44 protein-coding genes and 5 pseudogenes are annotated in these 50035 nt (G+C 64.8%); 24 read left to right on the forward strand and 25 right to left on the reverse strand.

All coding sequences use genetic code 11. The features are described 5' to 3' along the window. Positions 1–1017 (forward strand): GAF domain-containing sensor histidine kinase (locus ACIA5H_RS35035; protein WP_397080325.1); only part of this gene is annotated, 1017 nt, incomplete at its 5' end. 297 nt (positions 1018–1314) lie between these two features. Here ACIA5H_RS35035 and ACIA5H_RS35040 read toward each other — a convergent pair. Both ACIA5H_RS35040 and ACIA5H_RS35045 read right to left on the reverse strand, forming a co-directional pair. Beyond that, complete coding sequence (locus ACIA5H_RS35040) at positions 1315–2325, reverse strand: alpha/beta fold hydrolase (protein WP_397080327.1); 1011 nt, start codon at positions 2323–2325, stop codon at positions 1315–1317. Between the two features lie 349 nt (positions 2326–2674). Further along, entirely contained in the window at positions 2675–4513 is a 1839-nt protein-coding gene (locus ACIA5H_RS35045) for an AMP-dependent synthetase/ligase (RefSeq protein WP_397080330.1), read from the reverse strand. 136 nt (positions 4514–4649) lie between these two features. Here ACIA5H_RS35045 and ACIA5H_RS35050 point away from each other — a divergent pair, with 136 nt between their 5' ends. Next, positions 4650–4985: a hypothetical protein gene (locus ACIA5H_RS35050; RefSeq protein ID WP_397080332.1), complete on the forward strand. Its 336-nt coding sequence runs from the start codon at positions 4650–4652 to the stop codon at positions 4983–4985. A 688-nt stretch (positions 4986–5673) separates the two neighbouring features. Here ACIA5H_RS35050 and ACIA5H_RS35055 read toward each other — a convergent pair. The 5 genes and pseudogenes from ACIA5H_RS35055 to ACIA5H_RS35075 all read right to left on the reverse strand — a co-directional run. Continuing rightward, positions 5674–7026: a phosphoribosyltransferase family protein gene (locus ACIA5H_RS35055; RefSeq protein WP_397080335.1), complete on the reverse strand. Its 1353-nt coding sequence runs from the start codon at positions 7024–7026 to the stop codon at positions 5674–5676. A gap of 220 nt (positions 7027–7246) precedes the next feature. Continuing rightward, complete coding sequence (locus tag ACIA5H_RS35060; RefSeq protein ID WP_397080408.1) at positions 7247–8149, reverse strand: universal stress protein; 903 nt, start codon at positions 8147–8149, stop codon at positions 7247–7249. Between the two features lie 32 nt (positions 8150–8181). Further along, complete coding sequence (locus ACIA5H_RS35065; protein WP_397080337.1) at positions 8182–8460, reverse strand: DUF1918 domain-containing protein; 279 nt, start codon at positions 8458–8460, stop codon at positions 8182–8184. A gap of 325 nt (positions 8461–8785) precedes the next feature. Continuing rightward, positions 8786–9089, reverse strand: a pseudogene (locus ACIA5H_RS35070) (SLC13 family permease); the annotation flags it as partial. 58 nt (positions 9090–9147) lie between these two features. Beyond that, positions 9148–9498 (reverse strand): annotated as a pseudogene (locus tag ACIA5H_RS35075) (hypothetical protein); the annotation flags it as partial. Between the two features lie 65 nt (positions 9499–9563). On the opposite strand from ACIA5H_RS35075, the gene ACIA5H_RS35080 reads away from it, so the two are divergent. The 4 genes from ACIA5H_RS35080 (at position 9564) to ACIA5H_RS35095 (ending at position 14097) form a co-directional block, all read left to right on the forward strand. After that, positions 9564–9893: a hypothetical protein gene (locus ACIA5H_RS35080; RefSeq protein WP_397080339.1), complete on the forward strand. Its 330-nt coding sequence runs from the start codon at positions 9564–9566 to the stop codon at positions 9891–9893. Between the two features lie 138 nt (positions 9894–10031). Beyond that, positions 10032–10895 (forward strand): universal stress protein, encoded by an 864-nt coding sequence (locus tag ACIA5H_RS35085; protein WP_397080342.1) that lies wholly within the window; start codon positions 10032–10034, stop codon positions 10893–10895. Positions 10896–11056: 161 nt separating this feature from the next. Further along, a complete protein-coding gene (locus tag ACIA5H_RS35090) occupies positions 11057–12457 on the forward strand; it encodes a wax ester/triacylglycerol synthase family O-acyltransferase (protein ID WP_397080344.1) in 1401 nt (466 codons plus the stop codon). Between the two features lie 59 nt (positions 12458–12516). Next, positions 12517–14097, forward strand: coding sequence for an MFS transporter (locus tag ACIA5H_RS35095; RefSeq protein ID WP_397080410.1), 1581 nt, complete (start codon positions 12517–12519; stop codon positions 14095–14097). Here ACIA5H_RS35095 and ACIA5H_RS35100 read toward each other — a convergent pair. From ACIA5H_RS35100 to ACIA5H_RS35125, 6 genes are all read right to left on the reverse strand, one after another. Next, positions 14079–14360 carry a hypothetical protein gene (locus ACIA5H_RS35100; protein ID WP_397080346.1) on the reverse strand — a complete coding sequence of 94 codons (282 nt, stop codon included), beginning with the start codon at positions 14358–14360 and terminating at the stop codon, positions 14079–14081. The genes ACIA5H_RS35095 and ACIA5H_RS35100 overlap by 19 nt on opposite strands. A gap of 196 nt (positions 14361–14556) precedes the next feature. Then, the gene (locus ACIA5H_RS35105) at positions 14557–14778 is read right to left on the reverse strand and encodes a hypothetical protein (RefSeq protein WP_397080348.1); all 222 of its coding nucleotides are present in this window, start codon (positions 14776–14778) and stop codon (positions 14557–14559) included. A 236-nt stretch (positions 14779–15014) separates the two neighbouring features. After that, the gene (locus tag ACIA5H_RS35110) at positions 15015–16424 is read right to left on the reverse strand and encodes a GNAT family N-acetyltransferase (protein ID WP_397080350.1); all 1410 of its coding nucleotides are present in this window, start codon (positions 16422–16424) and stop codon (positions 15015–15017) included. A gap of 112 nt (positions 16425–16536) precedes the next feature. After that, entirely contained in the window at positions 16537–16989 is a 453-nt protein-coding gene (locus tag ACIA5H_RS35115) for an Hsp20/alpha crystallin family protein (RefSeq protein ID WP_397080352.1), read from the reverse strand. Further along, entirely contained in the window at positions 16880–17476 is a 597-nt protein-coding gene (locus ACIA5H_RS35120) for a hypothetical protein (protein ID WP_397080412.1), read from the reverse strand. The genes ACIA5H_RS35115 and ACIA5H_RS35120 overlap by 110 nt, the downstream gene beginning before the upstream one ends. Before the next feature lie 240 nt (positions 17477–17716). Beyond that, positions 17717–17914, reverse strand: a complete 198-nt coding sequence (locus ACIA5H_RS35125) for a hypothetical protein (protein WP_397080354.1) — start codon at positions 17912–17914, stop codon at positions 17717–17719. A 255-nt stretch (positions 17915–18169) separates the two neighbouring features. Between ACIA5H_RS35125 and ACIA5H_RS35130 the strand changes: the two genes are divergently transcribed. The 3 genes from ACIA5H_RS35130 (at position 18170) to ACIA5H_RS35140 (ending at position 20017) form a co-directional block, all read left to right on the forward strand. After that, positions 18170–18472, forward strand: a complete 303-nt coding sequence (locus ACIA5H_RS35130; RefSeq protein WP_397080356.1) for a hypothetical protein — start codon at positions 18170–18172, stop codon at positions 18470–18472. Next, the gene (locus ACIA5H_RS35135) at positions 18465–18800 is read left to right on the forward strand and encodes a hypothetical protein (RefSeq protein WP_397080358.1); all 336 of its coding nucleotides are present in this window, start codon (positions 18465–18467) and stop codon (positions 18798–18800) included. Before ACIA5H_RS35130 ends, ACIA5H_RS35135 begins: the two co-directional genes overlap by 8 nt. Positions 18801–19375: 575 nt before the next feature. Further along, the gene (locus tag ACIA5H_RS35140; RefSeq protein WP_397080360.1) at positions 19376–20017 is read left to right on the forward strand and encodes a DUF6088 family protein; all 642 of its coding nucleotides are present in this window, start codon (positions 19376–19378) and stop codon (positions 20015–20017) included. Positions 20018–20355: 338 nt separating this feature from the next. Here the strand turns inward: ACIA5H_RS35140 and def are convergent, their stop codons facing one another. Both def and ACIA5H_RS35150 read right to left on the reverse strand, forming a co-directional pair. Continuing rightward, the gene (def, locus tag ACIA5H_RS35145) at positions 20356–20922 is read right to left on the reverse strand and encodes a peptide deformylase (protein WP_397080362.1); all 567 of its coding nucleotides are present in this window, start codon (positions 20920–20922) and stop codon (positions 20356–20358) included. Continuing rightward, entirely contained in the window at positions 20919–21890 is a 972-nt protein-coding gene (locus ACIA5H_RS35150) for a multiprotein-bridging factor 1 family protein (RefSeq protein ID WP_397080364.1), read from the reverse strand. Before ACIA5H_RS35150 ends, def begins: the two co-directional genes overlap by 4 nt. A gap of 191 nt (positions 21891–22081) precedes the next feature. Between ACIA5H_RS35150 and rfbB the strand changes: the two genes are divergently transcribed. From rfbB to ACIA5H_RS35165, 3 genes are read left to right on the forward strand one after another with little or no spacing between them, the layout of a single operon-like run. Next, positions 22082–23092, forward strand: coding sequence for a dTDP-glucose 4,6-dehydratase (gene rfbB, locus ACIA5H_RS35155; protein WP_397080366.1), 1011 nt, complete (start codon positions 22082–22084; stop codon positions 23090–23092). Position 23093: 1 nt separating this feature from the next. Next, positions 23094–24116 (forward strand): ATP-grasp domain-containing protein, encoded by a 1023-nt coding sequence (locus ACIA5H_RS35160; RefSeq protein WP_397080368.1) that lies wholly within the window; start codon positions 23094–23096, stop codon positions 24114–24116. Positions 24117–24118: 2 nt separating this feature from the next. Beyond that, entirely contained in the window at positions 24119–25246 is a 1128-nt protein-coding gene (locus ACIA5H_RS35165) for a DegT/DnrJ/EryC1/StrS family aminotransferase (protein ID WP_397080370.1), read from the forward strand. On the opposite strand, the gene ACIA5H_RS35170 is transcribed toward ACIA5H_RS35165, so the two are convergent. Further along, positions 25234–26373: a UDP-N-acetylglucosamine--N-acetylmuramyl-(pentapeptide) pyrophosphoryl-undecaprenol N-acetylglucosamine transferase gene (locus ACIA5H_RS35170; RefSeq protein WP_397080372.1), complete on the reverse strand. Its 1140-nt coding sequence runs from the start codon at positions 26371–26373 to the stop codon at positions 25234–25236. The genes ACIA5H_RS35165 and ACIA5H_RS35170 overlap by 13 nt on opposite strands. Before the next feature lie 345 nt (positions 26374–26718). Continuing rightward, positions 26719–26976, reverse strand: coding sequence for a helix-turn-helix transcriptional regulator (locus tag ACIA5H_RS35175; RefSeq protein WP_356966314.1), 258 nt, complete (start codon positions 26974–26976; stop codon positions 26719–26721). A gap of 262 nt (positions 26977–27238) precedes the next feature. Between ACIA5H_RS35175 and ACIA5H_RS35180 the strand changes: the two genes are divergently transcribed. The 4 genes from ACIA5H_RS35180 (at position 27239) to ACIA5H_RS35195 (ending at position 30546) form a co-directional block, all read left to right on the forward strand. Continuing rightward, positions 27239–27685, forward strand: coding sequence for a hypothetical protein (locus ACIA5H_RS35180; protein WP_397080374.1), 447 nt, complete (start codon positions 27239–27241; stop codon positions 27683–27685). After that, positions 27682–28845 (forward strand): tyrosine-type recombinase/integrase, encoded by a 1164-nt coding sequence (locus ACIA5H_RS35185; RefSeq protein ID WP_397080376.1) that lies wholly within the window; start codon positions 27682–27684, stop codon positions 28843–28845. The genes ACIA5H_RS35180 and ACIA5H_RS35185 overlap by 4 nt, the downstream gene beginning before the upstream one ends. 457 nt (positions 28846–29302) lie before the next feature. Then, positions 29303–29746, forward strand: coding sequence for a hypothetical protein (locus tag ACIA5H_RS35190; RefSeq protein WP_397080378.1), 444 nt, complete (start codon positions 29303–29305; stop codon positions 29744–29746). A gap of 302 nt (positions 29747–30048) precedes the next feature. Then, on the forward strand, positions 30049–30546 hold the full coding sequence (locus tag ACIA5H_RS35195; protein ID WP_397080380.1) for a hypothetical protein: 498 nt from the start codon (positions 30049–30051) through the stop codon (positions 30544–30546). Positions 30547–31017: 471 nt separating this feature from the next. Here ACIA5H_RS35195 and rmuC read toward each other — a convergent pair whose 3' ends face one another. Then, entirely contained in the window at positions 31018–32694 is a 1677-nt protein-coding gene (rmuC, locus tag ACIA5H_RS35200) for a DNA recombination protein RmuC (protein ID WP_397080382.1), read from the reverse strand. 173 nt (positions 32695–32867) lie between these two features. On the opposite strand from rmuC, the pseudogene ACIA5H_RS35205 reads away from it, so the two are divergent. Together ACIA5H_RS35205 and ACIA5H_RS35210 are read left to right on the forward strand one after the other, a co-directional pair. Next, positions 32868–32966 (forward strand): annotated as a pseudogene (locus tag ACIA5H_RS35205) (DUF6342 family protein); the annotation flags it as partial. Positions 32967–33216: 250 nt separating this feature from the next. Then, on the forward strand, positions 33217–33600 hold the full coding sequence (locus ACIA5H_RS35210) for a hypothetical protein (RefSeq protein WP_397080384.1): 384 nt from the start codon (positions 33217–33219) through the stop codon (positions 33598–33600). A 372-nt stretch (positions 33601–33972) separates the two neighbouring features. Here ACIA5H_RS35210 and ACIA5H_RS35215 read toward each other — a convergent pair whose 3' ends face one another. Both ACIA5H_RS35215 and ACIA5H_RS35220 read right to left on the reverse strand, forming a co-directional pair. Beyond that, positions 33973–34653, reverse strand: a complete 681-nt coding sequence (locus tag ACIA5H_RS35215; protein ID WP_397080386.1) for a hypothetical protein — start codon at positions 34651–34653, stop codon at positions 33973–33975. Positions 34654–34783: 130 nt separating this feature from the next. Continuing rightward, positions 34784–35032 carry a hypothetical protein gene (locus ACIA5H_RS35220; protein ID WP_397080388.1) on the reverse strand — a complete coding sequence of 83 codons (249 nt, stop codon included), beginning with the start codon at positions 35030–35032 and terminating at the stop codon, positions 34784–34786. A gap of 632 nt (positions 35033–35664) precedes the next feature. Here ACIA5H_RS35220 and ACIA5H_RS35225 point away from each other — a divergent pair. Both ACIA5H_RS35225 and ACIA5H_RS35230 read left to right on the forward strand, forming a co-directional pair. Next, positions 35665–36489, forward strand: a complete 825-nt coding sequence (locus ACIA5H_RS35225; RefSeq protein WP_397080390.1) for a hypothetical protein — start codon at positions 35665–35667, stop codon at positions 36487–36489. Between the two features lie 874 nt (positions 36490–37363). Further along, entirely contained in the window at positions 37364–37999 is a 636-nt protein-coding gene (locus ACIA5H_RS35230) for a hypothetical protein (RefSeq protein ID WP_397080392.1), read from the forward strand. Between the two features lie 290 nt (positions 38000–38289). Here the strand turns inward: ACIA5H_RS35230 and istB are convergent, their stop codons facing one another. From istB to ACIA5H_RS35250, 4 genes and pseudogenes are all read right to left on the reverse strand, one after another. Then, positions 38290–39069 (reverse strand): IS21-like element helper ATPase IstB, encoded by a 780-nt coding sequence (gene istB / locus ACIA5H_RS35235; RefSeq protein WP_397080394.1) that lies wholly within the window; start codon positions 39067–39069, stop codon positions 38290–38292. Between the two features lie 143 nt (positions 39070–39212). Then, positions 39213–40727, reverse strand: a pseudogene (gene istA, locus ACIA5H_RS35240) (IS21 family transposase); the annotation flags it as partial. Positions 40728–41882: 1155 nt separating this feature from the next. Continuing rightward, the gene (locus ACIA5H_RS35245; RefSeq protein WP_397080396.1) at positions 41883–43055 is read right to left on the reverse strand and encodes an ImmA/IrrE family metallo-endopeptidase; all 1173 of its coding nucleotides are present in this window, start codon (positions 43053–43055) and stop codon (positions 41883–41885) included. 268 nt (positions 43056–43323) lie between these two features. Continuing rightward, positions 43324–43434: pseudogene (locus ACIA5H_RS35250) on the reverse strand (transposase); the annotation flags it as partial. 348 nt (positions 43435–43782) lie between these two features. Between ACIA5H_RS35250 and ACIA5H_RS35255 the strand changes: the two are divergent. Then, on the forward strand, positions 43783–44553 hold the full coding sequence (locus ACIA5H_RS35255; protein WP_397080398.1) for a hypothetical protein: 771 nt from the start codon (positions 43783–43785) through the stop codon (positions 44551–44553). 86 nt (positions 44554–44639) lie between these two features. Here ACIA5H_RS35255 and ACIA5H_RS35260 read toward each other — a convergent pair whose 3' ends face one another. Then, the gene (locus tag ACIA5H_RS35260; protein WP_397080400.1) at positions 44640–44918 is read right to left on the reverse strand and encodes a hypothetical protein; all 279 of its coding nucleotides are present in this window, start codon (positions 44916–44918) and stop codon (positions 44640–44642) included. 526 nt (positions 44919–45444) lie between these two features. On the opposite strand from ACIA5H_RS35260, the gene ACIA5H_RS35265 reads away from it, so the two are divergent. The 3 genes from ACIA5H_RS35265 (at position 45445) to ACIA5H_RS35275 (ending at position 49788) form a co-directional block, all read left to right on the forward strand. After that, the gene (locus tag ACIA5H_RS35265; RefSeq protein WP_397080402.1) at positions 45445–47313 is read left to right on the forward strand and encodes an NACHT domain-containing protein; all 1869 of its coding nucleotides are present in this window, start codon (positions 45445–45447) and stop codon (positions 47311–47313) included. Between the two features lie 136 nt (positions 47314–47449). Then, positions 47450–48976 carry an IS21 family transposase gene (istA, locus tag ACIA5H_RS35270; protein WP_397080404.1) on the forward strand — a complete coding sequence of 509 codons (1527 nt, stop codon included), beginning with the start codon at positions 47450–47452 and terminating at the stop codon, positions 48974–48976. Beyond that, positions 48973–49788, forward strand: a complete 816-nt coding sequence (locus tag ACIA5H_RS35275) for an ATP-binding protein (protein WP_397080406.1) — start codon at positions 48973–48975, stop codon at positions 49786–49788. Before istA (ACIA5H_RS35270) ends, ACIA5H_RS35275 begins: the two co-directional genes overlap by 4 nt. Positions 49789–50035 lie beyond the last annotated feature (247 nt).

Here is a 50035-nt window from a genome sequence, read left to right on the forward strand (position 1 = left end):
ACACACCGGCTCACCGGCTCCGAACGGACCTATCTCGCGGTCGTCCCGGACTCCGAGGGGCCACCCGAAGAGATCACCGAACTACTGATCACACATACCGCCGGCGCCGCGCACGACCAGCGGCTGATCAAGCTGCCGTTGGGAGACACCACCATCGGTCAGGCCTTCCGACAGCGTTCTCCCCAGCGGGTGGACGACGCTCGCCGCGCGGATCTCGGCAAGATCTTCCCCGACGCCGGGCCCGCACTCGTGCTGCCCATGCAGACCTCCGATTCCACGGTGGGCGTGCTGGTCGCGCTGCGCGCAGCCGAGTCGGCGCCCTACAACAACGAGATCCTCGAACTGACCTCCGCCTTCACCGACCAGGCCGCGCTGGCGATGCAACTGGCCGACGCACAACGGCGCATGCGGGAACTGGACATCCTCTCCGACCGCGACCGCATCGCACGCGACCTGCACGACCACGTGATCCAGCGGCTGTTCGCCGTCGGGCTGAGCCTGCAGGGCACCGTCCCCCGCACCCGCGTGCCCGAAGTGCGCGAGCGGATCAACGAGGCGATCAACGACCTGCAAGATGTCGTCCAAGAAATCCGCACCTCGATCTTCGACCTGCACGGCGGCGACAGCGCGCGGGTGCGTCAACGCATCGAGGAAGCCATCCGCCAGCAGACCGCGCCCAGCGGCATCCGCACCTCCGTGCGCATCAGCGGGCCACTCTCGGTCATCGATCCCGAACTGGCCGATCACGCCGAAGCCGTTGTCCGCGAAGCGGTCAGCAACGCCGTACGGCACTCCGGAGCCGACACCGTCTCGGTCGAGATCACCGTGGCCGACGACCTGACCATCGTCATCGAGGACGACGGCTGCGGGCTACCCAGCGACATCACGCCCAGCGGTCTTGCGAATTTACGGGCGCGAGCCGAGAACGCGTCCGGGACCTCTACTCTCACAGCCGGAATCGGACCGGACGGAAGCCCCGTCGGCACCCGACTGCACTGGACAGTGCCGCTGCGCTGAGCATCGAAAGCGCGCCACACCACATCGGCACGCATCCCGCCGCACAGCGGCCCATGCTGGTGGGTGTCCACCGTGACGTCGGGCGCGCGGCGTGACGTCGGGTATTGCTCAATCGGATCGGCCCACCGGCCTGGACGAGCGAACACACGATCAGCAGCCGAATATCCGCAGGCCTGCTTCGAACCGGCGCCACCGGGCAGAACCGCGATCGAGAAGAGCCGGGTGCGCGGTGCGTGACAGCAATGTCGAACAGTGAATTCCGTTCGCCGAGTTCGGCGCGGGTCTTCCGAAGTGCTGTCATCGCGCGAGACCGCGGTGAGTGTTCTGAAGCCCGAAGGCCTCGATCCATGAAGTTCCGTGAGGTCCACTGCCGGTGTTCGTAGATGCCGCAGGCCCCGGATCCTGTTCGCAACCGCGGGATCTCGCTGTTCGTTCTGCCGCAGGGCGGTCGGTGGTGGCGCCAGGGTGGGCAACTGGTTCGCCGATCACATTGGTGATCAGTTCGCCGAAGGCGTGGGGGTCGTGCATGAGCCAGGTGTGGCCCCCGGGCACGGTGATCGCGTGCGGGTCACCGAGCGCGGTCCGCAACGACAATGAAGTGGATTCGGGTATGACCGTGTCCCGTTTGCTCCACACTACGAGGATGGGGAGGCGGCGCTCGGTGAGCGCGGACAGTTCGGAGGCCAGATTGGCGGTCCGGGCGATATGGGCGACTTCCCACACCGCGGTCGGGTTCCGCAGAATGTTCGGCACTGCATCGCGCAAGATCACCGGCAGGACCCGGGTTACCTGACGGCGCGGAAGCAAGTCGGCCTGTAGGTGCAAGCCCCAGTCCCACAACGGACGTTCACGCAGCGCGCGTACCACTCCGCGGCCGTCGGTCCATGCCGAACCGCCGATGGAGTTGACCAGCACCAGGTGCTCGGCGAGGTCGGGCAGGTCATGGGCGGCTTTGATCGCGACGCCACCCCCGAAGGAGTGCCCGACCAAGGTCACCGGTCGGGGCAGGCCGATCGTCTCGGCGAAGTCGCCGACCCACCGAGCGTATCCGGAGAGACTTCGCTGCTCAGCCGGCAAGCTGGCGGTGCCGCCGAACCCTGGCATGGCTGGGGCGCACACGCGCATTCCCATGTGGATGAGCTGATCGAGCGGACCGGCATAGGCCCGTCCGCCGAGTCCCCAGCCGTGCAGGAAGACTACGCGAGGGCCTGACCCGCCGACTGCGTAGCGGGCGGCTCGGCCCTCGACCAGGATCGATCGCCACCGCAGCCGAGGAGTGCGGCGCTGTGGTGACTGTTTCGCGTTCACAGCTTCTCCTGACGTCGGCTCGACGGTTCCGCCGTTCATGCTCGGGGCCGCGCAGCCCCCGGTTCCGCTTTCGCGACTGCTATTGACAGCCAACTCGTCCATATGGAGCATCGCCGACAGCTTTACCCAATCGGAAGTGCGGAACGTCCGGTGCGTCCGGGCCGCCGGTCTCTCGATCTCAGGACTTTCGGCACCCGCAATTCCGGCATGCATTCAGCACGCCCACTCCCGCACCACCTGGGTCAGAGATCACCCACCGAATGAACCGCAGTCGCACAACCGCGGGTGACACCGGTGGTGGTCGCCTGCCCCAACCTGACATGTGCGAAGCGACAGTCATCGATCGACTTCAGTGGTAGAGGGCGTCGATGCTGTCGGCGAGGTTCTCGACCACTATCTTGCGGCGCAGTTTCATACTCGGTGTGAGATCACCGGCTTCGACAGACAGTTCGTGGTCGATGATGTCGAATTTCTTGATCTGTTCCCAGCGATTGAGTTGTGAGTTCAGGTGGTCGACGTAGGCGGCGATCACGTCGTGGGTCTTCTCGTCCCGCGCGATTTCGGCGAGCGGTTTGCCGGCCAGACCGTGCTTGCCAGCCCATTCGGTGATGCTCGGGGCGTCGAGGCCGACCAACGCGACGCAATAGGGTCGTGTTTCTCCGTAGACGATCAATTCCGCCGCGTACGGACACATTCCCTTGAACGTGGCGGCAATCGCCGATGGCGCGACATACTTACCCTGCGAAGTCTTGAACAAATCCTTCTTGCGGTCGGTGATGTGCAGGAATCCGTCTGCGTCGATCTCGCCGATATCGCCGGTGCGGAACCAGCCGTCCGCGTCCAAAGCCTCGGCAGTGGCCTCGGGACGGTCGTGATAGCCACTCATCACGCCGGGACTTCGGAGCAGGATCTCGCCGTCCTCGGCGATCTCGACCTCGGTGCCGGGAAACGGCTTGCCCACGGTTCCGAACCGGTATGCGCCCGGGCGGTTGATGAAGGAGGCGGCGGCGGTCTCGGTCAGGCCGTAGCCTTCGAGGACAACGATTCCGACCGCGTCGAACCACTGCGCGACATCGCGGTCCAACGGGGCCGCAGCCGAAACGAAGTACCGCAACCGACCACCGAAGCGTTCACGGATTTTGGACAGTACCAGCTTGTCGGCGACTCTGTGCTGCAACGAAACCAGCAACGACGGATCCTTGCCGGCCTGTCGCGCCCGCGAAACTTCCAGGCCGACCCCGACCGCCCACTCGAAGAGCTTCTTCTTCAACCCGCCTTCTTCGGCCATCATGCCCTCGATCCGGGCATGCGCCTTCTCGAAAATGCGCGGGGCGGCCGCAACGATTGTGGGATGCAGTATCGCGAGGTTGTCCACGATCTTGTCCACCCGGCCGTCGATTGCCGTGGGAAAGCCGATCAGCGGCGACAGCGCCAGCATCACCTTTCCGAACGCGTGGGACAGCGGCAGCCACAGAAAGTTCAGATCGTTGGCGTTGAGAACGTTCAGGGCGTCGATCGCTGCGGCGCTGTACGTCCATGCGGAATGCGGCAGCCGAACCCCCTTCGGGGTGCCGGTCGTCCCGGACGTGTACATGATGCTGCCCAGGTGCTCGGGCCGGATTCCGCGGATGCGGTCGGCCACCGCGTCGGGCGATTCGGCGAGCACTCTCCGTCCGCGCTCTTGGAGCTCATCGAGAGTGATCACCCAGTTTCCGTCGCCCTCGCCGTCGAAGATCACCACCTGCCGAACGTCGGGCAACTCGGCGCGGTGCTCGATCAGTTTGTCGACCTGCGACCGATCCTCGGCGACGACGACACGGCTGCCCGAGTTGGCGACGATGAACGCGACGCCCGGGGCGTTGGTGGTGGGGTACACGGTGGTGGTGGCCGCACCAGCGCACATCACGGCGAAGTCGGCGAGCACCCATTCGTACCGCGTGGATGACACGAGCGCTACCCGGTCCTCGGCCTGGATGCCCAGCGCGATCAACCCGGCGGCGAGAGTGTCGACGCGCTCACCGAACTGCTTCCAGGACACGCTGGTCCAGCGACCATCATCAAGGAATCGGAATGCCTCCGTATCGGCAGTCTGCGCGATGCGGTCGACCAGTAGCTGCGCAACCGAGGATGCCCGTTTCTCGATCTTGCTGAGATCGGGAGGTTCCTCGAATTTTTGGAGGACCTTCATTACCTCATTTTACGGATTTCCGGCCGATCGATAAGGCACTTCGGCAACCGGCCCGGACAGGGGACCTAAGACTCTTCATCGGCTGCCGCCGGTCGCGATTGACTCAGAATTCTCAAGAGAATTCCAGAGGTAGGCCATGGCCGAGAACAGGCTGCACATCCACGCGGGCAACAAACAGAAGACCGCGGCAGGAACACCGTTTCCTGAATCGTGTGTCGTCCAAGTCACCGATTCCTCCGGTGCCGGAGTCGAAGGTGTCGAGGTGTGTTTCACTCTTCGGGGTTCGGCGGCGCCGGTCTTCCCGTCACCGCCCAGTCCTGACGGCATTCGTTGGCATGCCGTCACCAGCTGCGCCGGTCTCGCTGCCGCAGTCCCGGTCACGCCCTACTTCACCGGGACCGTGGAGGTGCACGTGACCGCGGAAATGTTTCCGGGCCCGAACACCGTCGACTTCCATCTCGCCGCGATCTGACACGCTCAGACCGCTTCCATGGTGGGCGTGTGGGTGGATCGACGACCACCGATCCACTCCCGCCAACGGCACTCACCTTCCGTCACCCGGTCGCGGTGCTGGCCTGGCCGGATCTGGCCGCGGTCACCGAACCGACACGCGCGACCACCACCGTCGGCGTCGCTGCCCGCCGCCGTGCTCGCCTGCGACCGCTGCGCGCTCGGCATGCCGCTGCGTGCTCGGCGCCGGACCGGATTTCCGTCCGTCGGGACAGACCGCGCAACGGCGTGAGATCGGCTTCCATCCCTCTCGAAGACCGCGACTGCGCATCCGTCACCGCCGCAGTCGGCCATGACAGGCTCGGCCGCCCAACTCGACGTCGATGTGCGGCACAGGTGCACGGTCTCATGCCCGGGCGCTGCGACCCTAGCTGGTGTTGTGCGCTGATTCCGCACCGAGAATGTGTCAGACCTGACCGAGCAACGCGTACTGCGGACGCTCACCATGCAGCCGAGCGATGGCATCCGCCAGCAGTGGAGCGACGGAGCAAACTTCTATCGGTGCGGCCGAATCCTCATGTGCGATCGAATCGGTCACTACGACACGGCGCATCGCTCGATGGCGCAATCGGCGGACGCGACGTCCAGCAGGTCGGCCACAGCGGCTGCCAGTTGCGGATCGGCGCTGCCGGACAGAACCCGAATCGACGTCACAGTCGCGTGTCCGTCCGTCTGGCGCCGCTGTCGACCGCTGGCGCGGGCGCCAGTTGAGCCACCAGCCAATCACGCGCGAGTTCGGCGACCTTTTCCAATGCGCCCGGTTCGGCGAACAAGTGCGTGGCACCGGGCACCACGGTGAGCGCGGTTTCACACGACATCTCCTGTGCCGCCAACCGATTGAGCTCCAGCACCTGATAGTCGTGCCCACCCACGATCAGCAACGTCGGCGTACGCACCGCCGGAAGCGCCGGTCCAGTGAGATCCGGCCGACCGCCACGCGACACCACCGCGGCGATAGCGACACCGGGATCCGCCGCAGCGCGCAGCGCCGCGGCCGCACCCGTACTGGCGCCGAAGTAACCGATCCGCATACCGGCGACCTCGGCTCGACCGGTCAGCCATCGGGTGACCTCGAGCAGCCGCCGCGACAGCAGCGGGATATCGAAAACCCGCGCCCGATCGACTTCCTCCTCCGGCGTCAGCAGATCGAACAGCAAGGTGGCAAGCCCCACTCGGTTGAGCGCCTCGGCTACGAAACGATTGCGCGGACTGTGCCTGCTGCTGCCGCTACCGTGCACGAAGACCACCATCCCGAGCGGATTCTCGGGGATGGTGAGATGCCCGGACAGTTCTGTCTCTCCGATCGGGATCTGGATATCCTCATCACACAGTGGCGGATCGTCGCCGGATACATGAGCCGGCATCCCGCGGTCTCCTGCGGCACGAAGCAGCAGGTCGACCTCGGCGTCGGTGACCTGACCGAAATTGCGGTACCAGCTGCCGACCGCCCCGAACCACATGGGCATCTCGAGGCAGACCACCTCGTCGGCCACCTCCCCCAGCGCCGCCAGTGTGTCACGCGGAGCTACCGGGACAGCCAGCACGACCCGTTGTGCGCCTTGTGCCCAGGCGACCTGGCAGGCGGCTCGGGCCGTCGCACCGGTGGCTATACCGTCATCGATGACGATGACCGCCCGGCCCGACAGCGGGATACGCGGGTGAGCGCGCCGCAGCCGCTCGGTTCGCCGCCGCAGTTCGGCGCGTTCGCGTCGTTCCACTGTGGCAATCTCGTCGCCGGTGAGTCTCGTATAGCCGAGGACGACGTCGTTGATCACTCGGACGTCGTCTTCGCCGATCGCGCCGAAGGCGAGTTCCGGCTGGTATGGCACACCGAGTTTGCGAACCACGATCACATCCAAGGGCGCGTCCAGCGCCCGTGCGACCTCGTAGGCCACGGGGACGCCGCCGCGGGGTAGGCCGACCACGATGGCATTTTCGTCCCGGAGGTACTCCAGTCGTCTCCCCAATCGACGCCCGGCGTCACGGCGATCATCGAAATACATCGCAGACCTCCTTCCACACCCAGTGTGATTGTCGTCGCCTCGGCTCGGGCAGGTCCGATCGTCGCCGAGTGGAGAGCCGTTGGTCCTACCCGGTCGTCAGCTGGTTGACTCGCGGTTCATTCCGCGCGCGACGGCGCACCACTCACCGCTTTCCCGGCTGAACTTGCCGCCGAGGGCCAGCTGTCCCCCGGACAGCTGGTCCGCGAAAAGTAGACGACATCTATTGCTGGTCTCGGGGCTCAGGCGCGACGATGATCGGACATTCCACCGAATTCACCAGCGCCGACGTGATGGAGCAGGGCAGCAGTCCGGTGGCGCCCCTACGGCCACGGCTACCCACCACCAACAGCTGCGCGCCGCACGCTTCGTCTGTCAGACAGCGAACCGGGCTGTCGTGGGCCAACACCCGCCGTACCGGTACCTCCGGATATCGCTCGCCGAATCCCGCGAGATTCTCCGCCAACGCCGCGTCTTCCAGCTCCCGCACGGCCTCCCAGGCCGGGATGAGATTGGTTCCACGCGTATCGCTCCATGCGTGCAACGCGATCAACTCCACCTCCCGACGCGATGCCTCTTCGAACGCCAGCCGCACCGCCGATCCACAGTCGCGTGTCCCATCCACTCCGAGCAGGACCGGCCTACTCACGGACTCCGCATCCGTAGCGGGGGCCGACCGAACAACGGCGACCGGGCAATGGGCGTTCTTGATCACCGCTGTGCTCACCGACCCGGGCAATCGACGGCTGAAGGCCCCGAGACCACGGTGGCCGACGACCACCATTCGCCACCATCGCGAACGATCGATCAGGTGCGCGACGACCGGATCGTCGATCAGTGCGGTTTCCACCGTCAGCGTCTCATCGGGTGCGGCTTTGCGAGCCGTATCCCTGGCCTCGGCGAGTATTCGCTCTCCGTTGCGTCGCCGCACTCCGGCGGTGTCGGTCGACCAGTGTCCAGGACCGAAGCCGGTTCGAACGGACGCCACGATGTGCAGTCCGCGCCGGTACAGCGCCGCGTCCGCCGCCGCCCATGCCACGGCGTGGTAGGAGGAAGCGGAACCGTCGACGGCGACGACGGTGGATCGGCCGATGTGTTCGCACGGTGGGGTTGTGTTCTCCGTCATGGTGTTCACCTGGTAGCTCGGAGGTGTCCTACTCAGGCGCCCGAGGACCTCGCGGCAGATCGGCTCGCCCGATAGTGCCTGGAGGACAGATGTGCCTCCGCGATTTCTTCCTGTGCCCGCAGTTCGTCGCGGGTGACTACATGTGCGTCCGGGCCGGGAAAGGTGAGTGCTCGATGGCCGGTGTCGATCCAGTGCACGAGATAAGGCGGCGTTCCGTCGCTGCCGTGCACTTCCTCGATGAGACCGCGCCGGACCGCGCCGCCGAGATTGCGACCTTCGACTATCAGCCAGTCCCCCACCTGCGCATGCATGCGCGCAACCTCCTCTCTGCTCCCCACCCGACTTATCGTCGCAATCTGCCAGCAACCGATGGTAGGGCCATTGGTCGCAGGTCGGCGCTGCACTCGGCGCCATGTAGGGCCATTGGTCGTTGAGACGGTGAACCCGATGCCCTAGCGTCGCCGGGGCATTCGGCGCACGCTCGGATCGCCCGACTCGAGCGGGAGCTTGGAGTTGCTCTACTGCGGTATCGGATGCACAGTCGCTACTCATCGGTGAACTCGCCTTCGCCGAGGCCCATCGCGGGATGACAACGTCCGAATCGGGGTTTTGGTCGGCACCCTCGCCGCCGCGGGGCTGTTCGAGGAGCCCGGTCTCGACCAGCGCACCGACCATGACGAAAAGCCCCGCGAAGAACAGCAGCGTCTCCCATTCCACCGCGGCCAGGTACTCCTGTTGCGGTAGGCCGGAGATGATTACCAGAATCCCGGCACCCAGCAAAGCCACCACCGATGGCTCGATATGGAAGGCCGAGTGCCCAACGAACCCGGTGAAGACCACCCACCAAGACGACCGCGCATTTGGTCAGCAGGCCGCGATCGCGGATCGCTTCCCGTTCGTCCAGGGACATGACATCGGCGACTCGCGCGGGTTCGACTGCTTCGCCCCTCTGGCACGGCCCACACCTCACCGTCGAAGCGGAGCGCGGCGAACGCCTCGAGACTGTCACCACCGAAACCGGCCCCGGCCAGATAGTCCAGGTGTTCGGATGTGAAACTGAACTGCTCCAGCCAGTCGAGGCAATCGCCGACTCCTGCGGAGGCGAGAAAACCCCGGTTGGCGGGCAGGTCCCGGACGAACAGGCTGAAAGTGGCAAGTCCGGTCATCTGCCTGCGGAGGTAGCTGTCCACCATGGTCAGTTCGTAGAAGTCGGTCAGCAGCGCGCCGGACATATGTAGAGCATGTTGCGCACCGCGGTCCGGGCTGCAGAGGCGAAGGTCCTCAGCGTCGTCACCTCCGGCTGGCTCGGTGACCGCTTCGGGCGGAGTCCACGCCGCCATGAAGGTCATCGGACGTTCCCGTGAGGGACGTCCGACCCTAGGCGGACCATAGCCGTCGCGACGACCCTGGTGCCATGTCTCCCAGAAGCGATTCACTCGAAGCGTCTTTGCGCATCGCGCGCCGGATCGTCACCGCGGTGCCGATGCGCCTGCGCTCGGTGTTGCGCGGCGCGACCGGCGCCGAGGGCGTTCACCGGGTCGCGCCCGAGGATGCCATCGCCGAACGGCTCGAGGAGTTGGAGCACCGAGTGCTACTGCTCGGCGACGCGGTCGCGGTTCTCGCCCGAGGACTCGAACAGCTGCCGAGCAGCGACACCGATGATCAACGCCGAGCCGACGCGGCCCAGCAAGCCCACCGCATCCTCATCGCCGAGCATCTCACCAGCGCATCCGCACCGCAGTAGCTCGTAGCGGCAGGCCGGACGCACGCGGCAGGGTGCGCGACCTCGCACTCCGCCGAGTTCCCGGTCCGGTAGCTGGTTGTCGCGAGATCGCTCGGAATCGGAACTCGCTGTCGCGCCAGTCCGAAAGAGGCGAAGAAGATGTCCAGGATCGGTAATCTCCCCATTCTCGTCGGCGTCGACGGATCGCCCGTCGCGCTCGCGGCGCTACGCTGGGCTGCCGTCGACGCCGCCCGCCGTCACGTGCCGCTGCACCTGCTCTACGCGATCGGTGTCCTCGGTGAATTCGGATCGGGCTTCGAGCTCGGACAGTTCGACTTCGACAGTTACCGCCAAGGCGGACTGGACGCGCTCGAAACCGCCCGCGCGACCGCCGTCGCCGAATCCGCGTCGATCGGCGAACTCGACATCAGCACCGAACTGGTGGACGCCCCTGCGATCCCGGTCCTGCGCGATCGCTCCAAAGCCGCGCGACTGCTCGTTGTCGGCACCCACGGGCTTGGCGCGGTCAGCCGCAGACTGCTCGGTTCGGTGAGCACCGCCTTGGCACGGCACGCCGCATGCCCGGTCGCGGTCATTCCGGAAACGCCCGCGTCGCCGCACCGCCCGGTGGTGGTCGGCGTAGACGGCTCCCGCAGCAGCACGCACGCTGTCGAGATCGCGTTCGACCAAGCCGCTTTCCGCGGTGTCGAACTGGTCGCAGTGCACACCTGGTCGGATTTCCTGCGCTTCGAATCATCCGAGCAAATGCAGGAGGAGGGCGAAGAATTGCTCTCCCGCAGCATTGCCGGATTCGGTGAGAAGTATCCGGAGGTTCCGGTGCACCGCATCGTGACCGAGGACCGTCCCGCCGACCGGCTTCTCATGATCGGCGACAAGGCCCAGCTCATCGTGGTCGGCAGCCACGGTCGCGGCGGCTTCTCCGGAATGACGCTCGGCTCGGTCGGTCAGGCCGTCCTGCACGCGGCTCAGGTGCCGATGATCATCGCCAGGTCGGCGAGTTGACCACGCACGGGCGGAACCGAGTTCCGCCGCGGAAAGGAGCCCAACGTCACCTGCGCCCGTGACATTGGCATCTCACTCGGAATGTCGTATCCACGGGAGAATTCTTTCTGTAGTTCCAGCCAACAGGCAGCAGCTTGCGACGCTGCCGGGACAGGTTCGCGATGACCGAATTGGGCCCGCTGGACACGGGCTTCATGGAAATGGAAGACACCGACCGCCGGGTCAGCCTCGGCATCGGTACGGTGGCGATCCTCGAGGGTCCATCGCCATCCAGGGACGAGCTGCGCGGCTGGCTGGATCGCGGACTGGAGCGGCACGCACGGCTGCGCCAGCGGGTGCGCCGCGTGCCATGGGACGTGAAAGCGCCGGTGTGGGAGGACGATCCGAATTTCGATCTGCACCATCACATTCGGTGGACCGCGTTACCGGCCCCGGGCGGCGAGCGGGAGTTGCAGGAGCTGATCGCGACCGAGCTGACCGAGCGGCTGGATCGTGACCATCCGCTGTGGGAAGTAGTCGTGGTCGACCAGTTGACCGAGGACCGCTGGGTGATGATCCTCAAGGCTCACCACACCATGGTCGACGGCATCTCCGAACTCACGCTGCTGGAAAGCTTCTGCGACCCCGCCCCGGTCGACGTCGGCGAGCACCGAAGGCCGAATGGAAAACGTTCGGGCGCCGGGATTCTGAAACTATTGACAAAAGTGATGCAGGCACCGGTGGCCATCCCGCGTTCCGCCGTGGGAACCGTGCGCACTTTGGCGCCGGTGCTGTACGCGGCGATCGCGCCGGCAAGCGAATCCTCGCTCAACGGCCCCATCGGTAAACAGCGGCGCTACACCGTGGCGCGAACCATGCTCCCGCAGGTCCGAGAGATAGCGACGGCCTTCGATGTCACCGTCAACGATATCGCCGTGGCCGCGATCACCGCCGCCTACCGTCGATTGCTCCTCAGCCGAGGCGAACATCCGACACCCACCGAACTGCGCATCGTCGTACCGGTCTCGACCCGAACGACGGAGGCGAAACAGGTGCTCGACAACCGCGTCTCCGCGGTGATCGCTCATCTGCCGATCGAACTCGACCAGCCCGTGGAGCGCCTCATCGCCGTCCACGAGCAGATCGGCAGGCACCGAGCCCGGGGCGAAGCCGACGCCGAGAAATCGGTGCTCTCATTCTCCCGGCGGCTGCCGTTCGGGATCGTGGCCGAAGTGTTCCGGCTGGCGGTCTCCTTCCCTCAGCGCGGCGTCGTCGCACTGGCGACCAACATTCCCGGACCGCGGCACCGCCTGACACTCGGCGGCCGGAAAGTGATCGAGTTGTGGCCCTGCATCCCCATCGCCATGCGGGTGCGCACGACGATAGCGATCCTCAGCTACCTCGACCGCCTGACGTTCGGCATCACCGGTGACTACGACACGACACCCGACATCGAGACGATGTCCTCGAGCATCACGACCGAGATCGCGGTGCTGCTGGCCCACGCCCGCAACCGGCAGCTCACACGACGACCGCAACCCGCCATCGGTACCGCCACCGCTCGATCACGGCATGCGAAGTGAGTCCGGAACAGCAACCGGCGCCCGGCACCGATCCGGCGAACGCGGCAACCAGCCACAACCTGCCGGTCGTACTCGCCCTCGCCTTCGCATTCACGATCACCGTCCTCGACCCCCTCGTGCTCAGCCTGAACCTGCCGCAAATGAGCCGGGACCTACGCGTGCCGCCGCAACTCGTCGGTCCGCTCGGCGGAACGGCGACCCTCGTGATGGCCGCCGCCGTCCTCGCCGCGGGCAATCTCGGAGATGCCTACGGGCTCAAGCGGCTGTTGATGACCGGCCTGGGCATCGTGACCGTCGCCGACCTGCTCTCCCTGCTGTCACCCGGCTACGGCTACCTCTTCACGATGCGTGTACTCGACGGCCTCGGGATGACAGCGCTGCTCGGCGTACCGCTGGCTCTGCTGAAGACATCGGTACCGGAGCAGAAGCGCCCCACCGCCATCGGTGTCTTCATGGCGGTGGAGATGATCCTGTGTGGTGTGATCCCGGCGCTCACCGGTTGGATGGTGACCGCCGTCGGCTGGAGATCGCTGTTCCTGGTCGCCCCATCGCTGTCGTTGCTCGCGCTGTGGCTGACCGCCGTCTATGTGCCGGAGTCGCCCGTTCGGCAGCGCCCTCGGCTGGACGTGATCGGTGTGGCATTGATCGGTTCGGCGCTGCTCGGCCTCGTCGTCGGCATCGCCGCCGCGCAGAAGGGCGTTCTCCGGCCGGAAACCTGGCTACCGCTCGCCTTCGGCGCTGCGGCGGCGACCGCATTCGTGCTTCATGAACGGCATACACCCGAACCAGCCTTGGAGTTGACGCTGTTCCGCAGCGCGACGTTCGGTGTCGCTCTGGCGGCGGCACTCACCCTCAACTTCCTGTCCGCCGGATTGGGAGTCGCGCTCGGACAGTTCGGGGGCAAGGTGCTGTCGCTGTCGCCGGAGGCCATCGGCACGCTGTACCTGCCCGGCACACTGCTGATCGCGGGCGCCGTGACCGTGGCCGGGCGCTTGGTGGGCGTTTACAGCCCACGGCCGGTGTTGATCACCGGGCTGTTGCTGCTATCGGCGAGCGGATTGCTGATGGCGGGAACGGCGAGTCCCACGATGGCGCTGTGGTTGCTGGTGCTGGCCACCTGGCTGTGTAATCTCGGCGCACTGGTCACCTCTACTTCGGTGTCCGAAATGGTGTTGTCGGAAGCACCGCCCGGACGTTCCGGTACTGTCGCTTCCGTCCAACTGGCCTCCGGAATGACCGGCTACGCCTTGGGACCCACCGTTTACCTCCTGCTGCTGAACATCTTCTTCCGGCGGGAATGGCTGGCCGACGCGCACTCGCGCGCACTGTCGGCCACCACCGCCGAGCGGGCAGTCGACGCCGCGCGCAGCGCGGTGGCTCACAGTCCGGGCAGCGCAGGTTACGACCCCAACCTGTTGCGGCAAGCGGCCGGCCTGCGGCTCGATCTGGACTTCGCGGACGCCCTTCGGCTCACCATGCTGACAGTCAGCTTCCTACCGATCGTCGTGGCCGTGGCTGCGCTGCTACTCGTGCGTCGCCGCACCACACGGCGCCCCGGCTTCCGAGTGTTCTGCAGCCGATCACGAGAGCGGCATGCCGGCGGTTCCGCGCTCGACTCAGATCACCTACCGCGCCAGTAGGGAGCCTTCGCCACCGGTAGCGCCTCGCCGGTCAACGCCGATTCGTCGATTTCCAGGCCATCGGCCTCGAGCAGCCGGCAATCCGCAGGCACGCCCTCGCCCGGACCGAGCCGGATGATGTCGCCTGCTCGTCGTAGCGCTCGATCGGCCCCGGCGGCAGTGGGATGGGCCGCGCCGCGGCGCACTGCGGCAGTGGGCGCCCCTGCGGCGGCGCCGTGTACCGCACCGGTTCCACCCGTGTGAAGGTAGTCGCGCGCGAGCACTCTTGCCGCAGGAGCGATACGCGATGCACGAGATCGACGGCCGGGCTGAGCGGGTGTCGTTCCACAGCGCCCACGGCGGCAGCCGCGAGCCTGAGCGCCAAGTCCACCTCGGCGGTGCCGAAACGCCGTTCAAGCGGGCTCCGCAGCCTCTCTTGGTTCTGCTCGAACGCGATGACGGGTACGGGTTCGACCGGCGTCAACCGCGCGGGCACGCGCACACGGCGCCGACCGTGCCGACGGCGATCGCGGCCACATCGGAGCACGCAGCGACCAGATACCTCGCCGGACCGGTCCGATCCGTGGGAGGCTCGGTGACAGTCGCGGGGAACGGACCCTCCGCAGCGGCGGACTCCGCCTCGCGCACCGCGACGAGAACGACGTCCTCGTCCAACTCGGCAGTCGACTTTTCGGCGACCACCAGACGTCCGCACCCGGCGTCGACACCCGTTCAAGCAGAGCCCGGCAGAGAACTGTCCGCTGAACCCGCCGATTCGACACGAACCTCCACAGTGCGGGTTCGTTGCGCATGGGCATCTCATACGAAGGAATCGAGGCCGGCGGAGGTGACCGACATCGTTGCCGCGACGGGCGGCGGCGTGACCAACTGCATCGGACTCCGGTGGGAGCAGCGGTCGTCGCGCTCCTGCCCTCCGTTCAGCCGATTCGTGCATGCTGAGCCTGCCTGTGGGCGTCCAGTCCGAGGTCGAAGTGGGCAACGGTGCCGTCGTACCGCAGCGCGTCCTTCCACCCCTGTTCGGCGATGATCGCGAGCATGAGGGTGTTCTCCGTCAGGATGTCGGCGGTGAGACGTTCGACTCCGCGGAGGTAGGCGGCCGTCCCCAGCCGCCGGACGAGCAACGTGCCGATGCCGTGACGCTGGTCGTGGGCGACGACCGCGAGCGCGATCTCCGCGGCGACATGCCCGGGCGTGGCGTCGGTGACCACGTAGTTGGCGACCCCCACCAGGTCCGCACCCTCGAAAGCGCCGAGCGCCAAGTGCGTGGAGTCGTGCAGGCACATTTGTTCGGCGAATGCCTCGATATGCTTCGGGAGGGCGCTGAAGAACCGGAGACGCGCATCGTGCGCCGACATCTGCCGATGCAAAGTCGCGACCGCTTCCCGGTCTTCGGGCGTGAGCGCGCGAATCTGCACGCCGGGAATCGGGGGAGCAGGCCGGGCAAGCGGATTCGCGCCGAGACCGACCGGAGGCGTCCGTGACGGGCAGATCATGACCGGGCACCGGCTGCGGCGGAAGAGTTCCGCGTCGAAACCGCGCACCGCAGAGACCGGCGCGTGTCCATCGGCTCCGGTGACCACCAGTTGCGCACCGATCACGCGTTCGCTCAACGCCGCATCCGATATCTCGGCAGAGGCAGCCACAGTGACATCGGGGAAGACTTCTCGTGCTGCGGCCACGTCAGCGTCGAGGGAGTTTCGCTCAGTGGTCACGGCCGGAACTGGTTCTGTGGGGATCACGGCGGCTGGTTGTTCCGGCCCGACGCACAACGGCAAAACCGATGCACCGAACAGGTTGGCGTAATGGAAGGCGGCGACAGCAGCGCCGGTATCGCCGCTGGCGCCTGCCACAGCGAGGATCACCAGGCGTCGATCCGGAAGCTGGTCGTGCCGCCCCCGCCAGACGATCACAGGGCAGATCGCGTGGTCGGCGATCGTGGCGCTGTGGAAAGTGGCCGCCAGTACATCGAGCGCCCCCACATCCGGGTGGCCGAGGACGACCATCCGAGCGTCCTCTTCCACGCTGGCCAGTGCCTCTTCGGCTGGTCCACCTATCACTCCGCCGGTGACGAGGAGTTCGGGATAGCGGCGGCGCACGGCGGCGATGGCGTTGTCGACGGCCGTCGCACTTTGCCGAGATCTCGCTGCCGGATCGGTTCGCTTCGAAGCCGTTCTCGCGGATAAGCCGTCACACGATGTAGGGACGTAGACGATCCGCAGAGGACACGACAGCCGCTCGGCGAGACATGCCGACCATAGAGCGGCCGCGTGACCTATTGGTGGGTGGTCGACCGTCACCACGATCGGGGAACGTCCGTCTGCCATCATGCGATCCTCCAGTATCCGGCGGTCGACCTCGGTAGCCGCCGAAGGATGAGGCGCTCACATTCACGATCGGCGCCGCCCACGTTTACGCCGCGTCGCCGTGCGGCTTCCAGCCTCAGCTGGGTCCGTTTCCAGTCGTCGTCTTGATTGCGATGTGCTTTTCGGGTGCATCCGATTCGGATACCGGTACGCTCACCGTCAAGATCCCGTCTGTATAGGTGGCCTCGATGGCATCCTCTTTCGCCCCTGTGGGCAACGGAACCGAACGATAGAAGCTGCCGTAGTGAAATTCCGACCGGGTGCCTTCTTCATTACGTTCGGCACGTTCGGCCTTGATGGTCAACTGCCCTTCCCGGACGCTGATGTCCACGTCTTTGGCCGGGTCGACTCCGGGCAACTCGGCGCGCAGAATGTAGCGGCCCTTCTCGAGTCTCTCCTCGACGCGAATCATATGGCCTTCAAGTGACGTCCAGACGGGCCTCGATTCGAATCGAGTCATTAAATCGGACCAATCGGGCAGCGCTGGCCAGGCTGGTAGCAGTGCCTGGCGCGGGGAAAGCATGCTCATTGTGTGACTCCCCGATGAAGATTGTAAGTGCGGTTGATGACTTATTCATTCCACGCGGGTTCCACATCGGGCAGTAGGGTCGACGGTCCTTCATTCGAATACCCTGGTCCCGGGTGTCGCAAGACGGTAAGGGCAAGATCGCCCGAATGACGTCGAACCCTTCGACGGCGCGCCTTCGCTCCCGCAGTGATCGAAGACCGCATACGCGTCCACGCCATTTTCGGTGAGGTGATCGTCGTAGGCGACGATAGACCGTTGCCTTTGGCGATCTTGGAGTCGGAGAACTCGCGTGTCCGCTGACAGATGCGCGGGTTGCAGAACGCCATTGATGGACTGCGGCGCCGAGGTAGCGGTTGTGCGCGAGTCTGCGGGCGACGACGAATTCGCTGCGTCCGGATCGGCGGGTGACCGGTGCGGTGCATGCGCAGCATTGCAGTGCGTTCGCGGTCGTGTATTGCTGGGGGCGGTTCCCGATTTTGCCTGCGATCCGGGCGGCAAGGACGTCCCCGAGTCCCGGGGAAGCTCAGGTAGGTCTTACCGCCCGGGACGGCTTTTCCCGGAGAGGGATTCCTGGGCTGCTTGTCACGACCATGGCGAACATCGCCGAGCAGCAACTCGCCGATGCGCCGTGCCCAGTCTTTGTGGGCCTGTCCCAGGACGAGCAGCTGGTTGGCGGTCATCGCGGTGGTCGTGGCTTTGGCGAGCACCAGATACTCGCCGGGGGCAACTACTCGACCGCCAGCGCACCCAGCACCCGCACCTCGGCCGGGTAGGGTTCCAGCTCCGTGCACCGGGCCACGAGCTTTGCGATCCCCGCCGGAGTGTGATCGATACGGAAGCCCTCGATTACTCCTTGGCCCGGCAGCCCCCGCGCCACATCGCGAAACGCTTCGGCCCAATCGATCCCTACAGCAAGCAAATCCACTGCCTCCAACATATCCACTTGACAAAATCAGCGGGACCGCGGGCACTGCGTCGTGCTGATAGACCAGTCCTCACCGGGACGACACCTTCTGAGACGACCCGCCCACGGCACAGGGCCCCCGAGGATGCCGTCTCATTTCAGTCTTCGCAGGACAAACAGCGAAAGCGTTCCCCGGAGGTCCCAGCCATGAATGAAGGTAGTGCTATCGGCTTCGCCCTCCTCCCACGCGCGTAGTCTCTGCGGTAGTCTGAGAGTGTGGCGATCGAGTGGTACTGGGCGCTCGCCCAGATGCTGGCGCGAACAGGAGTCGACCCGGACGACGTATTCGACTTGGTGGATGCGTGGATGAAAGGGAATCGGCCGGTCTGGCTACGGTCGGCTGCCGACCCGGCGACCGGGCTGGTGTCGCTGGTGATCTGGGGTCGCGCCGAGGACGGCACACCGATATCGGTGTTCGCCCGTCGTCTCGGTCGCGACATCGAGGTGTACAACGCCGCGTACCTCACTACAGACCAGGCCGCGGACTTCGAGAAGTGGGAGGCGACCCGCAATGACTGATCCGTTCTTGAACATGAGCCCGGCCGAAGTGGCGGCGATGACCGAGCGCCTCGAGTTCACCGATGAACCGGTCACCCCGCCGATCGAGACCGGCCCGGCCGCCGAACCGGTCCTCATCCCCCGATCGGTGAAACTGACCCGTGACCTCGACCAGGCGTGCAAGCGCCGCGCCGCGAACCTCGGCATGTCACAGTCGGCCTATATCCGTTCGTTGATCGAACGCGACGTGGCCGAGGCAGGAACCGGCGAGCAGCGACCGGCGTGGGTGCGCGAACTCCTAGCCGTGATCGCTCAGCACGAGAACGACGAGCACCGCAAGGCATCCTGAGCCGAGTTCAGCGGTCCACGTCGACCAGTCGGGATGACCAACTCCTGTGGAGCGGCGTCCGAGACGTGGAGCCCGGTCGACATCCAGATCGCGACCGCGGTCTGTGCAACTGCGCGAATGGCCTGTTCGCTGCGGAATCGCGATCTGCGATTTCCCGAACACTCCCGGATCCCGGGCTGATGCTGATGGGTTCGACACGTTCTCACGGGCCAGCGTGCACATTACGCCGAGAGAGCGAGTGCTTCCGATAGGCCCGCGTCCCACCGTCGTGATGCCGACCTACTAGGGCGACACGAACGTGCGTGTCAGTTCCCTGCCGTCCAGGCCAGATCCTCTTCACGGAGCAAGTCGGCCCACATCGCGCTGAACGCAAACCGGATCAGAGAAGCGGCACATCAGTGCGCAGGCACGCGGCTTGTCGAAACAGAAGCCCTTCGTCAGTTCAGGTCGAGACTGCCTCGGGCTCGTCTCAACCACACACTGAACATTTGCGGAGGGCAAAATTCTTTCAACTGGATGGCCTTGAACCATCGACAGGGGTTGGTGTCACGTTTTTTGCTATCTGGAATCGTGACATGTTTTCGATACAGTTTCATGTCATGCGAGCGGCGATAGGTGACGCCAGTAAGGCGTTGGTGACAGCGCCGGTCGGCAGTTTCGTGCATACGAATCGCCTGCCGGGGACTTCGGCTGCTGCCACCTCAGCAGTCAAGCGCGCATACCAGCGTGGAGAGCTGGTACGTATCCGCAGGGGCCTGTACTTCAAGGGCGCTAAGACCCGTTACGGCACAACCCGGCCGTCTGCAGAGGTCATCGCCGTGGAGGTGCTGGGTACTACCGGCGCCGGGCCGACAGGATTCTCCGCAGCGCGTGCGCTTGGGTTAACCACCCAGGTCCCTGCTGAGCCGACCATGGTCGTGACCGGGCCAGTGCCGTCAGCGGTGCCCGGGATGAAGGTGTCCACGCGCGGCAACCTCAAGCGGCTGGCGTTGACGTCGTTGGAGATCGCCGCACTCGAGCTGCTGCGTGGTGACTGGGAGACGACTGTCGATGAGGGGTGGTCCGCGCTCGCAGATGCAGTTGGCAAAGCGGTGGCTGCCGGAAAGCTACGTTGGCGCGAACTCGCGACAGCTGCGGAAAGTGAGAGATCTCCTAGGTTGCGCAAAAATCTGCAGCGACTGAGCGAGGAATTGCAAGTTTCAGGCACACTGACCTGATACCTCCTCTACTGCGTGAGCATCCCTGCGCGCAAACAGTTGATCCGGGCGAGGTGGTCGCTGACGGCGTCCGTTCGATCTCGGCCTGTGGTTGCCGAGGGCTGTCTTTCTCACGGCGCGGACACCGTTGGCGGCGTGCTCGGCTCGGCCTCCAAACCACGTCTGCTGGTACAGTCTTCGGGATTAGCAGCAGGCCCCACGCGGGGGTAGATCGACTCCACGCGCGGTTATTCTCGGTGTCAGCCTTGTCGCCGAGCCCGACCCGGCTGCGGAATCGCGATTGTTCTCGAGGGCGCGCGGCCGGTCGTGATCCGTTGCGGTGATTGGGAATTCGCGCTCTACTCGTAGCTCCAGCTCCGGCCGGTCAGGCGGTATTGCTCGACCGGTATCGGTTGCGCTTCGGGTTTCATGCGTGCTGTGTAGAGGATGCCGTCGAGGTGGTCGATTTCGTGCTGGATGAGGCGGGCGAGACCGTCCTGATATTGCTGCCGACTGAGTTCGCCGCTGTATGAGGTCGTTTCGACCTCGATTCGCAGGGGCCGCGGTACTTTTCCGCGGACGTCGAAGAAGCTGAGGCAGCCTTCGTATTGCTCGTCTTGGTCGTCGGAGTGAGCGACGATGGTGGGGTTGAGAAGCGTGATCTTTTCGGTGTTCGGTTCGGGCGGCTGGACGACGGCGACTCTGCGACCGATCCCGAGCTGTGGCGCGGCGAGTCCCATGCCTTTGGCGAAGTTGTGTACGCGGCGGGCGCGGTGCATGGCGGCGATGAGGTCGTTGACGATCGCGGTCGCGAGGTCGTGCTCGGTAGGGAGGTTCAGTGGCTGGCTGGGCTGGTGGAGTATGGGGGTGTCGGATTGGACGATTCCGATGCCGCGCATGGCGTCGCTGGGTTTGGTTTCGATCACGGTTGCTTCCTTCCCTGCGTGGTTGCCTCTGGTGAGGATCGGAATCGCCATTCCATCCGGTATCGGGTGTGTAGCGGTGGCCGGGTGGTGTTCCAGGTGAAGATCGCGGTGTCGTTGTCGTCGTGTCTGGCCGGTGCGGTGGGTAGTGGTCTGGCGTCGGCGGTCATCGATGTTTCGATACCCCACACGGCGGGGTCGAGCACGGCAGGGAATGCCAGGGTGACCTCCAGTCGCTCGGTGGGCAGGCGGACGGCCCGCTGGAACCAGCGGCCCCATTTGGTGTCGCCGACACAGTAGACGTAGTCGATCCACACCGAATCGCCCGGATACAGCGGGAATCGGGCGTTGTCGTTTTCGAACAGCAGCCACACCTCTTTGAAAGCGTCATGGTCGTGTTTGGCCTCCCACCGCATCGGCTCCCCCTGGCATGCCGCCGTCAAATCCAGTTCGTTCCAGGTCAGTGGATTGTGCCGATAGTGCTGCTTGGACCGTTCAGGCTCGCCTGGGTACCGGTCGACGCTGATGCGGATGAGGAAGCGGGTGATCGGCTCGACTCCGATGTTGCGCAGCAGCCGGCGCATCGTGAGCCGGTAGGCGGTGCCGTCGTAGTCGAGACGAGCAGCGTCGTGCTCGACGACGAGATCGGTTCCGGGGTACTGGCTCGACGAGCCTGGCGTGGTGGTCGGTGCGGGTTTGGATGCGTGGAGTTTGGCGGTCTCGTAGTCGCGCCAGCGTTTCCAGATCGCGGTGCCTGACTCGAGGGCTTCGTCGGCGCGGCGGGCGAAGTCCTCGGTGGGCCGGTGGCGTCCGGATTCGATGTGGCTGACATAGGAGGCGTCGAAACCCATCCTCGCGGCGAGGGCCTTCTTCGCCAACCCTTTGACGTCGCGCCAGTAGGCGACTTCGGCGGCGAAGGCTTCGGCGGCCTGGTCGACGCCGATGCTCTGCTGTCGCTGTGGTGTGTTCAACCCTCGTGCCCCCGACTGCGGTGTGATCGCGTGAATGGAATGAACCGTGAGTGAGTCCAGTTCAGCATTCCCTCACCCCCAGCGCCACCGATTCACTGAACCCACGCCCGCAGCCGTTCAGCCACCGTCGACCACGGTGGCGCTACGGCTGAAACACGCTCAGCGGGCGAGCATTTCAGAAGGGGTAGCGGATGAACAAGGTACTCGTCACTGGTGGGGCGGGCTTCATCGGCTCGCATGTGGTGCGTCGGCTGCTGCGGCCGGAGTCCGGGTTCGAGGTGACGGTCCTCGACGCGCTGACCTACGCCGGCCACCGGGCCAATCTGGCAGATGTCCTCGGCTCGCCGCGGCTGCGGTTCGTGGAGGGCAACATTCTCGACGCGCGGTTGGTCGACTCCCTGATGCGCACACACACCGCGGTGATTCATCTGGCCGCCGAGTCGCACGTGGACCGCAGCTTCTACCAAGCAGGCAACTTCCTGACCACCAACGTGTCGGGCACGCAGGTGCTGCTGGAGGCCGCGATGCGGCACGGGATCGGTAAGTTCGTGCACGTCTCCACCGATGAGGTGTACGGGCCGCTGGCCTCCGGCGCGGCGACCGAGCAGTACCCGCTCCAGCCGACAGTGCCCTATGCCGCGTCGAAGGCGGCGTCGGATCTGGTGGCGATGTCGTATCACCGCACCTTCGGTGTCCCGGTATGTATCACTCGCTCCAGCAACAACTTCGGTCCGGGACAGTATCCGGAGAAGATCATTCCTCTGTTCATCATCCGTCTGCTCGCGGGCGAGGCGGTGACGTTGCACGGTGACGGCGGGCATGTCCGCAACTGGTTGCCGGTCGAGGACAACTGTCACGGCCTGGAGCTCGTGCTGCGGGAAGGGGTGCCGGGCGAGGTGTACAACGTCGGCGGCGGCACCGATCTGACCAACCATGAACTGACCGACCGGATCCTCGCCGAACTCGGCTTGGGGTGGGACCGTGTCCGCAACATCCCGGATCGGCGTAGCAACGACCGCCGCTACGCGATGGATTGGTCGAAGATCGCCGCGCTCGGCTACCAGCCCACGCGCGCGTTCGAGCAGGCACTGGCCGATACCGTCCGCTGGTATCGCGACAACCCCACCCGGTGGGCGCAACTGCCCCGGGAGCCATCGGCGCCGATCGCGGCGACCACACTCGACGCGGCGGGCGGTCAGTGAGATGACACAGCGTGTTCTGGTCACCGGCGTCGGTGGCCAGCCCGGCTTCGACCTGACGCGCCGACTGCTCGAACTCGGCTGTGACGTCATCGCCACCGACTCCGATCCACTCGCCAACGGTCTCCTGCTGCCCGGCGTCACCCCGCGACTGACGCCACCGGCCACAGCAGACGACTACCCCGACGAGATGCTCGCGCTGTGCCGGGAAACTCGACCGGACGGGCTGTGGCCGACCGTCGAATCCGAACTCCCCCACCTGCTTGCCATGAGCAGCGCACTGGAGAAGGCCGGGGTGCGAACGTGGCTTCCCTCGCGGCCCGCGGTCCAGGCGTGTCTGGACAAGGCGCTGTTCCATCGACTACTGACCGACCACAACATTCCCACTCCGGCCAGTTGGCTGCCCTCGCAGATCGACAAGGTACCGGACGGGGTCGCGTTGGTCGTGAAGCCGCGGCGCGGTCAGGGCTCGAAGAACGTGCTGTTCTGCTCGACGCGCGAGCAAGCCCGCCTGCTGTGCGAGCTGGTGCCCGATCCCATCATTCAAACCAAACTCAAGGGGCGCGAGTTCACCGCGGACTGCGTGGTCGACCGCGATGGCCGAGCATCGGCCGTCCTGCGGTATCGACTGCTCACCAAAGGCGGACTATCGATGGTCAGTGAAACCTTCCACGACCACCGATCGCACGACCGAGTGATCGAGACGTTGCAGACGGTCCGAGCGTCCGGACTGTGCTGCGTCCAAGGGTTTTTGGTTGACGGCGGCGGTGAGCGGGTGGTCATCACCGAGATGAATGCCCGGATCGCGGGAGGGTTCCTGCTCGCCGAAGCGGCTGGCGCGGACCTGGTCGGCCAGACACTGGCGGGACTGGGGCAACGCCGCATCGACCACGATCGGTTGACCTACAGGCCTGGCGTTCAGCTGACCAAAGCCACCACAACCCTCGCGGTCACCGAACACCCCCAGCTGGTGCCAATCAACTCAACCGGACCCATCGGTGTTCCGAGTGGGTCCCGGAAGGAGTGACGATGACGAATATCGACCCTGTGAGCAGGAACGCCAGCCCATTCCTGCACGGCACGGAGTTCGCTGCGGTGGCCGAGGCGCTGCGGGCCGGGCAATACGGCCACAACACCGCGACCGAAATATTCGAGTCCGAACTGGCGCAGTTCCTGGGTGTACCGCAGGTGGTTGCGGTTTCCTCGTGCACCGCCGCACTTCATCTCGGGCTGCTGCTGGCCGGTGTAGGGCCCGGTGATGAGGTTGTGGTGCCGTCACAGACGTTCTGCGCCACCGTGCATGCGATTCTGATGACCGGAGCGCAGCCCCGTTTCGCCGACATCGACGCCACCACACTGTGCGTCACCAGCACCACAGTGCGCGAAGCGATCACCCCCCGCACCCGCGCGGTAGTGCCCGTCCTCTACGGCGGCCGCGCGATCGACCTCAGCGACCTGCGCTCAGAGTTATCTGAGCGAGGTATCACGGTGGTCGAGGACGCCGCGCACGCCTTCGGCTCCCGCCTCGGCCCGGTCCGGGTCGGCGCCACCGGCACGCTGACAGCGTTCTCCTTCGGACCGATCAAGAACTTGACCTGCGGCGAAGGCGGCGCCTTAATTCCCCGCACACGTGAGCAAGCCGATCGAGCACGCACCCTGCGGCTACTCGGGGTCAGCCAGTCTCAAGCCGCCCGTATCCGCTCGACCACCTACCACGTCGACAGCTTCGGGTTGCGCTACCACCTCTCAGCGCTGCACGCGGTCATCGGGAGCGCGCAACTAGCCCGTTTCGACTCGATCGAAACCACCCGCAAAACGCTGTGGCGTGCCTATGCCCGCGCGCTGGCGGACGTGGACGGCGTGAGATTGGTCGACGTCGACGTGCAGCACAGTGTGCCGTTCAACTGCGTGGTACGAGTCGCCAACCGCGACAGCGTGTTCGCGTTCATGCGTGACCGCGGGATCGGTGTCGGGGTGCATTACCCGCCCAACCACAACCAGCCAGCATTCACCCGATGGTCGCGACCGCTGCCGGTCACCGAGGCGACAGCCCGCGAGATCATGAGCCTGCCGTTCCATCCGGCTATGACCGAACCGGACGTCGCCCAGGTGGTCGTGGTACTCCGGGATGCGATCACCACCTGTCAGCGGTCTTGACCGGCGACGGAGATCAGCAGGTTTGTCAGCGCCGCAGCTGCGTCGGGTCGCCCGTGCTCGCGGGCACGCGCGGCTATCGCTGCTCGGCGGCCAGGGTCGCCGAGCAGCGGTTCGATCGCTTCGCGCAAGGCCTGCGCTGAGACGTCCCCGAGCAGCGCGACCGCCGCTGTATGTTCGGCGAGGGTGGTGGCGTTGTGGGTTTGCTCGTTGCCCGCCGAGGACGCCAAAGGGATCAACACCGATGCCTTCCCCAGCGCGGTGAGCTCCGCGATGGTGCCCGCGCCGCTGCGCGAGATGACCACATCAGCCAACGCGAACACATCCGCCAACTCCGGGCCGATGAAGTCGGTAACCACATACCGTCCGCGCAACGCTGCGTCGAGGGTAGCGGCGTGTTCGCGGAGTTCGATGATCGATGTCTTGCCGCATTGATGGATCACGTTGGCTCGCTGGAGCAGCCACGGCAACAGCTCCCGCACGACACGGTTGATCTGGACCGCGCCTTGGGCACCTCCAGTGACATAGACGGTCGGCAAGCTGCGGTCGAAACCGTCAGCGCCTAGAGCGGCGACAGCTTTGTCAGCGTCGCCGTCGAACAACTCCGGCCGAACAGGGTTACCAGTGACCATGGACTTCGCCGCAGCGCGGTGGGGCAGCAGCGCCAGACTGGACTCCGACGACAGTGCCACGCGAGTCGCAAGACGGGCCAGCACCCGATTGGCCAGGCCCAAACGGACAGTCTGCTCGTGCACCACCAGCGGCCGACGCCGCAGCCAGGCCGCCAACCCGATCGGCACGGTGACGTAACCGCCGGTCGCGAGCACCACATCCGGTCGGAACCGGCCCACCGTGCGCCAAGCCTGGGCGATACCGAGTGGGATGTGCAGCATGTCCATAGCGTTGGCGCGAGTAATCATCTTCAAAGGGTTGGCCGCGCGACGAACCTTGCCGGTCGCCACCGCAGTGAATCGGATACTCTCGCCAGCCGCGACCCTTGACTCCAACCCGCCGCCCTGCCCGACCCACAGCACCTCGAGCCGACGCCCGCTGTCGGCCAGTTCCTCACGCAGCGCTCGAACTGTGGTGACCGCGGGATATATATGGCCACCGGTACCACCGGCGGCCACGATCAGCCGAACATCCGAATGCCGCGGACCTGTCGAGTTCCCGTTGATGGCTGTGCTCCCAATGATCGCGCCGAGGTCCGTTCTAGGTGAGTGCCCGAGATTATCAGTCGGGCCGGCCGACAGGTGTGAACGGCGCGAGCTGCGTACGACTGCTACCAGCTATAAGTACAGGACGCCGGGGGGACGGCTTTGCCGCGGTGCTGCAAGGGTCCTGCGCTGTCAGCAACCAGAACAGACTAGTACCGGACGACTCGAACCCAACCGTTCGCACCGCGCACTCTCCGATGGGTCAATTCGGTGGCTGCACTGTCCCTTTCGCCACACGTCTGCCCCTGTCGAGACTGCCTACACCAAGTCCGCCGGGACAGGAAGATCGTCCATCAACTGTCCCGGCGTCGTCTGCAGACCGGCAGCAAACTTCATGATGTTCTCTACCCGCGGACTGCGTTGCCCGCGTTCGACTTGCCCGAGGTAGGTCCAGTGGACTCCGCACGCATGCGCGGCAGCTTCTTGGCTCCAGCCGAGTTCGGTCCGGCGGGCACGCACGCGTGCTCCGAACGCCGCAGCGGTCGGATTGAGCGCGGGCTTGCCTGGACTGGACATGTCGGCCCAAGCACATACGTCCCACGCGCATTGATCCAGAGCGTAATCGTCCTATGCACTACCATCCCATGGATAAACGTCCTATAATCCTGGTCCGCGACGATGCGACCCATCACACGAAGCGCATCCGCTCGCCGCTTCCTCAGCACGACACCGTGTCAGAACCACTTCTCGGCAACCTTGCAGTGAATGCACGTCCGTTTTCAACGAAGAGATCGGAGCTCGAGATGCAGGTCATTGGCGCCGGCCCGGCGGGAGTCGTATGACACCGATTACCCGGCCCGCGGGGACAACCGCTGCGGCGGTTCCCGCAACGATCCCGGCGCTCCCGTTGCCGGATCTGGCTGTGCTGTCGCCTATTCGCGGCGAGCGCGAACACTACGCCGTGTCGGCCATGACCCACCACGGCCGCTTGTGCTTGAAACGAATCACCGACGAGCTGGGCTGGTCGGATCTGCGAACTCTCGCGGTGGATACCGATGCCGGCGCAGTCGTGCTCACGCCCGGATCGACGCCACGATCGGCGGCACTGCGCGACGGCTGGATCTTTCTCTCAGCCGACATACGCCGCGGATGTCTGCTGCACCCCGGCGATCAGGTCCTGATGGTCGGGTCCGTGAGCCGGTCATCAGTGCGGCTCTATCCCCCGCACGTGCTCACAGCCATCCTCACCGCCCACCACCGACACACCGCAGAGGAGTCGCGGTGAAAGACGAGTCTGCGGTTGCCGCCGCCCGCGTGCTTCTCGACCAACTCGGCATCCGTCCCGAACAACTGCTGGACATCACGGACGCAACCGGATCGGCACCTGCCGAGAAACCGTCCTCGACTCAGGCGAGGCTTGCCGGTGCACCGGGGTCGAGGACGATTCCGACATTCGCTGCCTACGTTGCGTTGGTCGAGGCGGCGGCTTCCCCGGGCTCGTTACGCAACTACGGGCCGTATTGGAAGCGGCTTGTCGAGGTGTGGGGCAGCCGGTTGATCACCGAGCCCAGCGCCCTCGAGATTCGGGCATTGGCCGAACATGCGAAGAAACATGCTGTGGTGCGGCGCAACTCTCGCGGCGGACACAGTGCCTACGAGCACATGCTCGCGGCGATCCGGCGGGTGTACCGGCACGCCTGTGACGACGGCTACCTCACCGACAACCCGGCCCTGCGAGTACCCAAGAACCGACGGCCGCCGAGTGGCCGCCACGCCCTCAACGACCAGCAGCTGTCGGAAATCTTCCATGCCGCGGCCACCACAGGCAACGACCGCGAACTCGACGCGCTCATCCTGCGCCTGCACGTCGAAACCGCCTGCCGGCGAGGCGGAGTACTGAATCTTCGAATCCGAGACCTCGACCCCCGCTACAGCCAGGTCTACCTCCGCGAAAAGAACGATACGACACGTTGGCAACCGATTTCCCCCACCCTCATGCACCACCTGCAGGACCACATCCGCCAACGTCCCTCCTCCCGCGCCTCTCGCCAGGACCGATCCGACAACGCTTTAGTCCTGCGTTACAGCAACGGCCGACACCTCACTTCCCGCCGGTACGACCACCTCTGGAACCGGCTGCGCGAACAGCTGCCTTGGGTCGCCGCCTACAACGTCAGCGCCCACTGGCTGCGTCACACCACCCTCACCTGGGTTGAACGCAACTTCGGCTACGCCGTCGCCCACGCCTACGCCGGCCACACCGATGCCACCGGCGACACCGGATCAACCACGACCTACATCCGCGCCACCCATGAAGAAGTCGCCCACGCGCTCACAGCCCTCACCAACGAACTCCACCCACTCGATCGCGGACCCACACAAGCACCGACACAGCCCGCAACCTCCACCCGTCACCCGTGGATCTCCGACAGGTCTCTACGGTGAGTGCCAGGCCGCCCTCCGGCTCGGCGCCTCATCCTCCGGACTCACGTGTCCGGTCCCTCCGCCGAGATCTGGCTGAGGAGGCCAGATCTTCGCCGGTCGGCGTTGCGGTGGCGGGTTCTGGTCTCCGAGGCTCGCATCGCCCCTGGACGACACCTCACGAGGGGCATACTGGGGGAATGACCTCAAAGCCGTCCGTGACTACGCCGATGCCCATGATCAATAGCTGGCGGCGATAACCAATCGCGGCCCCTGAACCAGGCAAACCGGTCCAGAGGCCGCGATCAGGGGTATTCGTACCTGAGCGTTCGCTCGGTAATTTACAAAGCAACTGTATGCGAACCCGAGCGAGGCATACAAACTCGGGCCGAACGGCTCAGCCGATGGCAAGCCGGTCTGCGAAGGCGTGTCCTGAGCAGAGTATCGATTACGGACCAGCGGGTTGTGCTGCAATATAGCTATGAGCACGCCGCTGGTCGATGTTCAGCAACAAGCGTCTCAGCTGGGTGCCGCTGTAGCCGCCACGATCCCCGCGGGAACCGCTGACAATCTCCTCATCGGCAGCTGGAACCTGCGCATGTTCGGCAACCTCAGCCGCACCTGGCAAGCCACCTCCACCGACTCCCCCAAACGTGACTGGCGCGCGGTCACCTTCATCGCCGAGGTGATCTCCCGACTCGACGTGATCGCCCTGCAAGAAGTCCACCGCAACACCACCGCCCTCACCTTTCTCCTGGAGCAACTCGGCCAGCACTGGCACGTCATCGCCTCCGACGCCGCCGAAGGCGACGCAGGAAAAAACGACGAACGCCTCGCCTTCGTCTACAACTCCCGCCGCGTCCAACCCTCCGGACTCGTCGGCGAAATCGTGCTACCACCCATCGCAGACACACCGGTCCGCTAATTCGCCCGCGCTCCCTACGCCGCCAGCTTCATCGACGCCACGACCGAATTCATCCTCACCACTGTGCATGTCCTGTGGGGGAGGTTGTCGTTCCAGTCCGTTTTTGCGGTCGGCCCGTGAGCGCATCCATCGCGCGAACGCGGTGACTTCCGGCAGTCGTTGCGCTGGATTGTATCCGCCGAGTAGCCCTTCGGCCGCAGACTCCACGCCCTGATCGCCGCAGACTCCGAAACCCCGTCCCGGCATGCAGACGCCGCCCCGCTGCTCGCGGCAGCGCCTGGACGAGGCACTAGATTGATCGTGTGGTTACCGCGTTGATCGCCATAGCAGGGACACTCCTGGGATCTATTGTCACCCATTACTTCCAGAGGGCTACAGCTGACAGGACAGCCCGTCAGAACTTCTCTGAGCGCTTGCGACAAGACCGATTGAATGCCTACAACGCCTTCGCGGCTTCGGCCAACGAGTATCGCCATCATCAGATCGAACGGTGGCACCGGCTCAGGCAGGATCCTGATGCAGAGGTGAACTCCAGGCCGGAATCGTATTCAAGGAAGTCGGTGCTGCGGTCGGAACAATTCCGGATCAAGCTTCTTACCAACGATGCTCGACTCCAGCAGTTGGCGGACGAGGCGATCGAGGCGATACGGTCTATCCAGCGAACCGGTGTCAGCCCTGCAAGTGTCGAGGAGCATGAGGTGCTGTACAAGAAGGCGACAGCGGCGATCGACGCGTTTGTTCTGCACGCAGCAACCGACGTTCAGCGGCAGTCTTCACAGGACCTGCCCCAACGTCAGTAACGTAGGGCAGTACAACGGCGGGGTAATGTCTCACTCGACGACACCCGAGACTACTTCCGGCATCGGGCGAGGCCATCGACAGGTCGCGTCGACGACAACGGCGGTGTGACTGCAGATGACCTTCAATCAGTCGCAGTCAATATGGGTGAGTCCGGAGGCGAATCCGATCCTTCGCCCCGCCCCTACGCCAAATCGCTCCACGACCACGCCTCCGCCGGAGCTGCGTCGGGTTTGTTGACCATGCTCATCGAACGTGGCGACGGCCGGCAGCCACAGCTATAGCGGCTGATCTCCGGAACTCCCGCAGACGCGCCAACTCCTACGAGCGGAGTCGCCTGGACAACGAGCGCGGCAGCAATCGCGAATCGGGGAAGTCGAGGCCGGAGATGAGGTCGAAAAACTGTGGTTCCGCGCGATTGGTGAGCTGGCGGCGTGGAAGCGCTGATCGCCAGCCCACCAAGACCAAGGTGGTCAGGCCGCTGACGTACTGTCGCCGTCGAGTTCGGCTCGGGGGCCGGCGATCTGACGCGGCGTCAGATCGACCGTGTCCAGCTCACGGATCGAGGTCTCCGCGCCCTGCAACTCGTTGACCTTGCGGCCTTGGGGAAGCACGCGATGCTCCAGACAGCCCACCATCGAGTTGAAGTTCTGCACCGTCTTGCCGAGATTCGCGCCCAGACTCCCCACATGCTCAGCGAGTTTGGCAAGGCGTTTGACCAGCTCTTTGCAGGTGTCCACGGTGGACTGCAGGTTGGTCGCTGCCTTGTCGTAGCGCAGCACCGCCGCGGCCGACTGCAGGATCACCAGCAGGCTGGTCGGGGTGGCGAGGATGACCTTCTTGTTCGCGGCGTATTCCCACAGACCGCGGTCGTGCTCCCACGCCCCGTACAGGAACGAGTCCGAGGGCACGAACATCACCACGAACTCCGGCGACTTGTTCGGCAGCAGCCAGTACTTCTTTGCGGCGAGCTGGTCGATGTGGGTGCGAACGTTTTTGGCATGCGCCGCGAGCCGTTGCTGCTGTTCGGCTTCGTCGCGCGCGTCGGCAGCGTCGATAAGCGCGTTGAACGACGCCTTGGCGTCGACGACGACTGCCATATCGCTGCTGATGTTGACGATCAGGTCCGGTCGCTGGGCGCCGTGGTCGGTGTTGAAGGTCGGCTGATTGTCGAAGTTGATCAGGTTCGTCATGCCGGAGGCTTCGATCACCGCCTGCAGGGTCTGCTCGCCCCACTGACCACGGGCCTCGGGTCTGCGGAACACGTTTTTCAACTGTCCGATCTCCTTGAGCACCTCATTGCTGGACATACGCACCATGTCCCGGTCGGTGCTCATCTGCTTCAGCTGCTCACCCAGCGCGGCCTTGGCGCTGGCATTTTCCTTGCTGACCTCGGCCATGTGGGCGTTTGTTTTGTTGATCAACGCCACCACCGGCTTGACCATCTCATCGAATGAGCTCTCCCGCTTGTCGAGCTCACGCGCGGTCGCCTGCGCGCGCTGCTCCGCCAGGTCGGTGAACTGCTTGACCAGTGCGGCGCCGGCCGCGTTCAGCGCGTCCGTGGTCAGCTGTGTGCTGACTTCTTTCATGTCGGTGTGCACGCCTCGCACCAGCGCGAGCTCCTCGTCGTGACGCGCTCGCAGCGCGGCGAGCTCTTCGTCACGGCGTTCCCGCAAGGCGGCGAGTTCGGTCTGAGCCGTCGTGCGCGCGGTGGTCTCGTCCTGCATTTGTCCGCGCAACTTCGCGAGCTGATCAGCGGCGTCGACCCGCTCTCGTTCAACCTGGCCGAGCGCGACGTCGCGCTCGGCACGCACCTGCGTCACCGCAGCGTCGCGTTCACATCGAGCCTCCTCCACGGCGAAATCTCGCTCCTGGCGGGATTGTTCACCAGCGGCGTCGCGTTCGCGACGCATCTGTTCGGCCGACTCTCGCCAGCTCCTCGCTTGTTCCTCGGCGACGGCCGCACGGCCTCGCCCCACTATGAATCCCGCTCCTCCTGCGAGGCTGGCCACCACAATCACCATCACCACGAACACGCCAATTCCGATCAAGTCGAAACCTTCCTGAACGTCGATGCGACCCCTGCCCGTGGTGAGCAGGGGAAGTGGAACTACGTCCGGCCCAGCGCTCGCCGGAACGCGCAGGGACATCTACCACCACCCACCGACACAAACCTTCAGTGACTGACCTGCGAAAACAAACTGGGCGCAACGTTTCTCGGCGCTGATTTTCGGGGTCCGGAAACCTCGGCCGGATTGAATGCCAGGTCTAGGTCAGCAGCGAGCGGGGCCGCTGGCAGCCGGTCAGGCCCTTCACAACCCACCACGGCAATCAGAAGAAGATCATCGCCGCGCTGGACTCCAATGGCGACCTCTATGTCGCGGGTCGGATGATCACCAGACAGACCAACTTGGGCCACTGAACCGGCGCCGCGACCGACCGTGTGTCGTGTCGCGGTCCGTTTCTGCCGAGCTGGTCTCCGGTCAGAATGGAACTTCGCTCAAGGGATCCGGGATCCGGTCCGCCAGCTCGGTGCGGGCGCGGTCGCGGAACGCGAGGTACTCCTCGTCGGTGAGGTCGGCGGCGAATTGCATAGCCACCAGCCCGTCCTCGAGGCTCTGCACCGTGGGGCGTGATCGCTGATCTGGTCTGGGTTCCGCATTCTGAGTGACATGGTCGACGTTTCCCAAGGCCGCCTGCGTGGCGTGTTCATCATCGAAAGTTTCCGTCCTGATGCCGCTTTGCCGAATCTGGACATCGCCGTGGACGCCATTACACGGATTCGGCCCGCTTCCCCGGGGCCCGAGCAACCGGGCATCTGGACACTGGTCGAGTTCGAGGCCGCCGACGCAGCTGCCGAACGGCTAGCCGCAACGTTCGCCGCTGCACTCCAGCCGGGCCCCTCGTATGTCGACTTCCATACTGCGGACACGACCTTTGTGGTTTTCGCGGGACGTGTGTTCAGATACGCCCCCGGCGACGCCGAAGCGCGTTCCCTCGCGGTGGCTCATGGCCGAGAAGTCGGTGTTTCTGAAGATCAGCTCGATTGGACCTGAACCCGCTTTGCGAGCCCGGCTCGGCGGACTGTTCATAATCGGGCGGTTTTGAGAAGGCCGACGGGCGGGCATTGCGACGGACCGGCCGATTTCGATGAGTCGCTGCCGGTTTCGCGTGATGACCGGTGTCAGGGGTGAGGCCGGGGCGCCGACGGATGTGAGTGTTCGAAGTCGTGTTCAGTGCTCACAGCGGGTTCGGGCTGACTGGAGAGGACTTCGATCATCGGCGTGTCTCGACCGGCAGTAGGCATATCGTTGTCGGGCATGGCAACAGCAGAGATTTCGATGGACGATGCCCTGTTCGCTCGCGTGCGGGAGGCGGCCGGGGAGAACCTGTCGGAGTGGATCGCCACAGCGTGCCTGCGTCGGCTGCTAAGTCAGGGCGTGCGAGCCGCGGTCGTCTGGGAACGTGAGCACCCAGCCGAGGCCACTGCCGCGCGGGCGGAGGAGGCGGCACGGCAGCTGGAGGCCGAGGCCGAGGCCGAGGTTCGCTACCAGGCAGACGAAGCGGCCCGCCGCCGCGGTGGTGAGGGCGCCGAACCCACGGCCGAGGAGATCGCCGCGGCCGAGGCCCGTGTCCGGGCGCTGTTCGAGCGAGCCGACCGGCAACTGCGAGAACAGCAGGAAGGTGGGCAGTGAACTCCCCCGCGCTTCCCGAGGTTGCGGCTCGCGGCTAATGTGCGGGCCGGTCGGTCGGTTGCAGGGTCCGGCGGCTCGGCAGCCCAAGCATTCCCATGCGGAGGCGTTGCCGCGTGCGGCGGCGTCGGCGACGTGCGGGCCGATACCCCAGGCCAGTTCGCCGCCGCAGTGCGGGCAGGTGCTCGGCAGGTCGTCGGGTGCGTTCACCGGGATGAAGGTGTTGTCGATCGGGTAGCCCACACTGGCCAGTGCTTCGGCGGCGGCCCGTTCCACCTCGATATACCAGTCCTGCACCTGGGCGGGCCGCAGCGCAACCGGCTCGTCGGGGACCGAGATCACCTCACCGCGGGCAGCGGCCTGGGCGGCGAACTGCTCGGGAATCCGGTCGCGATGAGCCGCGCAGGTGCGCAGCACCGCGGCGTGTCGACTCGCCTGGCCACCATTTGGACTGGCCCAGGTGCCACGGTTCGGTGATACCGAGGGCGAGGGCGGCCAACTGCCCAAGATGGCCGAATCGGCCGGTGCCTCACCGCGGCCGCAGTGCTCACTGCTTGATCTTCTCCAGCGGGTACTGAGCGAGGGAAAACACCGCGATCGCGTAGACGGCCAAGCCGACCGGAACGGCCAGCGGGATCCGTCCGTCCGGGTCGGAGGCCACCCACAGCGCGTATCCGGCCGGCGGCAGGCACAGCAGCGCGGCCGCGGTTTCACACCACGCGACGAGGTCGTTGGCCTTCTCGCGACGTGCCGGATCGGTCAGGGTGGTGTCGGAGAGTCTTCCCGTAGCCCTCACTGGGACTTGTCACCACCCCTCGGAAGCCTTTCACGGCCACGAATGTGCAGTTGAGTGCCACCAGGATGAAGATCAATGCGACGACAAAAGACTGCAGCACTATTCCCCGAAGCATCGTCCTGCGACAGGAGGACCTGCGCGTCGGTCTGCATACCCATCCGATCGTATCCTCGTGTCGCGACGGTTGCCGGTGGAGACCCGACGATTCATGGCGGTGGTCGAGCGGATTGCATCGTGGTGGCGGCGGTGAAGGAGCGCATGCGACAACATCTTTCGACGCTCGTGGACGATCTCGATCCCGGGCAATATCCGAGGGCCAGCTGAGGGGAGGTAGGAAGTGGATCTCATCCACGATCCCACGCCGAACAAGCGCCATCATGCTGGGTAGGCATGGTCTACCAGAGGGATGGGTCCCCTGCGTGAGGCGACCTATCCACCCCGGATTCGCATTGCGCCCGAGATCCGACGTCACCCGCAGAAGGCCATGTCGCGCCAAGGCGAGCGCTCCCACAATCGCGAACGGCGCTGCATAGAAGCGACTCTAGTTCCCCGTCGCGCCAGGGGGGCCGAAGGTTGACGAAAGTCGTTCTGTCGCAGAGGCTTATCGGCGGCGTGGCATCTACACTGTCCGGGTGACAGTGGCAGTCTGGGTCAAGGTATTCGACGGCATCGTTCTGTCAACCGACTCCGCGACAACCCTCGCGCATCCCTTGGGCGAGCAGGTCTACAACAACGCCGACAAGATCTTCAACCTCCACCGAGCCTTGCCTGTGGCCGCGATGACTTGGGGGCTCGGCCACATAGGCCCAGCCAGCATCTCAACGTTGTCCAAAACATTGCGTCTTCGACTCATGGGACGAGACCCTGGCCACCCCGACTGGGAGGTCGATACTCACGACTACACGGTGGAACAGATCGCCCAGAGGGCAGCCGAACTTTTCGCCAATGCGACTGCTGAAGCGGCCCTGCCCCGGCTACCAGGAGAAATGGGCTATCTGGTGGCTGGGTACTCGGCTGGCTCAGACCAAGCCGAAGCTTGGCTGCTGAAGTTTCACGACACGACGACTCACCCTGAGCCATCCCCTGTGCTGGGGCCCGACGAGTACGGCTTCCGCGCCTATGCCAAGCCTGCAGCAGTCGAACGATTGTTCAACGGCTACGACGCTCGGCTCGAAGCCGCGCTGAAGAACAAGATCGCCAAGTCTTCGCACCCTGAGATCGACAAGATCCTCTCGGCCCAAGCCGTGGATCCAGTACCAGCGGGGATGCCGCTGCCTGATGCGATCGCGCTGGCGCGATTCATGGTGGAAATCACCACAGGGTTCACCCGCTTCAAGCTCGGGCCCGATACAGTGGGAGGACCGGTTGAGGTAGCTTCCATCAACTTGCACGAAGGCTTCCGGTGGATCGCCCGCAAGCACTACTTCACCGCTGAGCTCAACCAAGGAGAGCCCTGATGACCATCCATCTCAAGCGAGGTGCTAGCAAGCAACAAGCTGCCTCCGCAGACTCGCGAGGATCGGTCTTCCAATCCGGGGGCCAAACCAAACAGATGTCTGCGCGCCCAAAGGTCTCGCCGAGTCAACCGAAAACCACAAAGAAAAACAGCTAGGCCTGTTCAACCCCGGTTCGGCGTTGAGTGCAGCTAGGGACCCATAGGCGCGTACAGCTGGGTGGCGGTGGCGGCCGGACTATGCGGTGCATCTCACTGATGGGCTACGCCCAAGGGGCAGGTCGATAGGGCATCCGGCCGCTCACAGGGGCAGAGTGTCACGACGTGGACTGTTGCGGCACGTCCGAGTGGCCTGGACAAAAGCGGCTGCCAGTCTCTCGCATCGTCTCGTCGTTCTGATCGCTGACGACCACCACTGGGCAAACCGAGAAATATCTCAACTAGTAGGGATGGCAGCGCCAGATCCATCGGGTCGACTCGGGGTGCGAAACACCTCAGCAGCGGCCCACCTCATCGCTGCGCTGAAGTGCGCATTGACGGGGTACGGTCACCTGGTTGCGGTCGGATGGGCATCGGCGGGTGTCCACCGGATCGGCAGATGCCGCCCGCGCTGTCCGGCATAGCGATCGCTCGAACTGGCTGGGTGGCGATGGTCGGGGCTGGCAATCAAGGGGTTAGTCTGTCCGGGCTCAAGCAAGACCGAGCATTCGGCACGAGCGTGCACTACGGTCCGATTCGTGATCTGCTGAGCAAGGTTCGCTTGCATGACCGGGGCGGATCAGTGGTGACTTCGTTGTTATGCAGGCGGTGGGGGCATGGGGTGCAGAACAGCGCTAGCCCCTGCTCAACGGGTTGGTGGAAGTAGGGATGGAGGCGTCGTGAGTCGTGCTGGTGTGGCTGAGGCGGCACGGGCTGTCGTCAAGGCTGGGCACACCACTGACGCGCTGGAGCGATGTTCCACGGCTGTTGTGCGGATGTTCGGCACTGCTGCCGGTGTCGCTTACCGCTCGGACACTGCAGAAATATCACGACGTCAGGAGGCTGGTCTTGCAGCGGTCACGCAGATGGATCTGCTGGATGCGCTGATGGGGTTGCCGGTCGGTTTGCCTGTTGCTGTTGCCGACCTTACCGATCATGAGCGTCGGCTTCTGCGGCGGGCGCCGGTCGGTGTGCTCGACAGTGATGGCAGCTACTACACCAGGCGCGCTGTCGCGCCGCTGTCGGCGCAGTTCGCCGTCGTGGCCGGCCGGTCCTGGAAGGACGCTTTGCGCTCGGCGGGTCAATTCGCGCCGTTCTGCAGTCGTGCGATGTTGTTACGATCGGTTCCGGACGACCTGTCCGAAGCACGGGCACAAGCGTCGTTCTTCGGGATCGGAATCTGCGTTTTCGACGGCAACGGGTTGCGCATGTTGGTGGACCCGCAGCCTTACGTGCGCCACCGGTTCTCGTGCGGTCAGTGGTGGTTTGCTGAGGAGCTGCATCGGCAGCTCATCGGGTCCGGGCTTGGCGGGTAGTTCCCGGTACCGACCACCATGGGGGCAGCTCCGCCCACGCCTTCAAAGTCTTGGAGACCTGGAAGGCATCGGGCTGGTTGATCTGAGCGTTGACGATGTCAGCATGAGTAGCAGCGGTCGCGCATCTGTTCTTCCACCACAGCGCCCTGTGCGCCAGGGTGGGTTGGGCCTGCAGATCCTTCACCCAGGAAGCCCATGTGTGCAGGCTGTGGCGATGGGTGTCGGCGTTCACGTATTTCCCGGTGCCTGTGTTCACGTAATTCCGCAGGTGGTGGGTCCTGATTGATGTTCTACCCGACCTCCTTCTTCGGCGTCTTGGGTTGGCCCTTGCCACCGGGTCGTTTGTTCGGGCGGTAGGAGGGTCCGTTCATGAACACTTGGTGGCTGGTGTTGATGAGCCGGTCCAGGAGTGATTCGGCGACAACGGGATTGGGGAACAGTGGGTACCAGTCGACGGGTGATCTGTTCGAGGTCACGACGAGCGAGCCGCCGGAGGTGGATCGTTCGGAGATGAGTTCGTAGAGGTCGTCGGCCTGGGGCGCGGTCAGCTCGCGCATGCCGAAGTCGTCCAGGATCAGCACGGCGGGCCGGACGAATTCGGCCAGGCGTTTGTCCCAGGTCCGGTCAGCATGACCGCCGGCGAGGGTGGCCAGCAGCCGGCTGGTCTTGGTGAACCGGACTTCGGCGCCCTGGCGGATCGCCAGATGGCCGAGACCTTGTGCCACATGTGTTTTGCCCACCCCGACCGGGCCATAGAGGACTACCGACTCGCCGACGGTCAGCCACCGCAGCGCCGCGAGATCGCGGATCTGCGCGGCGGGCAGTTTCGGGCTGGCGGTGAAGTCGAATTCCTCGAGGGTGACCTGCTGTTCGAAGTGGGCGCGGCGGATGCGGCGGGCGATGGCTTGTGATTCGCGGCGGGCGATCTCGTCGTGACACAAGACCTGCAGGAACTCGATATACCCGAGGTCGCCGGCGCGGGCCTGGGCCAGCCGGGACTCGAGGGTCTGCAACATCCCGGACAGCTTGAGCTGTCGCAGCGCCTGTTCCAGGGCGACATCAACGATCATGCCGAGACCCCTTGGCCATGTTCGTCATCGGCCGCGTCACCGCGGTCGGCCTCCGCCGCGGTGGTGTCCATCGCGGCGTTCGTGGTGGCGCGGATCGCGGCCGGGTTGTCCGGGTTGGGCAGCGCCAACACGTTCCCGAACAGCCGCGAAGGACCATGCAAGAACGCCGCGGCGCCTCCATCGCCGCTGCTCGGCGGCGGCGGATCGGCTTCCAGGCCGGCGGCGAGGATGCCCTTGATGGTCCGATAGGACGGATCCCCGACGGCGATCGCTTTGGCGCACGCCAATTCGAGCCGGGATTCGCCGTGACGGTCGGCCAACCCGAGCACGCCCTGGGCGGCGCGGAGCCGGAACAGCGCGTTCTCGCTGAGTAATTCGGCGACCACCGCGACGGTTGCCTCACCGATCTCGGGGGCTCGTTGGCGGCACCAGGCCGGGCCCTTCATCGCGAAGGCGATCTTCTCCGGCGGATAGTGCGACAGGTCGGACTGCTTGCCGAACGGTTTGCGCACATGCGTGGCGATCAACTCGCCGCGGTCGAAGATCTGCACCATCGAATACGTCGACCGGACATCCACCTTCCGGCCGATATACCGCCACGGCACCGAATACAGAGTCCGTCCGGCCTTGACATGGATGTCCGGGCCGACAGTGCCGCTCGACCAGTCCGCGAGCACGAAGTCCTTGTCCGGCAACGGCATCAACGCGCCGCGTTCGACCGCCTCGAACACCGCCATCGGGGCCGCGCCCTCCAACGGCCGGCACCGTCGCTGCCCGGCCACATCCCGGCACCACTCGACAGCGGCCTGCTGCATCTGCGCCAGCGAGGTCCATTCCCGTCCGCGCCACAGTGAATCGCGCACATACGGCATCGGCCGCTCCACCCGCGGCTTGTCCTTGGGCTTTCCTCGGCGAGCGGGATCGACGAGAGTGCCGTAATGGTGGGCCAATTCGGCATAGGAGCGGTTGATCTTCGGGTCATACAGGTCCGGCCGCGCGACCCCGGTGCGCAGGTTGTCCGGCACCAGACGCTTCGGGACGCCACCGAAGAACGCGAACGCCTCCACATGCGCTTCGGTCCACGCCCGCTGATCCATGGTCAGCACCGGGCGCACGAACATGAACCGCGAGGTCGCCAGCACCATCACGAACGCCCAGATCCGGCGGCGTTTCCCACCCACCGGATCGGCCCACGAACCCAAATACCCGTAATCGATCTGCGCTTCCTCACCTGCGGGCGGGTCTTCCCGCAGCACCGTCACCCGGCCGCGCAGGTTCTCCTCGGGCAGGTTGGCGTCCATATAGCGTTTCAACGACGACACCGACGCGGTCAGGCCGTGTTCGTCACGCAGCCGCTGCCAGATCGTCTGCCGGGTCACTCCGGCCTTGCTCATCGCGACGATGAAGTCGCGATGCTGCTCGATCTCCGGCCAGGTGATCTGCCGCACCTTCGTGTCAGCGATCTGCGGGAACCATGCCCGCACCAGCTCGTTCCACTCCGCCGGCGACCGCTGCGGCCCACCCGGGGCGAGCCCGGCCGCCACGGCCGGGTCCACGTATTTCTTCACTGTTTTGCGGTCCAGCCCAAGGCTTTCCGCGATCTGGCTCTGCGAACGACCCGCATGCCAGTGAACCAAGATCTCGACGATATCGACCACGTCGAACGTTCTCCTCGCCAAAACTCTGGCTCCCATCACCTTCATCGGATGGGAGCAGCCAACTCCTTGCGAGGACCAACCGGTCGCGTTCGGGTTCCCGATGGGGAATTACGTGAACGCGACCCTGGGGAATTACGTGAACGAGAACCAGCTCAACCTGGGGATTTCCGTGAACGCTGACACGATGGGCGGCGTCGGCGTCGTCTCTGCTGAGGAATGTATCCAGCGGACGCTCTCCGCATGAGGCGCAGTGGCATACCGGTGGTCGTGTGTCGGCGAATCGACGCGCGAGTGTCGAGCCCTTGTAGAAGGACATGAGCTGCTCGAACAACACGCTGGGTGACTGATCTGTCTGGATGGCCTTTGGCGTCTGACCGAAAGGAACCATGTGGCGCTGACTGCCCCCGGTGCCGATCGAGGTTGCGAAGGCGCCATGACTCATAACGTCGAAGCCCGTGAGGTCGGTTCGCAGCACGGCGGTGCTGCCGACTTCGGCCACTAGTCGCCGGAGATTCCCGACGGCGTCCTTGTAGCGTTCCAGCGGATCGAACTGCCCGCCCAGGAACACCGCTTTAGGCTTGTCGAGCCGGGCCAGGACCGCGATGAGGTGGTCGATGAGGTCGTTCTTGAGCCATGCGATGTCCAAGGGCACGCTCACCAGCACATCGTCTCGCTCGATCTGATCGGCTGCCCGAACCACGGCTCTGAGGGCGTCGCTGTCGCCAGCGGTCAGATATCCGGTGGGTGTGAGAGCCAGGGTTGCGCCGCAGTCCCGTTGTGCCTGTAGGAATTCTTCCAACGTCATAGGAAACAGCCGCTGTTGGCTGTCTGTGTTGTCGTCGACAACGAACGGGTCTTCTTCGGTTGCCAGGGCGCGGCGGTAGCCCTCGGGATCACGGAGCAGCACGAGATCTGGATGGTTCTGCCGGAGTTCTTTGATCCCGGCAGCGGCGGTTTTGCCGCTCAGGACCAATCCTGCAATGCTCGACGGGAGTGGAACGATCGCCCGTGCGGTGATTCGGTTGGTATGCAGCATGATTCGGTCGTTGAGCACTCCGACCGTCCCCGGTACTGGTCTCGGCCGGGTCTGGTGGGCGATCTCTGGCAGCACGCCATCCCGATCGCCAGAGTGGCCATTGGACCTAGCCGATCCCGTCATCGAACATCCTCCCGACGTGTGGGGCTGCTTCTGCGAAGCCAAGGATCTTTCGAACAAGCCGCATCGCGGAGCGGCCCTGCGGCGTAGAGGCTTACGAATTCGTCTGGTGTCAAGAACGCTGACCGAGCCAACTCTGTGACCTCGGTCCCCCTACTGACGTGCCATGTGACGATCGAATCGACCGCGGTCGGGACCTCTGGTTCCAAGGCGCTAGGCTCGCTGGTTCGGTAGCCGAGGCTGGACATCTCCACCGCGAGAGTCCGGTACTGCCAATCACTGAGGACGCCGAGCGTGTGGGCACGGCGCAGCAGCGCCCACATCGAGACTTTCCACTCCTCTTTGATGTCGAGCAGCCGACCGACAGTCAGTGGATGGGATTGCAACGCACCGCGGATGCCTCGTATGGGCATCAACAACTCGGCGGCGAAGCTGTTGGCTTGCTTCTCTTGATCCGGATGCGGGATCCGATGCATGACCATGTGACCTAGCTCGTGCGCGAGGGTGAACCTTTGCCGCTCAGCGGGAGTACCGACGTTCAGCAACATGAGTGGGTATCCATCGTCCGGACTGCAGCTGACGGCGTCGATCGGAACGGTCTCTGCGCCGAAATCCGTTGGCATCGGTGCGACCAGCTCGCGGCGCACAACCAGCGCGCCCATAGCCTCGATCAACCCCGTCACCGAGTCCAGGGGGCCATGCCCTGAGCCAAGTTGCTCGCGGACCGCGCGGGCGGCATCGGCAGGGGTGTTGAGATCATCGACCGCGAAGCGAGGGAACCCACCGTTTTCCGGACGAGGAGCGGTGGCCATCAATCCTTTCAACTGAATCCGCGTCAGATTCAGTAAGGCGTGAATTCGCTTCAGATCACCGGCCGCTGCGGCTTGCTTCTTGCGGTGATGAATCAGACCGGCACCCGCGCCTACCCCCTGTTCGGTGAGGCGCAACAGTGAGATCGGGTACCCCAAGGCGTGTGCATAGTATTCAAGCCGGTCGCCAGTCACTGCTAGTCGCCCGGCTTCGGCCCGGCTCACGTATCCCTGGCTGACCCGGCTTGCAGACCCCTCCAACTTCTGCATCACTGCGGCGAGCTGGGCCTGAGTCATCGACCGAGATTCGCGAGCAATCACTAACATCCGCGGATTGGCGGTCTCGGCCTGTGCGAAGTCCATCCCACCTCCAGTCGTCCCTCAGAAATGTACCACGAAATATTCCTCGGACAATGCTTCCATGCAGCAAGGTCGGCTGATGGAGAACCGATGCTGATGCCTTCGAGACTGCTGCCCCGGCTAGGTAGGACGTGTCGAATAGGCAGCCGGGCAGGTAACTTTGCGCCGTTGTCTTGTCGGCGGTAGAGCGCAGTCCGCGAGATGCAGTAACGGGTCGTTGCTGTCTTAGCGTTCCCGCGGGTACTCCCCCGCGCCCGACCTCGGGCTTTCATGTCACACTGAGCGATTCGACCAGCGTCTCCATCCGCCGTGTCGAGATGCAGAGCAGATAACAGACCGAGGTGAGTGCGCGTTCGGCGCGTTTGCGGCGTTCGAGCAGCCAGTGCCGTATCAGGCAACGTTCGGTAGATAATCCGGGTGCCGGATCTTGGATCCGACGGCGAAGTCGCGGACGGGTCGGGCGTGCTGGTTGCGCCAGCGGACGTAGGTGCCAGGATCACCTCGACATGGTCGATACCATCTTCCTCACACCCGTGCCGGTGCAACTGGCATTACCCACTTCGATATACGCCGTGCTACGAAGGCGCGTAGCCGTCTGACATACAGCCCTCAACCGCCGCTCGTGCCTCGCACACCTACTCGCGAACGGACCCCCGCAATGAGTGCATGCGCGCACCCTCGATGCGCTAACGAGAGTTCTGAGGAACACATCGGCAGGTCCGCCGCCGCAGTGTTGCTCGGCGATGACGCCCTGGAACGCGTGTGCGAGAACGAGCGACCTGGCCCGGTAGTCGATTACCGATCGACGAAAACAGCAGTCGAAGTCAAAGCGGTCAAGCACGGACAATTCGAACAGCTCCGCGCGACGTACACCAAAAAGATTGAAGACGATGTCGTTCTGCCGGTTTCCGGCCTCCGCAAGACGTGGTTCGTGATGCCGGACGCCACAGCCGCAACCGGCGAACGCTCCGCATACAATGGAACACTGTCGCTGCAAAAGCTCGAAATCCGTCTCGGACCGCTCCTGCTCGAACTCGAACGTCAGGGCATTGATGATGCCCTCACGGCGCCACGGCAACTACAGTGGCAGATCGCGGCGCTCCTACACGGCGGCAGCTGTAGCACTTTCGAGAGCTCCGAGATCGGCCCAGGCATCCTGCTGGCCGGCTACCTCGCTGGGCATAGCCGCCCGCTCAACATCGACCGAGCAGTACGAGACCGAATCCAGAACTGGCTCGACACCAACTCCTCGAACATGGTCGCGTCCCTGTACGAGGAAGCGGGAGTCCGGTGCGGGGTACTCGTCATTCCTCAAACCATCGACGGATTCTCCCTGACCCGGTCCCTGACCGAAGACTTCAAAGATCTCCGAATCGTCCCAGCCGAGCCTCTATCGCTTCCAAACGGGGTCGACACCGTGATCACGGTCGCTGGCGACCACGCAATCCAATTCACTCCCCCCAACCGGTGGACCCGCATCGAACTCCATCACGACATCTGACTTGCTTCCCAAGTCACCAGCTTCCGTCCACCGCAGCCCCGCAGAGGTGCTGCGGCACTTGATCGTGACGTTGAGAGGGGCGTCGCTCAGCGCGGCAGGCCGACGACGTCCACAGTGAGCCGGGCGTGGTAGTCAAAGCACTTCGCCCGAAACTGGAACAGGCCGTTCATCCGGCAGAACACCTCGCGGCCGAGGGCGCCGAGCAGGTTGCGTTCAGCCAGCATGACTCGGTTCAGCTGCTCCTCCGGCATCCCCTCCAGGCGCTGCTCAATCAAGCACCTGGGCACGGCTGCCGGAACGCTCTTCGCCGATGAAGCGGGCGCCGGACGCCGTACAGAGCAGCCCGTTAACAGCACGCCGATCATCGACCCGTGGCAATCCCCGACACCGCCGAGGCCGACATCAACGACTCCACCGTCCGCCACTGCTGATTGATCAGCTCATGCCTGCGCATCTGACCCGCATCTACGCGAAGTTTGGAATGGATTTTCACACCCGAATTGGTGGCTTACCTGCACAAACTCGGCCGCCGAATCCGAGCCAGGCCCGAGGAGCCGCAGTAGAGGCGCGTTCTCCGGGGAAAGAACAGCAGGCTGTCGCTATTCCCTCAGCGCGTGGCGGTGGCGGTACCGCCAGACGTCGCAGCCGGTACACCCCGACACTTCGAATCGCGGTGGGCACGGCGGCGGAGAGGGAAACCAAGTGCATCACGCTGGCCATACCTAGCGAGGAACAGCCGGGAAGGCTGCGGAGCCGGCATTGACGAAAATAAGCCAGGCGTTCCGTCAGGGGCCGCGGCGCTGTCGGAGTCGGCGGCGCGATCGAGCGGGTGATGTGTACGCACTCCAGAAGTCGAGTGCCCCACCGGCGCAAGTACCGAGCGGCAGGCGCGTGACCGTAATCGCCGCGAAAGCCAAGGGAAAACCATCGCATCACCTCGGACTCCGTGTGCCGGGTATGCCACACTATCCGCTGGTCTGCTGCGGACCGATGAAACGGGAAGGGGAGGCTGTGGCGAGCCGTGCGGGTCAGGCGAACGAGGTCGGCAGCGTCTTCCGCAACGTCGTTGCCACCTACCTCGCGGTGTTCGGTCTCGCCAGCCGCCCGATCCCAGGGTTGGAGCTTCCCGACAACGTCTACCCAGTGCGGCTCGATTTCGAGACCGCCGACCCCACCGATGACATTCGTGTGACCTTCTCCGACGGGCGTCGTGCGTTCATCTCGGCCAAGCGAGCGGTAAACGCGGGCGTTCCGTTGAAAAAGACGGTGGCTGGCTGGGTCGAGCAGGCCCCGCTACTCGGTAAGGGAGACTTGCTCGTCATCGCGGGCGAGGAGTTCACCGGTTCCGCGCGGCAACTCTTCAACGTCCTTCGGCGGCACCGAGCCGGGCAACCGATGGACACCAAAGCAGAGCGGGATACGCTCCGTGTGCTGACCGATCTAATCGCTGACGAGGTTCGCGACCTGGTCCTCGACCGAGCACGAGTGCTCACCGTCTCGGGAGCGACTGAAACAGGCGAAGCCCGATCCGTGCAGGCGGCGATGATGGATCCCATCGTAGGCGGCCGGAATGGCCCCCAGGCAGTTGCCGTTCTTGCAGATCTGTTGCACCAGAGAGCTGGCAAAGCCCTCAGCAGTGACATCGAAGAATGGGTGACTGCACTTGCTGCCGCCGGCCTGGCGCCCACGCCCGACTGGGAAGGTGCGGCGGGAGGCAGAATCGCCGCTCGTCGAGCCGCTGTCGCCGCCTACCTGAAACAGATCGCCTCCAGGGCAGGACGAGTTGATCTGAGCCTGCTCGCGGACGATCTTCCACCCATCACCGTCGAAAACCTCCTCGCAGGCATGCGAGTCCGAGTCGAAGATTCACGCCAAAGCAGCGACCTGCTGAGATATATCCGGCGGTGGCGACGCATGTTGCTCGTGGGTCAACCCGGCGCCGGCAAATCTGTCGCGCTACGGGAGATTGCTGCCCATTGCGCGACGCATCCTCATGCCCCGATTCCCATCCGAGTCCCGTTGCCACGCTTGCTTGAGGGACAGCCCGAGAAGATCACCATCACCCGAATGGTCGATGGAGCGATCGCGGATTTCGTTGCCGCCGACCAGCGGGCACCACTTGCCGAGCATCTGACCAACGCCGTCGACCATGGACACGCCATCATCCTGTGCGACGGCCTGGACGAATGCGGCTCGCGTGCTCCGTGGATGGCCCAGCAACTTTCAGACCTTCTCAAGGCTCTTCCCCCGACCACTGGATTCATTCTCGCGACCCGCGGCAACGCAGAGCGCGCCGCTGCCCGCCTCGGGCTGCCACGCGCCGAACTCGCCCCCCCAGAAGATCTCAGCGCGACAGTAGATGCGATCCTCGACGCCTGCGCCCAAGCGCGGGTGCCGAAATCCGATAGAGACGCGTGGCTGGCTGCCCGCCGTGCCTGGATCAAGGACGCGAGCGAACAACACGATCATCTGCTCCAAGTACCGCTCTTGGCTGTACTACTCGCTCTGATCTGCGCCGACACCCCCGATGCAGAACTGCCGAAAGGTCGCGCAACGCTACTGCACCGAGCGGTCGAGCAATCGGTCGAACGCTGGGAACAGACCCGACACACACCGGACCAATCTCGGCCGTGGGCTCCCGAACTGAGCCCGCAGATGCTGCTCGACGGTTTCGTCGAACTCGGGCGCATGCTGGACGGTGGGCTGAGCGTTGTCGGCTGCCAGGAGGAAGGGACCACTTCGGAGCCGGTTTTGCCATGAGGATGGGACCACCCGTTTGCCACTGATGGGACCACCTGACTAGCGGTTTTGCCAGTTATGGGACCACCCGGCGTGGCTTCGGGGCTTCCGGTTGCTCGGCCGCTGTATTGGCCAGATGAGCTACCGGGAGGTTTCGGTGATCGAGATCAGACAGATGCTGCGGCTGTGGCTGCAGGGTCGCGGGTTGCGGGAGGTGGCCCGGCTGTCGGGCACTGACCGCAAGACGGTGCGCCGGTATGTCGAGCGAGCGCAGTCGTGTGGGGTGGACCGCGACGAGGGTGTGGAGCAGTTGACCGATGAGCTGCTGACGGCGGTGATCGCCGGGGTTCGTCGGTCACGTCCGAACGGTAAGAGCGATGCGTGGGAAACTCTCGCCGGTCAGTCCGAGCAGATCAAGGAGTGGCTGGATCAGGGCCTGACCCTGACCAAGATTCATATTCTGCTCGCCCGCCGTGGTGTGGTGGTGTCGTATCGGACATTGAACCGTTACGCGCAGGCGGAATTGGGGTTCGGGAAGCGGCGCACGACCGTGCGGGTGGCCGACTGCGAACCCGGCGCGGAAGTACAGGTCGATTTCGGGCGGCTGGGGCTGCTGACCGATGTCGAGGGCCGCCGGCGGGTGGTGAAGGGGTTGATCTTCACCGCGGTGTATTCGCGGCACATGTTCGTCTTCCCCACCTACCGGGAAACACTGGGCGACGTCATCGCCGGGTTCGAAGCGGCGTGGGTGTTCTTCGATGGCGTGTTCGCCGTCGCGATTCCGGACAACATGAAGGCCATCGTCGATAAGGCCGACGCGACCGATCCTCGGTTGAACGATTCGTTCCGCGAATATGCCGAGTCCCGTGGGTTCGTTGTTGATCCGGCGCGGATCCGCAGCCCGCAGGACAAGCCACGCGTCGAACGCTGCGTTCCTTATGCACGGTCGAATTTCTTTGCGGGAAAACAATTCCGGGACCTCGAGGACTGTCGGGAACGCGCGCAGCGGTGGTGCCGAGAGACCGCGGGGATGAGAATACATGGCACCACGCGCCTGCGTCCGGCCGAAGTGTTCGCCACCGACGAGGCACCGAAGCTCAAACCGTTGCCCGATAACGTCTTCGACATCCCGACCTGGGTGAATCCGAAGGTCGCACCGGACCGGCACGTTCAGATCTCCCAGGCTCTCTACAGCATTCCTGGTGATCTGGTCGGGCAGCGCCTGTCCGCTCGTGTCGACTCGCAGACGGTGAAGCTCTACTTTCGTGGTGAGCTGATCAAAGTCCACCCCAAGGTTGGGCCCGGTCGCCGGCAGACCGATCCTGCGGACCTGCCGTCGGAATTGACCGCTTATGCGATGCGGGACCTGACTACGTTGCAACGCAAAGCATTCGACCACGGCGGGCATGTCGGCGCCTATGCGGCGGCCGTGCTCGAGCATCCACTGCCCTGGACGAAGATGCGGCAGGTCTACCGGTTGCTCGGGCTGGTGCGCCGCCACGGCGCCGACACCGTCGATGAGGCCTGCCGCCGCGCGCTGGACGCCGAGGTCGTCGACGTCGGCGTCATCGACCGCATGCTCACCCGCGCCACCACGGCCCAGCAGCTGACGCTGCTGCCGCCACCGGCGCCTTCCCGGTTCGTCCGTTCCACTACCGATTTCGCGGTCAGGAGGCACTCATGAGCACCACCCGCCGTCCCGCCGCCGCCCCGGCGGTCAAACCGATCGAGGTCACCCCGGAGCTGAAGTCGCTGATGCGCCGCCTCAAGCTCGGCCAACTCCTGGACACCCTCCCCGAACGCCTCGCCCTCGCGCGGTCGAACCGGCTACCGCACCACGACTTCCTGGAAATGCTGTTCGCCGACGAGGTCACCCGCCGCGACCGGGCTTCCGAACAACGCCGCGCCAAAACCGCCCACCTGGACCCGCAGATGCACCTGGCAGCATGGGACGACTCAACCACAGTCACCTTCGACCGCGAACTCTGGGCCGAACTCACCTCACTACGATTCCTCGCCGACACCTACAACGTCCTGATCATGGGGCCGGTTGGAGTCGGAAAAACGTTCCTGGCCAACGCATTAGGACACATCGCGGTCCGCCGCCACCACACCGTTCACACCGAACGCGCCGACAAACTGTTCAAACGATTGCGTGGGGCACGCCTGGACGGCAGCTACGAAGACGAGATGCGCAAACTGCACCGCGTCGACCTGCTGATCCTCGATGACCTGGCCTTGCACCGGCTCGAAGCGGTCGAGACCAACGATTTCTACGAGCTGATCGTCGAACGCCACCGCAAAGCCTCCACGATCATCACCAGCAACCGCGAACCGCCGGAGATCCTGACCATGATGGCCGACCCGCTGCTGGCGCAGTCGGCGATGGACCGGCTGCAATCGGCAGCCTACGAACTCGTCGTCGAAGGCGAGTCCTACCGGCAACGCCAGAAACCGACCCTCGGCAGATCAGATCGTCCGACACACCAGAGTTGACCAGCAGGTCCAACCCCGGCTCAAAGCTTGCCCTCGACCAGCGCAGTGCGGTGACCGCCCAGACGTCGACCGAACTCGGCAACGAAGTCCGGCCGGAACGGAGGCCAGTTCCAGAACGTGAAACCAAGGCAGCCGAGGGCGAAGTAATCGTCGGGACTGCCCCGAGTTTGGTTGACTCGTGGGTTTGGTCTTTCAGGCCGCGACTGCGGGCCGGTTTATTGTCTCAAACTCGATCGGGGTGAGCCGA

The sequence above is a fragment of the Nocardia sp. NPDC051900 genome (assembly GCF_044452545.1).
Classification (GTDB): domain Bacteria; phylum Actinomycetota; class Actinomycetes; order Mycobacteriales; family Mycobacteriaceae; genus Nocardia; species Nocardia sichangensis.

What these genes read in the sequence shown, in the direction of transcription:
- ACIA5H_RS35045 (WP_397080330.1), bottom strand. Translation starts at nt 4,513, where the DNA reads ATGAAGGTCCTCCAAAAATTCGAGGAACCTCCCGATCTCAGCAAGATC.
- ACIA5H_RS35050 (WP_397080332.1), top strand. Translation starts at nt 4,650, where the DNA reads ATGGCCGAGAACAGGCTGCACATCCACGCGGGCAACAAACAGAAGACC.
- ACIA5H_RS35055 (WP_397080335.1), bottom strand. Translation starts at nt 7,026, where the DNA reads ATGTATTTCGATGATCGCCGTGACGCCGGGCGTCGATTGGGGAGACGA.
- ACIA5H_RS35060 (WP_397080408.1), bottom strand. Translation starts at nt 8,149, where the DNA reads ATGACGGAGAACACAACCCCACCGTGCGAACACATCGGCCGATCCACC.
- ACIA5H_RS35065 (WP_397080337.1), bottom strand. Translation starts at nt 8,460, where the DNA reads ATGCATGCGCAGGTGGGGGACTGGCTGATAGTCGAAGGTCGCAATCTC.
- ACIA5H_RS35080 (WP_397080339.1), top strand. Translation starts at nt 9,564, where the DNA reads ATGTCTCCCAGAAGCGATTCACTCGAAGCGTCTTTGCGCATCGCGCGC.
- ACIA5H_RS35085 (WP_397080342.1), top strand. Translation starts at nt 10,032, where the DNA reads ATGTCCAGGATCGGTAATCTCCCCATTCTCGTCGGCGTCGACGGATCG.
- ACIA5H_RS35090 (WP_397080344.1), top strand. Translation starts at nt 11,057, where the DNA reads ATGACCGAATTGGGCCCGCTGGACACGGGCTTCATGGAAATGGAAGAC.
- ACIA5H_RS35110 (WP_397080350.1), bottom strand. Translation starts at nt 16,424, where the DNA reads ATGATGGCAGACGGACGTTCCCCGATCGTGGTGACGGTCGACCACCCA.
- ACIA5H_RS35115 (WP_397080352.1), bottom strand. Translation starts at nt 16,989, where the DNA reads ATGAGCATGCTTTCCCCGCGCCAGGCACTGCTACCAGCCTGGCCAGCG.
- ACIA5H_RS35135 (WP_397080358.1), top strand. Translation starts at nt 18,465, where the DNA reads ATGACTGATCCGTTCTTGAACATGAGCCCGGCCGAAGTGGCGGCGATG.
- ACIA5H_RS35140 (WP_397080360.1), top strand. Translation starts at nt 19,376, where the DNA reads ATGTTTTCGATACAGTTTCATGTCATGCGAGCGGCGATAGGTGACGCC.
- rfbB (WP_397080366.1), top strand. Translation starts at nt 22,082, where the DNA reads ATGAACAAGGTACTCGTCACTGGTGGGGCGGGCTTCATCGGCTCGCAT.
- ACIA5H_RS35160 (WP_397080368.1), top strand. Translation starts at nt 23,094, where the DNA reads ATGACACAGCGTGTTCTGGTCACCGGCGTCGGTGGCCAGCCCGGCTTC.
- ACIA5H_RS35165 (WP_397080370.1), top strand. Translation starts at nt 24,119, where the DNA reads ATGACGAATATCGACCCTGTGAGCAGGAACGCCAGCCCATTCCTGCAC.
- ACIA5H_RS35175 (WP_356966314.1), bottom strand. Translation starts at nt 26,976, where the DNA reads ATGTCCAGTCCAGGCAAGCCCGCGCTCAATCCGACCGCTGCGGCGTTC.
- ACIA5H_RS35180 (WP_397080374.1), top strand. Translation starts at nt 27,239, where the DNA reads ATGACACCGATTACCCGGCCCGCGGGGACAACCGCTGCGGCGGTTCCC.
- ACIA5H_RS35190 (WP_397080378.1), top strand. Translation starts at nt 29,303, where the DNA reads ATGAGCACGCCGCTGGTCGATGTTCAGCAACAAGCGTCTCAGCTGGGT.
- rmuC (WP_397080382.1), bottom strand. Translation starts at nt 32,694, where the DNA reads ATGTCCCTGCGCGTTCCGGCGAGCGCTGGGCCGGACGTAGTTCCACTT.
- ACIA5H_RS35210 (WP_397080384.1), top strand. Translation starts at nt 33,217, where the DNA reads ATGGTCGACGTTTCCCAAGGCCGCCTGCGTGGCGTGTTCATCATCGAA.
- istB (WP_397080394.1), bottom strand. Translation starts at nt 39,069, where the DNA reads ATGATCGTTGATGTCGCCCTGGAACAGGCGCTGCGACAGCTCAAGCTG.
- ACIA5H_RS35245 (WP_397080396.1), bottom strand. Translation starts at nt 43,055, where the DNA reads ATGGACTTCGCACAGGCCGAGACCGCCAATCCGCGGATGTTAGTGATT.
- ACIA5H_RS35260 (WP_397080400.1), bottom strand. Translation starts at nt 44,918, where the DNA reads ATGATCGGCGTGCTGTTAACGGGCTGCTCTGTACGGCGTCCGGCGCCC.
- ACIA5H_RS35275 (WP_397080406.1), top strand. Translation starts at nt 48,973, where the DNA reads ATGAGCACCACCCGCCGTCCCGCCGCCGCCCCGGCGGTCAAACCGATC.